Here is a 55,574-nt window from a genome sequence, read left to right as displayed (position 1 = left end):
CAGGCACGAACACCAGTACCGCTCTGACCATCCATAGCGTCATCATCAACTTGGCGTTGCGCGGCCGCATACAGGGCAAGGGCGGCAACGGCGGGCAGGGTGCCGACACGTTTGATGCCGGCGACGACGGCTTGCCTGGCGGCATGGGCGGGCCGGCGTTCCTGGCCACTTACAGCATCAACGTCGATCTCTCCACGGGCGATGCAGAGATCTGGGGCGGTGGTGGCGGCGGTGGCGGCGCCGCGGTTGGGTATTCGAACTTCGGCAATGGTGGTGGTGGCGGTGCCGGTAGCAATCCCGGCAGTGGCGGTCCAATCGGAAACACAGGCGGCGTTCCAGCCAGCCCAGGCAGCCCTGGCACCAGCGAGGCCGGGGGGCAAGGCGGCCATGCTGACTATGGTGGTATCGGCGAAGAAATCTGGGACGGCGGCGATGGTGGTGGGCCCGGATTGGTGGGCGCAACAGGTGGCGGCTATGGCGGCGGTCGTGATGGCGGCGCCGGTGGCGCGGCTGGCGGCGCAATCAGCGGCGTGAGCTTCGTCGACAAGACGGGCTCGGGAGATATCCGCGGAACGGAGACGGGATGATGCACCTCGTCATCTGGAGCTCGTTTCGCTCTGGCTCGCATATGCTCCGGTCGATGCTGGCCGGCGATCCGCGCTTGGTGGATAGCGGCGAGTACATGGAACAGCCGGGGCGGTTGCGCGCCTTTCTCGACCAGCAGGCCGTGGCGAACCCCGGCAAGGTGGTGCTGAGCAATCCCAAATGGGGGTTCGGTGCCCTGCCGGTCTCCCCGCGCACCCGGGTGCTGCAGGATGCCGGCGCCAGGGTATTGCTGCTGCATCGCCGCGACCTGCTGGCGCAACAGGCGTCGTGGGCGCTGGCGACCAAAACCGGCGCCTTCCGCGGTACGGTGGCGCCGGCTGGCACCCCTGTGACGCTCGACCCCGACCGCGCCGGCCGCGCGATGTTCAACCATGCGCTGCAGCTCGAGCAACTGCGCATCGCGCTCGCCGACTTGCCGCACGTCGAGCTCGCCTATGAGGATATCAGCCGCGCCAGCGTCTCGGCAGCGCTCTCGGCTCTCGGTCTCGACCTGATGGTCACCGAACCGACCACCCAGAAGAGCGCCCCGCGCCTTGCCGACTTTGTGACCAACCTCTCGGAGCTGATCTGATGGTGCTTGCACGCTTCGAACGCGACTTCACTGACGACGCCGGCAATCTGTTGACCGGGAACATCTCGGTCGAGGTGCGCCGGGAAACCGGTGGCCTGGTGCCCGTCTATTCGGATAGGGCCGGAGCCAGCGCGCTGGGCAACCCGTTCGTGAACTCGGGCGGGTCGGTCGCCTTCCACTGCGTCGGTGGGGCCTACAAGATCACGGTCACGCAGGGCGGCTTCGAGCGAATCCTCCGGTACGTGGGCATCGGCACGAAGCAGGAGCAGGACACAGGGCAGGACTTCGCGGGCTACGGCATGCAGTGGGAGAGCGGCACCACGGCGCCGCCCTCGGCCGGCTGCGTGCGGGCCAACAATGCCGATCTCTCACTGGCGACGAAACTCTATGTCTCCGAAGTGACCCTTGCCGGCTCTGACATCGCTGCTCGCCTGCAGGAGATGGATTCAACCGGCAAGAGCCAGCAGAACGGCATCATCCTGACGCAGCAGCCTGCTGGCGACACTGTGAGCTGGAAGGTCTCCACCGTCGTCGATCAGTCCGGTTACAAGGAAATCAACGTCAACACCCACGCCGGCGAGACGACGCTGAATGTCGCCTCGATCAGCCTGCTACGCAGCACCACCGGCGGCGATGGCGTCGACGGCGCCAGCATGCTGACCCGGGTTCGGGTGGTCGACACGACCGACAGTGATCCGGCCACCTCTGGATACAGCAATGGTTCGTCGGTGGACGCGGTCTCCCTGGTTACCGGCGATCTCGTATTGCGAGCGGCCGCGGGGCATCCGGAGCGGAATGGCGTATGGCTTGCTCCTGCAACGGGTGGGGCATCCCGCGACACTTCATTCGACACCTACAATGAGCACCCGGGCGCCTACTTCTCGGTGATGGAGGGGACGGCGAAGGCCGACACGCTCTGGCGCTGCACGTCCAACAAGGGCGGCACGCTGGGGGTGACGGCTATCACGTTGACTGAGTTCACGGGAGGACTGAGCGGCCTTGGCTCCGCTGATAACACCGTGCCCCGTACCGACGGAACCGGTGGCGCCGCCCTGCAGCCGTCTGCGCTGGTGGTCGATGACAACGCTGACGCTTCCGGCCTTCGGAACGTTGAGCAAATCAGCACCGACGCGGGCGCGACGGAGGGACCGACACTCAGTCTCTACCGAAACAGCGCCTCACCCGCCGCGGCGGACGGGATGGGCGAACTGCAGTTCAATGGCAAGGATTCAGGGGGCAACAAGACCCTGTATGCGCTGCTCCGCAGCATTCTCGATGATCCGGCCAACGGTAGCGAGGACGCATCGGTCAGTTTACGTGCCCTTGTCGCCGGCTCCATGGTTGAGCACCTCCTCATCGGTGGCGGTGTCGTTGGCGTTCCGAGGGGGCAACTGAAGTTCCCGTCGACGGCCGTTCCCTCGTCAGACGCAAACACGCTTGACGACTACGAAGAGGGCGCGTGGACACCCGGCCTTGCCTTTGGTGGGTCGGCCACAGGCGTGACGTTCGCATCTCGAGGCGGTACCTACATAAAGATCGGCCGCATCGTGATGGTGCAATTCAACTTCACGCTCAGCAACAATGGATCTGGAGCGGGGGGCGCGTCACTCACTGGGTTACCTTTTACCAGCGAGGGAGCCTCGTTTGGTCAGATGCAGGTATCGCAATGGAGTGCGCTATCAGGCGTCGTCGGCAACCCAACGCTGACCGTGTCCCCATCTACGACCGAAGCCGTCATCAATATGTCGGGCGCAACTGCATCGGTCCAGATGACCGATACGAACATTCCTAATACGGGCGTGATGATCGGCGGCGGAGCCTACTTCGCCGCCGCCTAGGAACGTTGCTCCCTCATTTCGCATCCCAACGTCGGAAGGGCCAACAGAGGTCCTCCGACTGTCATCCCCCCCCCCGTGCGCTCGCCTGAGACGCGCCATGCGACCAAGCAAAGGTGTAGCGAGAAATGACCATCCCCGACATCGGCGTCAGTCCGATCGATCACGGCGCCTGCGGCGATGGCATCGCAGATGACAAGGCGGCGCTCGATGCGGCCTTTTCAGCGGCCACGGCGTGCGGCGCGCCTCTGTTTCTGCCGGGCGGCAAGCGCTTCAAGGCCGTCTTATCGGAGCCATGGGTGTGGGACTTCGACCCGGTCAAGTATGACGGCCTCAAGATTACCGGGCAGGGCAAGCGGCAGAGCATCATCCAGCTCGCGCCCACCTTCTCGGGTGGCCCCGGCGTGAAGGCGTGGCAGTGGCGAGCGTCATCTGACTGGTACTATCTCGACGCGTCTGACTTCTGCGTCGAGACGACCTTCGACGGTGTCGCGCTCACTATCGGGCACGACGATTTCCGCGATCCCATGAACTTCTTCACGGCTCGCAATCTGATGGTTTTCAACCCCAAGGTGGGCTGGAACACTGAAGCGCTCCGACTGAACTATCTGGTCAACGGGCATCTGGATAACTGCCAGGCGAACTGTTTCGCAAACGGGCAGGGAGCAAACTACGGGACCGCGCTACACCACAGGCAGGCACGGTTCGTGCTCCACTCGAACCCGTCGTATGGCAACGCGTCGCATGCGGTGCTGTTCGACGGCGGATTCAACGTCGACATCGAGTTCGACGTGGGTGACTACGAAAACGCAAATTACCTCTGGTGCGTCAACAGTGCGACCAGCGGAAACATCCGGGTGCGGGGCGGCCAGCATTCTCTCTGGCAAATGCACGGCGTCTATGCGCCACAGAGCATGGCCAAAGCGATCGTGTTTGAAAGCCCCAACATCGCGAACGCCGCAGGGCTGCCGGCAGTATTCTCGCACCCCTCAAATGGGTCACGGGTCAGGATCAAGGATCTTTGGGCCTGACCATTGGCCATCGTCCTCGGAAAGCAAAACCCCGCCGCGGGTGTGACGCGACGGGGTTCTCTCTCTCTAGGTAGGCACTAGGAGCTTAGAAGTTCCAGTGCAGACCGGCCTGAATCGTGTGAGTCGTCAGGCTGACTTCCGGAACGGTCGCCGGCGAGGGGTTGTAGACCTCGCTGCCGTAGTCGCTATAGCGATAGAGCAGGTCGATCGACAGATCCTCGGACACGGCGAACTCGACGCCGGCGCCGACGGTCCAGCCGATATGGGTGTTGTCAAACTCGCTCGCGAAGCCAACGGTCTCGCGATTCGAGTGAGCAACGGCCAAACCAGCAGTAAGGTACGGCAGGAAGGCGCCACCGTCGAAGCCGACGCGGCCACGCAGAGAAGCCATCCAGTCGATATCCTGGGAAACTTCATCGAAGTTGATCGGCGGGTCCTCGTTGGTGCCGCTCAGATTCGACCAGGCGACGTCGCCAACGATACCGAGCACGATGCCGGAGCCAACGGTGGCATTGAAGCCCGCGTCGAGGCCCAGGATCCAGCCGCTAAGGTCGACGTCGTTACCAACGCCGCCGCCGGCCGGCTCGTGGTCCGCGAGACCCCAGCCTGCGCCGATGAAACCGCCGATGAACGCGCCGTCCCAGCTGCCGCCGACATCGACAACGCCAACTTCAGCCGGCTCTTCGATGATCAGGTCAGCCGCGAAGCCAGTGGAAGCGAAGCCGAGGACGGCGACGCCAGTGAGTAGTGAAAGGGTGAACTTCTTCATAAAGGTGCCTCCAGAGATACCTGCCGCTAAATAAGGCACACCGCTTCCCTCTAATCGACTCATTTTTGCCACGGAACAGCAGTGTTTCCACCGAGTGTTGCGGCGGGGTCACAGCATTTTCTAAGTAGTTCGACGTGTCCCTCGGCCCCAAACGCCTGCCTTGGCTGACATTTTGGCTAGGACCGGAGAAAGCCCCAGTTTCGCCCCTTTTGAACCGCGATGACGGCTTTCGGGGTGGTGTTGAACCGTTCCGCGAGCGCGTCGGGGGGCATGCGCTGCGGATTGATTCGGATGTGCTCGATGGCTGCAGCCGACAACATCGGCCGGCTCGCACGGGCTTTGCTGTGGCGCGAGCACCGCCCGGACCTCGTGGCGACCTTGCCGCAGCCCAACTCGGAGCAGGGGCCATGGAACGACCTCGGCCCTCGGGGCCGAGGGTACTTCGGTTGCTTTGGCTTCAAGGGCCTTGTGGCGGTTGGATCGCCATACTTGAGCCAGGCCCAGTAATGCGTCTGGCAGAGGCCTCGGGTCATCGCGGATATGGAACAGCCATCGACCGAGCAGTGGCCGTCGTTGACCTTAACCTTGACCGGGACGTGGTTCGGATCGCCGTAGCTGCGCAAGCGCTGGTAGTGTTTGTCGCAGAGGCCCTTCTGCCGCGCGAGCGCGGCGCAGCCATCTGCCTTGCACTTAGTGGTCTTCATCAGGACGGACTGGTAGTCGGTCCGGCCATGATCGCGCTGCATATCGTAGTGGGGCTTGCACAGCCCCTTCGCCACGGCTGAGCGGCCGCAGCCGTCGACTGAGCAGACCTTGCCCTTGTTTTGCTGTCGAGCGTCCATGCGACCTCGTCAATCCATGGCGCACTCGTAGCGCATCTGCCTTGACCTCGTGAAGAGCAGCGAGATCAGGTGATGATGTCGGTGATCCAGACCGCGGCCCAGACGCAGCCTACGAGCATCAGCGACAGCCCCAGCCAAGCGGCGAGCATCCACCAGACGCCGTGGCGTCCCCAGAGCATGTGAGCCCTTTTGCCGCCATCGGCCGGAATACCGGACGATCTCGGGGCGGCAAGTGACTAAGCGCCCAATCCCACGACAACACCAGAGGTATTTCGATGAACCCCAACGTCCCCCGCGGGGCGGCGATGCTGCTCGACTTCATTTATCGTACCGAAACCGGCAAGGGTCCCCCCGATTGCTACGGCGTGGTCTACGGCCACAACCAAGGCAAGCTGGCGAAGCCGCTCATCAGCATGACGCTGGATGAGGTAGAGGCCGACGGCCCACGTCGCACCAAGGCCTACGGCTCCTCGGCTGCTGGTGCTGCGCAGTTCATGCGCGACACCCTCGATAAGCCCGGCACTCTGCTCGACATCGAGGGTGAAATGGGGTTGAGCGGCAAAGAACTGTTCGCGCCCGACCTTCAGGACCGAATGGCCTATCACCTGCTCAAGCGGCGCGGGTACCTGCGGTTCATCGCTGGCGATCTGTCGCTGAAGGCCTTCGGCTTGGGTCTCGCCAAGGAGTGGGCGTCTCTGCCCGTGCTGTCGGACACCACGGGTCAGAAGCGCAAGGTCACCCGCGGGCAGTCCTACTATGCCGGCGACGGCCGAAACAAAGCACTGGTTGCACCCGTCGACGTGGAGGCGATCCTCGCCGAAGTGCTCAACGCCGTCGACCAGAAGCCTCAGCCGACCATCCCCTTCCCTGACGACGGACTTCCAGCCGACCCCACTGGACCGCTGCCGCCTACCTCCACCCCGCCACGCACCGGCAAGGGATGGGGTTGCCTCGGCTGGTCCATCTTCGGCCTGGTCGTCGTGGCCGGGCTCGCCATCGCTGCTTTCACCGTGAGGTTCTGACCATGACCGCGTTTCTCTCTTCTGTTGCTGTTCAGTGGTGGCTTCGTCGCATTTGGGATTGGGGCGGCATGCTCGCCGGCTGGATCGGCGGTCTCCTGACCCTCTATGGCCTCATGCCCCATGAGGTGCAGCAGACCGTGCTCGCCATTCTCGGCGGCCGCTGGGGTGATGTGAGCCTTGCAGCTGCCGGCGGCTTCATCGTTTGGGCCTTCACCCAGTGGCGCTCGTATCGGGCGACCGTAAAGCCCCAGATCGTCACTGAGGACGGCAAGCAGGCCGAGTTCCGCGAGTTGCCGGAGGGTACTGCGAATGCCGTCGAGCAGTTCGCTCAGACCGCAATCCTCAGACGAGGCGAGACGATCGTCGAGAAGCTGCTGAAGCTCAAGCTCGGCCGCTGAGGCTTACCAACTCCAACCTGGAGCGAGACGCATGGCCGTTGACGATGAGCACCCGGACGAGCTCGGGCGCGGGAAGATGAGCATGACGAAGCGCATCGAACTGCTCGAGCGCGATCGCGCTCAGCAATCCCGAGCGATAACCGAGCTCATTCAGAAGGTGCAGAAGGGCTTCACGCCCGAGCAGGTGAGCCAGATCCGGACTGCCTTCAGGGAAGAGTTGGCGGACGCCGGCCTGCGGCTCGACGACGCGAGCCACCAGGATGAGGCCCGGGAGGATTTCCGCTTCTTGCGCCGCTTCCGACTTCGCTGGGACGGGGCGGCCGCAAAGATCGGGAATGCAGTGCTGGCCGCTCTTTTGGTGGTCGCCGGCGGCATCATCGCCACTGGCTTCTGGACGTGGATCAACTCAGGTGGAAAGCCGCCGGGTTAGCAGCCTTAAGTTCGGAACCGGATACCGCGATGGAAGTTGTCTGCGCCGAGGGCAAAAGAGGAGAAGAACACGATGAAAGCCATTGCCACTCTCATGATCGCGGCAGCCTTGGTAAGCGCCCCGTTTGCCGCTGTCGCCCAGGATGCGAATGCGACGACCACGACGACCACGTCGACGGACGCCGCAACCGCCGGCGGGAATATGAACTACGGGTCGCTCATCTCGAGCCTTAATGCGGGGAAGATGGCTGATATCGGCACCTTCACCGCGACCTCGAAGGTGAACTGCGTGAAGGTGTCGACCCTGAAGGGTGACGCATCAGCCGACGCCACAGCGCTCGATAACGCCCTGACCAAGAACTCTGCTCAGGTCGCGGGCCTCAAGACCTCAATCGAAGGCAATGCGGATCTCAAGACCAAGCTCGAGACCAGTAGCTGTCCGATCGACAAGATTGTCGCCGTCACGACTGAGACGGATGGTTCGTTCACGGTCTACGTAGACGATCGCACGTAAGCGAACATTCCCTACGAGTGTGGCCCCGGCTCCCTTTTGGAGGCCGGGGCTTTTTGCATTTCGGGAATCTGTTAGGCGTGCGGCATGCAGGACTACGACCTTCCGCAGATCGCGATCGACGAACTCATCCGCCTGGCCAAAGAGGTCGGCACGCCGATCGAGGATCGGCCGGAGTTCCAGATCCTGTGGGACGAGCGTCTCATTATGGGCGGCGACAAGAAGCGCGTGCACATCACCCAGCGCGGCAAGAGCTGGCTGCAGCGGCGCGGATTCATTCCGAGCTAGACGGTCGGGCCCTTCACCAACCAGAACCGCTCGTTCTGCTCGAAGGGCGCAGCATCCTCCTCGAGACCAAACCAGCCAAGCCAGTAGCGGAACTCCCTCCGCTGCGCCTCGGGTTCGGCGCTGGCGAAGGTCCAGCGCTGCACGCCAGGCTCTGGCGATACGACCGCCGGCATGCCCGGCTTGGGCAGATCGTCAGCCGGCATGGCGCAGCCCCCTGAGGGTGGCGTGCCGCAGCATGCCCTCGCCGCGTAGGTGCCTGACCGTTGCCGCCAGCCCCGGCCGCAACCACGTCCCGCGCCGCTTCAGCGCCAGAGGAGGGACCTCGACCGTGTTCGCCTCGACGTAGGCCCAGAAATCCTCACGGTCCGCCGCCTTCAGCGTGATGAAGGCATCCCCCACATAGTGCAGCCCACGCTCGTCGCGTCGCGCGAGGATCGCTACCGGCGCGCCGGTTGGCGACAGGTCGGCGCCGATCACATCGAACTCGCCGATGGTGAAGGTCTTCGTCTTCAGCCAGGTGTCGGCGTCGCCGCTCTTGTAGCGGCTGCCGCGCTTCTTGCTGACGATGCCCTCGAGGCCCATGGCGTCGATGGCGGCAAACGCCTCCGGGCCGTCGGCGCCAAGCTCTTGGCTGAACGCGAGACATGGGGCCGGCGCGCTCTGCAAGAGGCCACTCAGCATAGCGCGCCGGCTCTCCACCGGCCTGCTGCGGACGTCGCCCCCGTCCAGATGCAGCAGGTCGAATGCGACGAAGATCAGATCCTGCGGCCGCCAGCGGATGGCCGCTGGTAAGCCTGAGAAGTCGGCCGCGCCGCGGGTGTCCGGTAGATAGACCTCGCCGTCAAGGATCGCGGATGTGCACCGCAGCTGAGCAGCGGCCGCGACGATCTGCGGGTATTTGCTTGTCCAGTTCGCCCCGCTGCTGCTGAAGGCCCGGGCGGTCCCGGCTTCCACGTGCAGCTGGGTGCGATAGCCGTCGAACTTCACCTCGTGCAGCCAGCCGTCACCGCTGGGCGCGGTCTCAACGAGGCGCGGTTTCATGGGTTGGATGTAGCGGAGGGCAGGGCGTTCAAGCAGCATGCCGGCAATTTAGTGCGGGAGCGGAAGGAATCCGAGTCGACTCGCGATCACTGATTCGTTTTGCCGGAACCGGGCGCTATCCAGCGGATTGAATCCCCCGCCGCGTAGGAGTGCCCCATGGCCGAGTTGTTCCAGTTCCCAGTCCGCAATCCCCGCCCAATCGCAACTGCCGAGGGTGTTCTCGTCAAAGCCGTTTCGGTGGTGCAGCACGCGATGCTGCCGGACAGCGGCGTATCAAGGGACACACTGCTCGACGAACTGCTCGAATTGCTGGACGGGCCTGAGGCGCTCGAGGTCTACAACCGCTCGAAGCAGACCTGGTGATGGGCCGGCCGAAGGTCCCCCACAAGCCGCCGGCGCCCAGCGTCCGGGAAATCGTAGGCGCTGCGATCGAGCGGAGCCGGGCGGTGTCGGGGGAACTACCGATGACGCAGCAGGAGATCGTCAAAGACATGATCGCCAAGCTCGACCTGCCGCCGTCGCTCAAGGCTCGACTGAAGGAGCGCCACAAGCTCGACTAGGAGCCAAGATATTCCCGTAGGCCGGCCGCCAAGGCGCGGTAGCCCGGCCAGTCGTTCTTCCCGGCCTGACCGACCCTCCATTGAAGGCTGCGCAGGAACCGCTCGTCGCGGCCCTCGATCGGAAGTAAGGGAACGACCCATTCCCCCTCGGGCTGACGAGCCGCATGGAGGATGGCATCGAGCGCCGCCTCCCGCTCATCATGCGCCGCCGCCTCGCCGATCACTTCCGGTAGCGCGGAATTTGCCAAGTCCGCGGCTTCTTGGGAGGTATCGGCATAGCCGCTCCGGATGAAGTGCACGCCCCAATGGCGGTAGATCCCGACCGACCAGTTCCATGAGCCCTGGTTGTCGCGCCTTTGGTGCGCCAACGCCTCGGCCATATGCCCTCTTACGACGTCACCGGTGGGTGACGGCAGTTGAGCGCCTAGGCGCCGCATCGCAGGATCCTGGCCCGGGCTAGCGGCAACCGGAGCCCAGGTGAAGCGATTGTGGGATTCGCTGTTCACAGCCCACCATCCCTCGTGGCTTGTTCTCATTTCGTTCACGGGTATATGACTCGTGGCTCCCGACGTAAAGGAGCTCAAAATGTCCACCTCAATCAGTCCGTCCGATCAGATCAAGTCGCTTAAACGGACCTGCCCATTCTTCACCGCCCACGACATCTCGCAAGTCACCGGCTTTCGCCTCGGGACCGTGGAGCGCGCGCTCCGCGAGTTGCCTCAGGAAAACTCAGACCGGATGCCCGTTTACGCGATGCGAGAAATCGCCGACTGAAAGCCGTGGACGACCTCGCCAATCTACGGCTCTCGGCCTATACGCCGAGGCAACTCGATATCGTCTGCCGGCGATGCCAGCGCATTGCCTCCGCCGGCACCGGCAAGCTGCAGCGCAGGTACGGAGACCGTCCTCTCGGCGAACTGGCGCGCCTGGTGGCGGCGGACGGAAATCCCCCGTGCGAACTCGCGAAGCTGGGGGAGGGCTGCTCTGTCCAGCCAATGGAGCCGCCCTTCGAACAGTGGGCGACCCTGTCGGATGCTCGGCTGGGCAACTGGGTGGGCTGGCTGTCCTGTGACAGACGGCGCGCATCACTGAAGCCGGCGAAGGCGTGCCCGGGCGAGTTCATGGCCGACGTGCACTCGCTTCTGATGGCGCTACCCTACGATTTCCCGCTTTCAAAGTTGCCGAGACATCTGAAATGTCCGGAATGCCAGTCCGACCACGTGCTGATCAGGTGGGAGAAGCTGCAGGCGCCGGCGCCGACGGCACCAGCGGTGCATAGGTCTGCCGGGATGGGGAAGGGCGGATTGAGGGTTGTGCGTTGAATCGCGCGCCATCCCTTCTGCGCAGCAGGCCGAACATCACGATATGGCGACTCAGCACCACCACTCTTCGCCGTCCGGCCATCGCCTCGCCAGACGCTCCTCAATCAGAATGTCCCCTACATCACGACCAGCGATCTTGATCGTCGCGAGAGTGCGCTTTCCTGTTCCGTCGATTCCGAAGGTTTCAACCGTGAAAGAATTGTCGTTGAGCAAATCCAGCAGGCGCGCGCTTGCTCGCTTGGCGAGAGCCACCTCCTGCTTTCCACCACAGATATCGTTGAAGGGCTCTGGGGTGTCGAACGACTGAAGTCGCAGGTTCATACCCTGCAGCCAAATGGTGTCACCGTCGACAACGCACGTGTAGCGCTTGCCGCCGCCACACATCGCGAACTGCATCCGGAACTCGCCAGCCGAAGCCTGCTGAAAACTCGATGTCGCAGGACTGCGCTGGTCGTTGCTGGATCCCGCAACGAAGCCGAGTGCCCCAACGCCGCACAACGCCAGGATCGCGTAGGCGCCCATCGAGCCACGTCCCCGGGAAACTAGCCGGGGAGATCGAGGAATCAGTCTGGGCTGCTGCGGAGCGATCCTTGGGCGACGACCAAACGGGGTAGGTGATCGGGGTTTCAAGGCAAGGCCTCACAAGCATCGCATACTGGGCGAGAGCATTCTTCTTTCGTGGTGATGCTGTAGAGGTTGCACATGTGAGCAGCCTAGCTTCGATCCCCGCAGGGAAGCAAACACGGCGTTCCCACTATCGGCCGCCGTCTGGCCGTTTCCGGCCGATCCGGAGTAGGAACACCTCCTGACCACTCTCTATATATAGAGGGCCTGTCACGCCGGAGGTCGCGGGTTCGAGCCCCGTCTCTCGCGCCACCCTTTTTCTTCACATCAGTGGTGAACTTTGGGTGGCGCTGATCGCCTTCGAGCGATGTTCTCATTTCCCCCGCCGACATGTTCCCACTTTCTATGCCGTTTTGTTCTGACTGAACGCTGGCCGGGGCGTCGACGGCGATCGCTTCAGTGCCGCATCCAACTCAGAGGGTGATGTTCAGGCTGACGCATGCTATTAGCGCGGCGAACGCATTGGCGTTCGAAGTGGCTTCAATCATGAAGCCGCCACCCCACGTTAGGACAATGTTTGCAGGTTCTCGTTCGCGACAATAACGTCGATCAGGCTCTCAAGGTACTCAAGAAGCGCTTGCAGCGTGAGGGTGTCTTCCGGGAGATGAAACTCCGCAGCTATTACGAGAAGCCGTCGGAAAAGCGGGTTCGTGAAGCCGCCGAGGCAGTACGTCGGGGCCGCAAGGCCGCTCGCAAGACTGCCATTCGTGAAGGCCTGATCGCTGCCCCGGTGAAGAAACCGGCGTTCCAGCGAGCCCAGGCGCCTTCGGCGCTTCGAGGCGGCTAGCCGCTGCGCATCGACGAGTAGAGCGAACCCGCCACATCGGCGGGTTTTTTCATGCCCGCTGTTAGGCAAGGTTGCGGGTGAAAGCCCCACCGTGAAGCTCAATGCCGGTCATTGTTGGCGATGCTCGAAGAGGGCGCGTCTGATGCCCCTGCCAACCAGAAAACCAGCCAGGTGCACCGAACGATCTCGTGTAGCCGGCTCGTTACGGTTTGGGGGCGGCTGTCCTTGCAATGGCCGCCGCCACACCACATTTCAGATGTAGGTGTCCGCGAATCCTGACGGAACCGCGGATGTGTGTCGTGCATTTAGAACTGTTGGAGGCGATCCAGGAGAAACCGGCCATGCTGGTGCCATTGCGACTGGTGTTTGCAGGAACGTTGCTGGCCGCCATGGCAGGCGCTGCGACGGCTTCTGATCTGATCACCGTGCCGGTGGGCTCGAGCGATGTCGCGGTACCGGTCGCCACGGGATTCAACTGGAGCGGCTTTTACGCCGGGGTCTACGGCGTGGTGCAGTCCAGCCCGGCTCGCGGGACTGAGGTCGGCGCGGGAATCGCTGCCGGCGTAAACGCGCAACTCGACTTCTTCCTCATTGGCGGCGAGGTGGCCCTGCACGGGCTGACCGGCGACACAATCGATACGGCCTATGGCCAGGTGACCGGTCGCGGCGGGGTGCTGGTGACCGATGACCTGTTGGCCTATGCCTCGGCCGGCTATGGCATGGAACTCGGCGGGACCGGCGAGCGCGACTTCCTTGCCGGCGGCGGCCTCGAGTATGCCGTCACCGACGACATCTCGTTGAATGCCGAATACCTGCGTGGCTTCGACCTCGAGGGCGGCAACCCCAAGGACCAGTTCAGCCTCGGCGCGCGGTTCCACTTCTAGGCGAATCCGAGGGTCACATAGCCGGGCGCAGCATTGCGTTTGCGGGGCCTCAACCATGAGTGGAACACTCACGCGGCACCAATAGCCGGAAGACCGTTGCGGGCAGGGCGTCTCAGCCAGTTTTCCGTACTAAGTTGAGCGTAATGATCAACATTAGTTTTTCTTGAATCGCTGCAAGGCGTGGGCTAAGCCCGTGCCACACGAAGTCGCGTCGTCTGAGGGGCCCAAAATTGCCCGTCTGGCCGCGCGAGCCGGCCACTCCAGCCGGCCCGACCATTAGGCTGCACAATGAACGAGTTGCTCAGCAACTACCTGCCGATCATCATATTCGTCGGTCTGGCTGCCGTTATCGGCCTGGCCCTCATGGTTGCCCCCTTCATCGTTGCCTACAAGCGACCCGACCCGGAGAAGGTGTCGGCGTTTGAAGCGGGTTTTGAAGCATTCGACGATGCGCGCATGAAGTTCGATGTGCGCTTCTACCTGGTGTCGATCCTGTTCATCGTCTTCGATCTCGAAGTGGCGCTGCTGTTCCCCTGGGCCGTGGCGTTCCGTGATGTCGGCTGGTTCGGCTTCTGGTCAGTCATGATCTTCCTTGGCGTGCTGACTATCGGCTTCATCTACGAATGGAAGAAGGGCGCGCTGGAATGGGATTGAGTGAACAGACGCTGGTCGCGCCGCAGCCCAAGGGCCTGATCGACCCACGCACCAACAAGCCGATCGGCGCCGACGATCCGTTCATGGCGGATGTGAATGCCGAGCTCGCCGACAAGGGCTTCCTGGTTTCGACAGCGTCGCAGCTGATCACCTGGGCACGCACCGGCTCGCTGATGTGGATGCAGACCGGCCTCGCCTGCTGCGCCGTGGAAATGATCCAGATGTCGATGCCGCGCTACGACATCGAGCGATTCGGCACTGCGCCGCGCGCCTCGCCGCGCCAGGCGGACGTGCTAATCGTCGCCGGTACGCTGACCAACAAGATGGCCCCGGCGCTGCGCAAGGTCTACGACCAGATGCCGGAGCCGCGCTACGTCATCTCGATGGGCAGCTGCGCCAATGGCGGCGGCTACTATCACTATTCGTACTCTGTGGTGCGCGGCTGCGATCGCGTCATGCCCGTCGACATCTATGTTCCGGGCTGCCCGCCGACCGCTGAGGCACTGCTCTACGGCATCCTGTTGCTGCAGAAGAAAATCCGCCGCACCGGCACGATCGAACGTTAGGACCGGCCATGACTGACGGCCCCATTCCTTCACCGCTCGCGGCGCTCGCTGAACGCGCCCGCAACGCGCTCGGCGAAAAAATCATCGACCACAAGCTGGCTTACGGCGAACTGACGCTCTCGGTGCAGCGCGACGCGATCATCGATGTCGCGACGTTCCTGCACGATCACGAGGCGTTTGCGGGTATCACCGACGTGTGCGGGGTGGACTATCCGGAGCGCGCAGAGCGCTTCGACGTGGTCTACCACCTCTTAAGCCCCAAGCAGAACCTGCGCGTGCGGCTGAAGCTCTCCACCGACGACACCCAGCCGGTGCAGTCGATCACCGGCCTGTTCCCGGGTGCCGACTGGTTCGAGCGCGAGACCTACGATCTGTTCGGCATCCTGTTCACCGGCCACCCGGACCTGCGCCGGCTGCTGACCGACTATGGCTTTGACGGCTATCCGCTGCGCAAGGATTTCCCGACCACCGGTTACGTCGAAGTCCGCTACGACGAAGAGCGCAAGCGCGTCGTCTATGAGCCGGTGAAGCTGCCGCAGGAATTCCGGCAGTTCGATTATCTGTCACCGTGGGAGGGTACGGATTACGTGCTGCCCGGCGACGAGAAGGCGAAGAACTGATGTCCGAAGTCGATGTAAGAAACTTCACCATCAACTTTGGGCCGATCCATCCCTCCGCCCACGGTGTGCTCCGCCTCATCCTCGAGCTCGACGGCGAAGTGGTCGAGCGCGTCGATCCGCATATCGGGCTGCTGCATCGCGGTACCGAGAAGCTGATCGAGACCAAGACGTACCTGCAGGCCGTGCCGTATTTCGACCGGCTCGACTATGTCGCGCCGATGAACCAGGAGCATGCCTTCTGCCTCGCAGTCGAAAAGCTGCTGGGCATCGAAGTGCCGCTGCGTGGCCAGCTGATCCGCGTGCTCTATGCCGAGATCGGCCGGCTCTTGTCGCACATGCTCAACTGCACGACGCAGGCGATGGACGTCGGCGCGCTGACCCCGCCGCTATGGGGGTTCGACGAGCGCGAGAAGCTGATGATCTTCTACGAGCGCGCCTCGGGCAGCCGCATGCATGCGGCCTATTTCCGTCCGGGTGGCGTGCACCAGGATCTGCCGCAGGCGCTGATCGACGATATCGGCGCGTTCTGCGACCCGTTCCTGCTGGTGCTCGACAACCTCGAGAAACTGCTTACCGGCAACCGCATCTATATGCAGCGCAACGCCGATATCGGCGTGGTGTCGGCGGAAGATGCATGGAAGTGGGGCTTTTCGGGCGTGATGGTGCGCGGCTCGGGCGATGCCTGGGACCTGCGCAAGTCGCAGCCCTATGAGTGCTACGACCGGCTCGAGTTCGACGTGCCGATCGGCAAGAACGGTGATTGCTACGACCGTTACCTCGTCCGCATGGACGAGATGCGCCAGTCGATCCGGATCATGAAGCAGGTGCTCGACCTGTTGAATTCGCCCGAAGGGCAGGGGCCCGTCGCCTCGACCGACGGCAAGGTGGTGCCGCCCAAGCGCGGCGAGATGAAGCAGTCGATGGAAGCGCTGATCCATCACTTCAAGCTTTACACCGAAGGCTACAAGGTGCCGGCCGGTGAGGTGTATGCCGCAGTCGAAGCGCCCAAGGGCGAGTTCGGCGTCTACCTGGTCAGCGACGGCACCAACAAGCCATACCGCTGCAAGATCCGCGCGCCGGGCTTTGCGCACCTGCAGGCGATGGATTTCCTCTGCCGGGGACACATGCTGGCCGACGTCGCCGCTATCCTCGGTTCGCTCGATATCGTGTTTGGTGAGGTCGATCGGTAATGTCCGTCCGCCGTTTAGCAGATGAGGCCGTCCAGCCGACTACCTTCGCCTTCACGAAGGAAAACCAGGCCTGGGCCGAAAAGAAGATGGCGGAGTATCCGCCGGGCCGTCAGCAGTCGGCCGTGATTCCGGTGCTGTTCCGCGCCCAGGAGCAGCAGGGTTGGGTCAGCCGCGCCGCGATCGAAGCGGTCGGCAAGCTGCTCGAGATGCCCTATATTCGCGTGCTTGAAGTCGCGACCTTCTACACGCAGTTCCTGCTGCAGCCGGTCGGCACCCGCGCCCACATCCAGGTGTGCGGCACGACGCCCTGCATGCTGCGTGGCGCCGAGGACATCCGCCACATCTGCGAGCGCCGCATCAACCACAACCCGTTCGAGACCAATGCCGAGGGCACCCTCAGCTGGGAAGAGGTCGAGTGCCTCGGCGCCTGCGTGAATGCGCCGCTGGTGATGGTGGGCAGCGACACCTACGAAGACCTGACGGTCGAGAGCTTTGAGGCGATCCTCGACAAGTTCGCCGCCGGCAAAGGCAGCGACGTAAAGCCTGGCCCGCAGGTCGTGCGCCAGTTCGCTGCGGCGGAAGGCGGCCAGACGACGCTGCTCGAAAAGCCGACCGCCAAGCGCACCTACAAGCCGTTCCCGCCGCCACCGGCAGCACCCGCGGCTGCTCCTGGTGCGGCAGCTCCTGCGGCTCCCGCCGCCGCCGCTGCCCCGGCTGCCAAGGCTCCCGAGCCGACAGCTGCGGGCCGCAAGAATACCACGACGGAAGAGACGGCGCCGGCCCTGAAGTCGCCGTCGCCCGAGAAGGTCTCGACGGCGACCGCCGAAGCCGAGCGCAAGGCCGCCAACAAGGCGGCCAAGGCCGACGGCACGCCCAACCGGGCGATGCGCGAGACGGCCACCGGCGCGGAATCGCCGGCCGGCAAGATCGACGCCGGCAAGACCGACACCAAGGCCAAGCGCGCACCCGCCCCGGCGACCGCCGTGTCGCCAAGCGAGGACGGCGGCGCCAGGCTGTTCCAGGCCCCCGCCGGCACGCCGGATGACCTCAAGCTGATCTCGGGCGTCGGCCCGGTGCTCGAGGGCAAGCTCAACGCCATCGGCATCACCACCTGGGCCCAGGTGGCGGCGCTGAAGAAGGCTGATATCGCAAAGCTCGAAGATCACCTCGCATTCCCGGGCCGGGTGGCCCGCGATGAGTGGATCAAGCAGGCCAAGGCGCTCGCCAAGGGCGGCGTCGAGGAATATCGCAAGGTGTTCGGGAAGGACCCGCGCTGATGCTCGCTGACCAGGATCGCATCTTCACCAATCTCTACGGCACTGGCGACTGGGGCCTCGAAGGCGCCCGGGCGCGTGGCGGCTGGGTCGATACCAAGAAGTTCATCGACAACGGTCGTGACTGGATCGTCAACGAGGTCAAGGGTTCGGGCCTGCGTGGCCGTGGCGGCGCCGGTTTCCCGACTGCGCTCAAATGGACCTTCATGCCCAAGGAAGGCGTCAATGACGGCCGTCCGAGCCAGCTCCTCGTCAATGCCGACGAGTCCGAGCCTGGCACCTGCAAGGATCGCGAGATCCTGCGCCACGACCCGCATCACCTGATCGAAGGGTGCCTGCTCGCCGGCCGCGCCATGGGCGCACACATCGCCTATGTCTACATCCGCGGCGAGTTCATCCGCGAGCGGCAGAATTTCGAAGCCGCCGTGCAGCAGGCCTATGACGCCAAGCTGATCGGCAAGAACAACGTGCATGGCTGGGACTTCGAGATCGTCGTCCATCACGGCGCCGGCGCCTACATCTGCGGCGAAGAAACCGCGCTGATGGAGTCGCTCGAGGGCAAGAAGGGCCAGCCGCGCCTGAAGCCGCCGTTCCCGGCGGCGATGGGCGTCTACGGCAACCCGACCACGGTCAACAACGTCGAATCCATTGCCGTGGTGCCCGAGATCCTGCGCCGCGGCGGCGCCTGGTTCGGCGGCATCGGCCGGCCCAACAATACCGGTACCAAGCTGTTCATGGCCTCGGGCCACGTCAACAAGCCGGCGGTGTTCGAGGATGCGATGGGCTGCACCTTCGAAGAGCTGATCGAAAAGCACTGCGGCGGCATCCGCGGCGGCTGGGATAACCTGCTCGCGGTGATCCCCGGCGGCGCGTCCTGCCCGGTGGTGCGCGGCGAAGACATGCGCACCGCGATCATGGATTTCGATGGGCTGCGCGAGAAGAAATCCTCGTTCGGCACCGGCGGCATGATCGTCCTCGACAAGTCGGCCGACATCATCAAGGCGATCTGGCGCATCCAGGCGTTCTTCAAGCACGAGAGCTGCGGCCAGTGCACGCCGTGCCGTGAAGGCACCGGCTGGATGATGCGTGTCATGGAACGCATGGTCGAAGGCCGCGCCCAGAAGCGCGAAATCGACATGCTGTTCGATGTGACCAAGCAGATCGAAGGGCACACCATCTGTGCCCTCGGCGATGCGGCGGCCTGGCCGGTGCAGGGCCTGATCCGCAACTTCCGCGACGTCATCGAGGCGCGGATCGACCAATACACCTGGTCCTCGACCAGCGAGGGCGCCGTGCCCTCGATCGCGGCGGAGTAAGGCCAATGGCCAGCATCAAAGTCGACGGTACGCTCGTCGAGGTCCCCGATTACTACACCCTGATGCAGGCCGCGGAAGCAGCCGGCGCGGAAATCCCGCGCTTCTGCTACCACGAGCGCCTGTCGGTGGCGGGCAACTGCCGCATGTGCCTCGTCGAGGTGAAGGGTGGGCCGCCCAAGCCGCAGGCCAGCTGCGCCATGTCGGTCAAGGACCTGCGTCCCGGCCCGAACGGCGAGCCGCCGGAGATGTTCACCAACACCCCGATGGTCAAGAAGGCCCGCGAAGGGGTGATGGAGTTCCTGCTCATCAACCACCCGCTGGATTGCCCGATCTGCGACCAGGGCGGCGAGTGCGACCTGCAGGACCAGGCCATGGCCTATGGGGTGGACAAGAACCGCTTCGCCGAGAACAAGCGCGCCGTCGAGGACAAGTATCTCGGGCCGCTGGTGAAGACCGAGATGAATCGCTGCATTCACTGCACGCGCTGCGTCCGTTTCACCACCGAGGTTGCCGGCATCACCGAGATGGGCCTGCTCGGCCGCGGTGAAGACGCCGAGATCACCTCGTATCTCGAGCAGGCGCTGACCAGCGAGCTGCAGGGCAACGTCATCGACCTCTGCCCGGTCGGCGCGCTCACTTCCAAGCCCTACGCGTTCCATGCGCGTCCGTGGGAACTGGTGAAGACCGAGACCATCGACGTGATGGACGCGGTCGGCTCCAACATCCGCGTCGACAGCCGTGGCCGCGAAGTGATGCGCATCCTGCCGCGCGTCAACGAGGCGATCAACGAAGAGTGGATTTCAGACAAGACCCGCTTCATCTGGGATGGCCTCAAGAGCCAGCGCCTCGATCGCCCCTATGTCCGCTCCGGCGGCAAGCTGAAGCCGGCGTCGTGGGATGAGGCGTTTGCCGCCATCGCCAAGGCGATCAAGGCTTCGGGCGGCGGCAACAAGGTCGGCGCCATTGCCGGCGACCTGGCAGCCGTTGAGGATATGTATGCGCTCAAGGCGCTGATGACCTCGCTCGGCTCGGGCATGACCGATTGCCGCCCGGCAATGTCGGGGATCGATCCGTCGATGCCGCGCTCGGCCTACATCTTCAACCCGACTATTGCGGGTATCGAAGAAGCCGACGCGATCCTGATCATCGGCTCGAACCCGCGCAAGGAAGCCGCGCTGGTCAACGCGCGTATCCGCAAGGCCTGGCGCGCCAAGAACACCCCGATCGCGGTGATCGGCGACAATGCCGACCTCACCTACAAGTACGAGTACCTGGGCAACGGGCTGTCGGCGCTGGCCGACCTCGTGGCGCGCAAGGGCAGCTTCGGCGAGATCCTGTCGAAGGCCGTGCGTCCGCTGATCATCGTGGGCGAGGGCGCTGTGTCGCATGGCGCTGCGCATTCCAAGCAGATCGGCCGTGACGTCCTCGCCATGGCGGCCAAGCTCGCCACCGGCTCGGGCGCCGCGGAAGACTGGAATGGCCTCGCGCTGCTGCACAATGCCGCCGGCCGCGTCGGCGGCCTCGATATCGGTTTCGTGCCGCATGACGGCGGCGTCTGTTCGGCCGACCAGATCGGCCTTGCCGGCAAGGGCGAGCTCGACGTGCTGTTCCTGCTCGGTGCCGATGAGTACGACACCTCGGCGATGGGCAAGGCGTTCGTGATCTACGTGGGCACGCATGGCGATGCTGGTGCGCACCGCGCCGACGTGATCCTGCCGTCTGCCGCTTACACCGAGAAGTCGGGCACCTATGTCAACACCGAGGGTCGCGTGCAGCTCGCCGAGCGCGCCGTGTTCCCGCCGGGCGAGGCGAAGGAAGACTGGGCGATTTTCCGGGCGCTCAGCGCCGTGCTCGGCCAGCCGCTGCCGTTCAACTCGCTCAGCCAGTTGCGCGCCGCGATCTATGCCGAGTTCCCGCACCTGGCGCGGCTCGACCAGATCGCCCAGGGTTCGCTGGCCGATGTGAAGAAGCTCGCCGGCGCCGCGATCAAGACCAAGTCCGCGACCTTCACCTCGCCGGTTGCCGACTTCTACCTCACCAACCCGATCGCGCGGTCGTCCGCGACGATGGGCGAATGCGCCGCGCTGCAGGCCGGTCTCCGGCAGGCAGCAGAGTAAGGGGCCCAGATGGATTTCGTTGTTTCAGCGCTGGACTACCTGCTCGGTATCCCGATCTTCGGGTGGGGTGAACAGGTCGGCTTCATCTACAAGGGGCTGCTGCTGCTCATCGCGCTGCTGTTGTTCACCGCGTATATCCTGCTCGCCGACCGCAAGATCTGGGCGGCGGTGCAACAGCGTCGCGGCCCCAACGTCGTCGGCCCGTTCGGGCTGTTGCAGAGCTTCGCGGACTTGTTGAAGTTCGTCCTCAAAGAGCCTGTAATTCCGGCAAGTTCGGACAAGGTGCTGTTCATCCTGGCGCCGCTGGTGACCTCCATCCTGGCGCTCTCGGCCTATGCCGTGATCCCCTTCGACAAGGGGTGGGCACTGGCCAACATCAATGTCGGCATCCTCTACATCTTCGCCATCTCGTCGCTGGGCGTATACGGCATCATCATGGGCGGCTGGGCTTCGAACTCGAAGTACGCCTTCCTCGGTGCGCTCCGTTCGGCAGCGCAGATGGTGTCGTACGAAGTCTCGATCGGCCTCGTGATCATCACGGTGCTGCTGGTGGTCGGCTCCTTGAACCTCACCGATATCGTGGTGGCGCAGCAGTCGGGCGGCATCGCGCATATGCTCGGCGTGCCGTGGCTCAGTGTCCTGAACTGGTACTGGCTGCCGCTGTTCCCGATGTTCGTGATCTTCTACGTCTCGGCCCTGGCGGAAACCAACCGCCCGCCGTTCGACCTGCCGGAAGGTGAATCCGAGCTGGTGGCCGGCTACATGGTTGAGTACTCCTCGACCCCGTACCTGCTGTTCATGCTCGGCGAGTACATCGCCATCATCCTGATGTGCTGCATGACGACGATCCTGTTCCTCGGGGGCTGGGCGGCGCCGATCGACCTGCCGCCGTTCACCTGGATCCCGGGCGTCGTCTGGTTCGTCCTCAAGCTCTGCCTGGTGTTTTTCATGTTCGCGATGGCCAAGGCGATCGTGCCGCGCTACCGCTATGACCAGCTGATGCGTATCGGCTGGAAGGTTTTCCTGCCGATCTCGCTGCTCATGGTGGTCGTCGTCGCCGCGGTTCTCCAGCTCACCGGCTGGGGCTGGCACGGAGGGTCTGTCTGATGCGTTTCGCCCAGTTCCTCAACGGCCTGCTGCTGCGTGAGTTCGTCGGCGCCTTCTTCCTGGCGATGAAGTACTTCTTCGCACCCAAGAAGACGGTGAACTACCCGTTCGAGAAGATCCCATATTCGCCACGCTTCCGCGGCGAGCACGCGCTGCGCCGCTATCCCAATGGCGAAGAGCGCTGCATCGCCTGCAAGCTCTGCGAAGCGATCTGCCCGGCGCAGGCCATCACTATCGAAGCCGGCCCGCGCCAGAACGACGGTACCCGCCGGACGGTGCGCTACGACATCGACATGGTGAAGTGCATCTATTGCGGCTTCTGCCAGGAGGCTTGCCCGGTCGACGCGATCGTCGAAGGGCCGAACTTCGAGTTCGCGACCGAAACGCGCGAGGAGCTGTATTTCTCGAAAGAGAAGCTGCTCGCCAATGGCGATCGTTGGGAGCGCGAGATCGCGGCCAACCTCGCCGCCGACGCGCCGTACCGGTAAGGGATCGAGATGACGCTGCCGCTGTTCTTCTTTTATGTGTTCTCGGTCATCACCGTCGCTTCGGCGCTGATGGTGATCGCGGCGCGCAATCCCGTGCACTCGGTGCTGTTCCTGATCCTGGCGTTCGTCAATTCGGCCGGCCTGTTCATGCTGGCCGGCGCCGAGTTCCTGGCGCTGATCCTGATCGTCGTCTATGTCGGCGCCGTCGCGGTGCTGTTCCTGTTCGTCACCATGATGCTCGATGTCGATTTCGCCTCGCTGCGCCAGGGCATGCTGCAATACGCGCCGGTGGGCGTGGTGGTCGGCGTGATCCTCCTGCTCGAGCTGCTGCTGGTGGCGGGGAGTTTTGTGCTGCCGGTCGATGGCGGGGCCGTGGCCGCGGTGCCGATGGATGCGGCGATCGACAATACCCGCGCCATCGGGCAATTGCTCTACACGCGCTACGTCTTCCTGTTCCAGGGCGCTGCCGGCGTGCTGCTGGTCGCCATGATCGGCGCGATCGTCCTGACCCTCAGGCACAAGTCGAACGTCAAGCGGCAGGATGTGTTCCGCCAGACCGGGCGCAAGCGCTCGGAAGGCACGGAACTGGTCAAGGTCAAATCGGGGCAGGGGCTCTAAATGCTGGCAGCAACAGGCATCGGGCTCGGGCACTACCTGACCGTCGGGGCGATCCTTTTCACGCTGGGCGTGTTCGGGATCTTCCTCAACCGCAAGAACATCATCGTCATCCTGATGTCGGTGGAACTGATCCTCCTGGCAGTGAACATCAACTTCGTGGCGTTCTCGTCGCAGCTGGGCGACCTCGCCGGGCAGGTGTTTGCGCTGTTGATCCTCACCGTGGCCGCCGCTGAAGCGGCGATCGGTCTCGCCATCCTCGTCATCTTCTATCGCAACCGCGGCTCCATCGCCGTGGAAGACGTCAACTCGCTGAAGGGCTGACCGCAAAGTGATCCAGGCCATCGTATTCTTCCCGCTCGTCGGGGCCCTGATCGCGGGTCTGCTGGGCCGCATCATCGGTCACCGCACCAGCGAGTACATCACCACCGGGCTGCTGATCGCCGCCGCCGTGTTGAGCTGGATCGTCTTCGCCCAGTACTGGTTCGCGCCGGCAGCGGTCGAAGGCGCACACGGCGCCGAGCATGCCGCGACCAAGGTCGAAGTGATGCGCTGGATCGTCTCCGGTGCGCTCGACCTGCGCTGGGTGCTGCGTGTCGATACGCTGACCGCGGTGATGCTCGTGGTGGTGACCACCGTTTCGAGCCTCGTTCACCTCTACTCGATCGGCTACATGGCCGATGATCCGCACCGCTCGCGGTTCTTCGCCTACCTGTCGCTGTTCACCTTCGCCATGCTGATGCTGGTGACCGCCGACAACTTCCTGCAGATGTTCTTCGGCTGGGAAGGCGTGGGTCTCGCGTCCTATCTGCTGATCGGCTTCTGGTACACGCGGCCGTCGGCCAATGCGGCGGCGATGAAGGCGTTCGTCGTCAACCGCGTCGGCGACTTCGGCTTTGCGCTCGGCATCTTTGCGGCCTTCGTGGTGCTCGGTCACCTCGATTTCGATGGCGCTTTCCATGCGGTCGAAGCGAACAAGGACCTGACCTTCCGCTTCCTCAGCTGGGATCTGCACGCCATGACCGTGGTGTGCCTGCTGCTGTTCATGGGCGCCATGGGCAAGTCGGCGCAGTTCCTGCTTCACACCTGGCTGCCGGACGCCATGGAAGGCCCGACCCCGGTGTCGGCGCTGATCCATGCCGCGACCATGGTGACGGCCGGCGTGTTCATGGTGGCCCGTTTCTCGCCGCTGTTCGAAGCCTCCGAGCTCGCCATGACCGTGGTGATGCTGGTCGGCGCGCTGACCGCATTCTTCGCGGCGACGGTTGGCCTCGTTCAGAACGACATCAAGCGTGTCATCGCCTATTCGACCTGTTCGCAGCTCGGCTACATGTTCGTGGCGCTGGGGGCAGGGGTCTATTCGGTGGGTATCTTCCACCTCTTCACCCACGCCTTCTTCAAGGCGCTGCTGTTCCTGGGCGCCGGCTCGGTCATCCATGCGATGCACCATGAGCAGGACATGCGGAACATGGGTGGGCTCAGGAAGAAGATCCCGATCACCTACTGGATGATGATCATCGGCACGCTGGCGCTCACTGGCGTCGGCATCCCGGGCACGCCGCTCGGTTTCGCCGGGTTCTTCTCGAAAGACGGCATCATCGAAGTCGCTTACGCGGCGGGTGGTTCGACCGGTTACATCGGCTTCTGGGCCCTGGTGATCGCGGCCATGTTCACCAGCTTCTACTCGTGGCGCCTGATCCACCTGACCTTCCATGGCGAGACGCGTGGCCAGCATCACGGGCACGGTGCGCACGCGACGCATGATGACCATGCCCATGCCGACCACGCGCACGACGATCACGGGCATCACGGCAGCGCCTATGACAACGCGCATGAGAGCCCCAATGTCATGCTGGTGCCGCTCTACGTGCTGGCCGCCGGTGCGGTGCTGGCGGGCGTGGTGTTCAACGATCTGTTCTTCGGCCATGCCGAGCATATCGAGCATTTCTTCCAGGGCTCGCTGGTCGTCTCCGAAGAGCTGCTCGAGGCCGCTCACGGCGTGCCGATCTGGGTGAAGTGGTCGGCGACCATCGCCATGGTGCTCGGCTTTGCCGCGGCCTACCAGATGTACATCCGCGATCCGGCAGCGCCGAAGCGGTTGGCGCACGCCAACCCGGGGCTCTACCTGTTCCTCTTGAACAAGTGGTACTTCGACGAGCTCTACGACCGCATCTTCGTCAAGCCGGCGCTCTGGCTGGGCAATGCCCTGTGGAAGGGCTTTGACGACATGCTGATCGACAAGACCATCACCGAGGGCCTTGGCAATCGCGTCAAGGACATCACCGGCAAGGTGGTGAAGCTGCAGTCCGGCTACCTCTATCACTACGCTTTCGCCATGCTTATCGGTATCGCGGCGCTGCTCACCTGGGCCATCGCCGCCGGGGGACTTCTTGGATGATCTTCAGTGACCACCTTCTGACGTTCATCACTTTCCTGCCGACGGCGGGCGCGCTGCTGCTGCTGTTCGTCAGCGGTCGCGACGAGGCTGCGAACAACCTGGCGCGCTATATCGCGCTCGGCGTGACGCTGGTGACGGCTGCCCTCAGCCTCTGGCTCTGGTACCTGTTCGACCCATCGAACACCGGCTTCCAGTTCGTTGAAGTGTGGGCGTTCAGCGACTCGATCGGCTACCGCATGGGCGTCGACGGCATCTCGGTGCTGTTCATCCCGCTGACCGCGGTACTGATGCCTGCCGTGATCCTCTCGAGCTTTGGCTCCATCACCAAGCGGGTGAAGGAGTACCTGATCGTCTTCCTGATCCTCGAGACGTTCATGATCGGCGCCTTCGCGACGCTCGATTTGGCGATGTTCTATGTGTTCTTCGAGGGCACGCTGATCCCGATGTTCCTGATCATCGGTATCTGGGGCGGGGCGCGGCGCATCCAGGCGACCTACAAGTTCTTCTTTTACAGCTTCACCGGCACGGTGCTGATGCTGATCGCCATCATGGCGATGTACTGGCAGGCCGGCACACTCGATATCGCCAGGCTCCTGACCTTCAAGTTCCCGCCCGAGGTGCAGACCTGGCTGTGGATCGGGTTCTTCGCCTCGTTCGCGGTGAAGATGCCGATGTGGCCGTTCCACCGCTGGCTGCCGGAAGCGCACGTCGAAGCGCCGACGGGAGGCTCGGTGATCCTGGCCGCGATCCTCCTGAAGCTTGGCGGCTACGGCTTCATCCGCTTCTCGATCTCGATGTTCCCCGATGCCTCGCACCAGTTCGCGAACTTCGTGTTCGTCCTGTCGATCGCGGCGATCATCATCACCTCGCTCGTCGCGCTGGTGCAGACCGATATCAAGAAGCTGATCGCCTATTCGTCGGTCGCCCATATGGGCTTCGTGACGATGGGTATCTTCACCGGCAACATCTACGGCATCCACGGCGCGATCTTCCAGATGATCTCGCACGGTATCGTCTCGGCCGCGCTCTTCTTCTGCGTCGGCGTGGTTTACGACCGGATGCACACGCGTGAGATCGATGCCTATGGCGGGTTGGTGTCGCCGATGCCGCGCTACGCCGTGGTGTTCATGGTGTTCACCATGGCCAATGTCGGCCTGCCGGGGACTTCGGGCTTCGTCGGTGAATTCCTCACCATGCTGGCGGCCTTCCAGGCCAACACCTGGGTGGCGTTCTTCGCGGCGTTCGGCGTGATCCTGTCGGCGGCCTATGCGCTCTGGCTCTATCGCCGGGTGATCTTCGGCGCCTTCACCAAGGAATCGCTGAAGGGCATTCTCGATCTCGACCGGCGCGAAGCCATCGTGCTGGTGCCGCTGGTGCTCCTCACCATTCTCTTCGGCTTCTATCCCGCCCCGATCCTCGATGCGACTGCCGCATCGGTGAACCTCGTCGCGGAAAACTTCGCCAACGCCATTGGTGCCGCACCGCAAGCGGTTGCCGCGGCGACCGGCCATTAGGAGACGGGCATGCTGTCCGACGTCACGAGCTTCGCTTCGCTCGCCCCCGCCTATCCGGAACTGCTGCTGGCCGTAGGCGCCATCGTGGTGCTGCTGGTCTCGCTGTTCTGGAAGGGCATCAGCTCGACGGCGGTGTCGATCGTCGCCATCGTGCTGCTCCTTGTGGTACTGGCGGTGCTGCTGCTGCAGCCGGCGACCGGTGTGCTGTTCAACGGCGTGTTCATCGTCGACGGCTTTGCCCGCTACATGAAGGCGCTGGTGCTGGGCGGTGCGGCGGCGACGCTGCTGATCTCGCTGTCGAACAGCAAGGAGCACGGCATCGACAAGTTCGAGTACGCCGTGCTGGTGCTGCTGGCGACGCTGGGCATGATGATCATGGTTTCGGCCAATGATCTGATGAGCCTCTATATCGGCCTCGAGCTGCAGAGCCTGGCGCTCTATGTCGTCGCGGCGATGAAGCGCGAAGACAAGAAGGCCACCGAGGCCGGCATCAAGTATTTCGTGCTCGGTGCGCTGTCGTCCGGCATGCTGCTCTATGGCGCCTCGCTGGTCTATGGCTTCACCGGCACGACGCAGATCGACCAGATCGTCGCCGCCATCACGCTCGACAGCCGCTCGATCGGCCTGATCTTCGGCATGGTGTTCCTGCTCGCCGGTATCGCCTTCAAGATCTCGGCCGTGCCGTTCCATATGTGGACGCCGGACGTCTACGAAGGCGCGCCTACGCCGGTCACCGCGTTCTTTGCGGCTGCGCCGAAGGTTGCGGCGATGGCGCTGTTCATCCGCGTCACCACGGTCAGTTTCGCGCCGATCACCCATGACTGGCAGCAGATCGTCATCTTCCTCTCCATCGCCTCGATGGTGCTCGCCGCCTTCGCCGCGATCGGGCAGAACAACCTCAAGCGCCTCCTGGCCTATTCATCGATCGGCCATGTCGGCTTCGCGCTGGTTGGCCTTTCTTCCGGCACTGAGGCCGGCGTCGAGGGCGTTGCCGTCTATATGGCGATCTACATCGCCATGACGGTGGGCATTTTTGCCTGCGTGCTGGCGCTCAGGACCGAGAACGGCCCGGTCGAGACGATTTCCGAGCTTGCCGGGCTGGCGCAGAAGCGGCCGTTCGTCGCCGCCATCATCGCCATCCTGATGTTCTCGCTGATCGGGCTGCCGCCGCTGGCCGGGTTCTTCGCCAAGTGGCAGGTGTTCCTCGCCGCGGTCGAACAGAACCTGTTCATCCTCGCGGTGATCGGCGTCCTCGCTTCGGCGGTGAGCGCGTTCTATTACCTGCGGATCGTCAAGGTGATGTATTTCGACGAGCCGGTGGCGCAATTTGCCGCCGTGCCGGGCGAATTGAACGTGGTCATGGCCGGCATCGGCTTCCTGATCGTCACCTATTTCGTCACGGTGGGTTCGCCGCTGACCGCGGCTGCCAGTATTGCGGCCGGAAGCCTGTTCTAGTGGCAGGATTCTGGCTTGGGTCCAGGGCGGTCTCGCGCGGCTACAGGCTGAACGGCTTCGACAGCGTCGGTTCGACCTCGACCGAGGCGGCGAGGGCTGCCCAGGCCGGTGATATCGGCGATGTCTGGTTCTGCGCATTGCAGCAGAGCGCCGGTCGCGGCCGGCGCGGCCGACCGTGGCAATCGCCACACGGCAACCTTGCCGCCAGCCTGCTGGTGGTTCCCGATGTCGATCCGGCGATTGCCGCGACGCTCGGCTTCGTTGCCGGCGTGTCGCTGAACCAGGCTCTTGCTGGTATCGTGCCAGCTGGCCTGCTGAGAACCGGCATTGACGGCGCCGACATGGCCAACGGACGCATCGCGCTCAAGTGGCCCAATGACGTACTGGCCGACGGCGCCAAGCTCGCCGGCATTCTGCTCGAAGCGCACAAGCGCCCCGATGGCAGCATGGCCATCGTGGTCGGCATCGGCGTCAATGTGGTCGAGGCCCCCGAGGGCCTGCCATACCCGGCAACGTCGCTGCGCGCCCTCGGGCTCGATACTTCGGCAGAGACCGTGTTCGGCGCGCTGTCGGATGCCTGGGTCGATGCCGTGGAACTCTGGGACCGGGGTAGGGGCGTGACCCAGGTGCTTGAGCTGTGGCGCCGTTCGGCCGCCGGGATCGGCGCCGAAGTCGCGGTGAACCGCGATGGCGACATCGTGCGCGGCATTTTTGAAACAATCGACGAGGGCGGACGACTGATCGTTCGCGCCAATGACAACAGCCGAATTGCCATCACCGCCGGTGATGTGCATTTCGGCACGACCGCAAGCGTTAGGAACTGATCATGGCAAAGCCGAGACCCGATGAGCTCGTGTTCGTGCCGCTAGGCGGCGTGGGCGAGATCGGCATGAACATGGGCGCTTACGGCTTCGGGCCGGAGCGCGGCCGCAAGTGGATCGTGGTCGATTGCGGCGTCACCTTCGCCGGACCGCAGGAGCCGGGGGTCGAGCTGATCCTGCCCGATCCGGCCTTCCTCGAGGAGAATGCCGACGACATCCTGGCGCTGATCCTCACCCATAGCCACGAAGACCACTACGGCGCCGTGCTCGACCTGTGGCCGGCGTTCGATCGGCCGGTCTATGCCACCGCCTTCACTGAGGCGATGCTGAGCGCCAAGCGAGAGTCCGAGGGCATCGTCGAGGATATCGAAGTGAAGCCGATGCGGGTGGGCAAGCCCTTCACCGTCGGCCCCTTCACCATCGAGGCGATCAACGTCGCCCACTCGATCCCCGAGAGCTGTGCGCTCCTGATCACCACGCCGGTCGGTCGGGTCATCCATACCGGCGACTGGAAGCTCGACCCGCACCCGGTGGGCGGCCCGCCGACCGATGTCGGCCGCTTCGCCCGGATCGGTGAGGACCGTTCGACCCCGATTGCGCTGATCTGCGATTCCACCAACGCGATGAAGGACGGCACCAGCCCGTCCGAGGACGAGGTCGCGTCGACGCTCGAGGCGCTGATTGCTTCGTCGACGCACCGCGTCGCCGTCACCACCTTCGCCTCCAATGTCGGCCGGGTGATTTCGGTGGCCCGCGCCGCGCAGAAGGCCGGCCGCAAGGTGGTGATGTCGGGCAGGGCGCTGCACCGGATCAGCGGCATCGCGCGCGAACTCGGTATGCTGGAGGGGATCGATCCGTTCCTCGACCAGAACGAGTACAAGTCGCTGCCGCGCTCCAAGGTGGTGCTGCTGTGCACCGGCAGCCAGGGCGAGGCGCGCGCCGCCATCGCTCGCATTGCCCGCGAGGAGCACCCTGAGATTTCGCTCAATGCCGGCGACCGGGTAATCTTCTCGTCCTGGGCGATCCCGGGCAACGAGCGCGAAGTCATCGACATCCAGAACATGCTGATCGACCGCGGCGTCGACGTCATCACCCAGACGCACGGGCTGGTGCACACCACCGGCCACCCGCGCCGCGAGGAGCTGAAGCGGCTCTACGACCTGATCAAGCCCGAAGTGCTGGTGCCGGTACATGGCGAGGCTGCGCATCTCGAGGCGCATGCGCTGCTCGGCCGGCAGCATGGCATCGAGACGGTCGTTCACGCTCGCAACGGCGACATGGTGCGGCTGTTCCCGAACACCACGCAATTCCCCGGCGAGATTCGCGTCGGTCAGCTCTATCTCGACGGCAACGTGCTCTGCACGCCCGAGGAGAGCGGCGTGAAGGGGCGCCGCCGGCTCAGCTTCGGCGGCCATATCGTGGTCAGCCTCTGCGTCAATGCTTCGGGCCAGGTGCTGGCCGGACCGGAAACGGTGATCGAAGGTCTGCCGGATGTTGAGGATGACGATGAGTCGCTGCCCGATCTCGTCCGTCGTGCGGTAACAGGTACGCTCAAGTCGATTCCGCCCAAGCGCCGCAATGACCCTGAGCTGGTCAACACGGCGCTGCAGCGGGCGGTCCGCAGCGAGGTTTCGTCCTACTGGGGCCGCAAACCCAATGTAACGGTGTTCGTACACCGAGTCTGAGGCTCGCCATGCAAGTCGGAACGTTCCTCGCGATCTTCTTCGTCACCTGGTGGATCTGCCTGTTCCTGGTGCTGCCGTTCAAGGTGCGCAACCAGGTCGACGCGGGCGAGTGGATCGAGGGGACGGAGCGCGGGGCGCCGGCGGGAATTCTCCGGTTGTGGCCAAAGCTGCTGATCACCACCGTGCTCGCGGCTGTTGTCACCGGGTTGCTGCTGTGGGGGCTGACCGCCCCGTGGCTGCAGGAATACTGGCGGTAGGCTGGGGCGGGCACACGGTTTCCACGCACTCAGTGTCATCCCAGCGAAAGCTGGGACCCAACTCGCAGCCCGCGCAGGTGGATAGATGGGTCCCAGCTTTCGTTGGGATGACAGCCGGTGGGTGAGGAGGGGGCTAGCTTCCCTTTGTCTTCGTTCTCTTCCTCGTCTTCACCTTCGGCAGCGCATGCGCATAGGCCATCTCCAGCGCGGCCTTCAGCTCCTCGGCTGACAGCCTTGCCAGTATCGCCGTGGTCCAGCCCTGGCGACCCCAGCCATTGTCGATCGGTACGAACGCCTCGGGCGCCAGCATCGCCTTGAACTCCTGCTCGTCGGGCGTGAGTTTCAGGTTGGCGGTGAGCCCGTCGGCCGCGAGGGTGGCGTAGGTGCGGGCGACCTTGAAAGCCTGCCGATCGAAGTGCGGCGCCTCGGTCGTGCCGTCGAGCGCCAATGCAATTGCCCTGAAGTCAGAAGAAGTTGTCATCGATTCTTCATCCGCAAATGAAAAAAGCAGGGCCGGAGCCCTGCTTTGTAAAGTTTCTCGACAATACGCTGGTCTTAGGCACACGGTTAGGTGGCTGCCAACGCTCCTCCCTTGACGTTGTCGACGTCCGGCAACTTGCGGTTGCCTGTGTTCTTATGGCGACGGACCCTAACAACTGAATCTGGGGCTGCCAAGCGGATTCTGCATGGCAGCCATCGCATTTTTACATAGTATTCAAGTCATCATTTGGTAGGCCGCTCAGACTGCGCAAAAGTGCCGCAGAGCCAAGCGTTTGCCTAAGTTTCGCGCGCTTTTGCGGGCTCCACTTTGCCCCGCTTTGCGCTATAGGGATCGCAATTCCGAATCCGGCGCCATCGAGGACCGTACATGCGTTTGAGCCGTTACTTCCTGCCCCTCCTGAAGGAGACGCCGAAAGAGGCCGAGATCGTCTCGCACCAGCTGATGCTGCGCGCCGGCATGATCAAGCAGCAGGCCGCCGGGAGCTACTCCTGGCTGCCGCTCGGCTTCAAGGTGCTGAACAAGATCATCCGCATCATCGAAGAGGAGCAGAACCGCTCGGGCGCCGTGCAGCTGTTGATGCCGACCATCCAGTCGGCGGACCTGTGGAAGGAATCCGGCCGCTACGACGCGTATGGCAAGGAGATGCTGCGCCTCGAGGACCGGCACGAGCGCGACATGCTGTTCGGGCCGACCAATGAGGAGGTGATCACCGACATCTTCCGCACCTACGTGAAGTCCTACAAGGACCTGCCGCTGAACCTCTACCACATCCAGTGGAAGTTCCGCGACGAGGTGCGCCCGCGTTTCGGCACCATGCGCTCGCGCGAATTCCTGATGAAGGACGCCTACTCGTTCGATCTCGACGAGGCCGGCGCGACGCAGGCCTTCTACCGGATGTTCGTGGCCTACCTCAGGACCTTCCACCGCATGGGCCTCGTCGGGGTGCCGATGCGCGCCGATGCCGGGCCGATCGGCGGCGACTTGAGCTACGAGTTCCACGTGCTGGCCGAGACCGGCGAGAGCGCGGTGTTCCTCGACAAGCGCCTGGTGGACAAGCCGATCCCTGACATCGACATCGATTTCCGCAGCGACCTGACGCCGATCTTCAAGGATTGGACGTCGCTGTTCGCCGCCACCGATGAAATGACCGACGAAGCCGGCTTCAAGGCCGCGGTCGAGCCCGAGCATCAGCTCGCGGCCCGTGGCATCGAGGTTGGCCACATCTTCTTTTTCGGCACCAAGTATTCCAAGCCGATGAAGGCGACCGTGACCAACCAGGAAGGGCAGGCGGTTGAGGTGCAGATGGGCAGCTATGGCATCGGCCCGACCCGGCTGGTGCCTGCCATTATCGAAGCCTCGCATGATGATGCCGGCATCATCTGGCCGGTCAGCGTCGCGCCGTTCGAGGCCGTGGTGATCAACCTCAAGGTCGGCGACGCGGAGAGCGACCGGGCGTCCGAACGGCTCTACGACGATCTGACGCGCGAGGGCATCGATGTGCTGCTCGACGATCGCGACCAGGGCGCCGGCGGCAAGTTCGCCGCGGCCGACCTGATCGGCATCCCGTACCAGCTGATCGTCGGGCCGCGCGGCCTCAAGGATGGCGTGGTCGAAATCAAGCACCGCAAGTCGGGCGAGCGCGAAACGCTGTCGATCGAAGAAGCCGTCGGCCGGCTCAAGTCGCTGATCGTGCCGCAGCGGCGGGATAGCGTTTGAGCGTTTCCCCGCCTATCGCGGCGAAGCGGACAGGGCCGTTCTCGCGCTTCGAGTTCCTGGTGGCGGGCCGCTATCTGCGCGCCCGCCGCAAGGAGAAGTTCGCCTCGGTCATCGCGGTCCTGACGCTGTTGGGCGTGGTGCTGGGCGTTGCGACGCTGATCGTCGTGATGTCGGTGATGAACGGGTTTCGCACCGAGCTCCTGGGCAAGATCCTTGGCCTCAACGGCCATTTCGTGGTGCAGACCGCGGGTACGGGCTTCGACGGCTACGACGATGTGGTGACGCGCCTCGAAGGCGTCGAAGGCGTGCGCTACGCCATCCCCTATGTCGAGGGACAGGCGCTTGCCTCGGGCAATGCCAGCGCCACCGGCGTGGTGGTCCGCGGCATCAGCGAGGCCTCGCTGGCCAAGCTCGACCTGCTGCGCGAGGGCGCGGTGCTGGGCGGCTGGGACCAGTGGGATGGCAGCCAGGGCGTCGCCATCGGTCAGCGGCTGTCGGAGCGGCTGGGCGTGTCGCTGGGCGACCAGATCACCATCATCAACCCCAATGGCACGCCGACGCCGTTCGGCATGACACCAGCGGAACTGTCGCTGCCGGTGAACGTCATCTTCAATATCGGCATGCCCGAATATGACAGCTTCTATGTCTACCTGCCGATGCAGGAGGCGCAGGTCTATTTCCGGCTGTTCGAGGACAAGCTGAAGCCCGGGGTGCAGATGCCCGGGGTGATGGCGACCGACGAAGAGATCGATGCTGCCTATGAGCGTGCCTACAAGGTGAGCGGCGTCGAGGTTTTCGTCGCCGATCCCGACAACATTGCCGGGATGCGCGGCAAGCTGCAGGCGGCGCTGGACGGCGACTTCACCATCACCGACTGGCAGCAGCGCAACGCCACGTTCTTTTCCGCCCTGCAGGTGGAGCGGGTGGTGATGTTCGTCATCCTGTCGTTGATTATTCTCGTCGCCGCCTTCAACATCATCGCCAGCCTCGTGATGCTGGTGAAGGACAAGGGGCCTGACATCGCGGTGCTCAGAACCATGGGCGCGACGCGCGGCTCGATCCTCCGCATCTTTTCGATGACCGGTTTCGCCATCGGGCTGTCGGGAACCTTGCTTGGCCTGATCCTGGGGTTGGTGTTCGCGATCAACGTCGAAGCGATCCGCTCCACTGTCTCCAACCTCCTCAACATCTCGATCTTTCCGCCCGAGCTGTTCCTGATGTCGGCCCTGCCGTCGCGGGTCGATCCGGGTGAGGTGACGGTGGTGGTGCTGTTGTCGCTGGGCTTAACTTTCCTCGCAACCCTCTATCCGGCCTGGCGGGCGGCACGGCTCGATCCGATCGAGGGGTTGAACCAATGACCGATCGCGCCCCGGCTTCCGATCCCGGCCCGTTCTCGCGCTTCGAGTTCCTGGTGGCCGGCCGTTACCTGCGGGCCCGGCGGCGCGACCGCTTCGTCTCGGTGATCGCCGCGCTGACACTGACCGGTATTGCACTTGGGGTGGCGGCCTTGATCGTCGTGACCTCGGTGATGAACGGTTTTAATGCCGAGATCGTCAGCAAGCTGCTCGGCCTCAACGGCCACTTCTCGGCCTATCCGATCGAGGCGCGCTTCACCGACTACGAGAAGTCGGCGTTCCAGATTCAGAGCGTCGACGGGGTGGTCGCCGCGATCCCGTTTGTCGAGGGGCAGGCGCTGGCCTCCGGCGCCAAGGCCGATGCCACCGGGGCGATCGTCCGCGGTATCTCGCTGGACTCGGTCGAGAAGCTGAAGCTGCTGCATGACGGGGCGATCCTCGGGCACTGGGATGGCTGGGACGACGGCAACGGTGTCGCCATCGGGCGGCGCCTGGCCGAAAAGCTCAAGGTCAATATCGGCGACACCGTAACCCTGTTGAGCCCGGACGCATCGGGGTTGCAGAGCGGCGCCCGGCCGCGCACCCGGTCGTTCCCGGTGCAGGTGATCTTCGATCTCGGGATGACCGAGTTCGACAGTTTCTACCTCTACATGCCGCTCAGGCCGGCGCAGGACTATCTCGAGATGTTCGACCGGGTGCTGAAGCCCAATGCGAGCGTGCCACCGGTCGACGCGGACGAGGCTGACCGCGAGGCGGCGTATGACCGGATCTATCGCGCCACGGCGATCGAGGTGTTCATCGCCGATCCGAACGCGCTCGATGCGATGCGGCTGAAGATCGGCCAAGAGATCGAACGGCCGTTGATCCTCTCGGACTGGCGCCAGCAGCACCAGAACTTCTTCGATGCGCTGCAGACCCAGGGCAGCGTGATGTTCGTCATCCTGTCGATGATCGTTGTCGTCGCGGCGTTCAACATCATCTCCAGCCTGATCATGCTGGTGAAGGACAAGGGCACCGATATCGCGGTGCTGCGCACCATGGGCGCGACGCGCGGCTCGATCATGCGAATCTTCGGCATTGCGGGCGTGGCGATCGGCGTCGGCGGCACGCTGCTCGGCCTGGCCCTGGGGTTGGTGATTGCCGCCAATGCCGAGGCGATCCGGGCGTTCCTTTCGAGCGTGCTCGGCTTCACTATCTTTCCGCCCGAGGTGTTCTTCCTGTCCTCGCTGCCGAGCCGCACCAACCCATCCGAAGTGATCGCCATCGTTGCCGTCGCCATGGGCTTGTCCTTCCTTGCGACGCTCTATCCCGCCTGGCGCGCCGCCCAATACGATCCTGTCGAGGCCCTTCGCTATGAGTGATGTCCACCTGAAGCTCGCCAAGGTGCATCGCCATTACGGCGAGGGCGCCACGCTGGTGCGGGTGCTCGAGGCAGCTGACCTCGAGGTCAAGGGCGGCGAGCTCGTCGCGATCGTCGCGCCGTCGGGCGCCGGCAAGTCGACGCTGCTGCATATTTCGGGGCTGCTGGAGCGGCCGCAGGGCGGCGAGGTCGAGATCACCGGCGTGCCGACCAGCAAGCTCAACGAACGCGGCCGCACCGTGCTGCGCCGCGATACCATCGGCTACGTCTACCAGTTCCATCACCTCTTGCCGGAATTCTCGGCGCTCGAAAACGTCACCATGCCGCAGCTGATCGCCGGGCGGGACCGCGCGGCGGCCGAGAAGCGGGCCATGCAGCTGCTCGATATCCTCGGCATCGCGCCGCGGGCCCAGCATCGACCGGCCGAACTGTCGGGCGGCGAGCAGCAGCGCGTCGCCATCGCCCGCGCTGCGGCCAACCATCCGCGGATCATCCTCGCGGACGAACCCACCGGCAACCTCGACCCGGCGACCAGCGACGTGGTGTTCGAAGCGCTTGCCGCGCTGATCCGGGAAGAAGGCGCCGCAGCGCTGATCGCCACGCACAACCATGAGCTGGCGCGCCGGGCCAACCGGATCGTGACGCTGCGCGGCGGGCTGATCGAGCCGATCACGCTGTAGGCCGCTTGCGATCCAAACGGGAGGGAGGGTCGGCCACCAACTCGCCTCCCCACCGGCTGTCATCCCAGCTTTCGCTGGGATGACACCGAGTGGGTGGAACGAACGGTGTGGTCCTCCCCCCTCTAGCCGTCCGTCCGGACCTCGTCCTCATCGCCCTCGCTGGCGCGCCGCAAGCGCTCACGGTCGAGCAGGCTGTTTACCCGGGTCCTGAGGCCGCGGATCTGTCGGGCCTGGCGCTCATTGGTGTCCCGGAGCTGGCGGATGCGGGTCTCGGCTGCTTCCTGGTGGTTGATGTCCCACTCCCGCACCCGACGGACCACTACCTTGGTTTCAGGTGGCGGTTCGAGCAGCGTGTCCCAATCGGTCCCCAGCGACGCGACCAGCTTGTGTGCGGCGAGCGCGGCGGAGTCGCGTTCGCCTGGTTGGTCCGACCCGAGCAGCTTCAGGATGCGGACGAGTTTCTTGCGGGTGCGGGCATCTATCGCCATGGCCGAAGGGGTAACCGCATCGCTACGCGAAATCCAGCCGCCTCACTTCTCCCATCATGGGAGAAGTGCAAAACAGCAGGCTCCGCAGACTTTCACAGCTTAGCGCTTCGATGCCATCAGCGCCGTCACCTCGGCAAAGGTGATGGCGTCGTCCAGATAGGTGGCAGTGCCCGGGCCCAAGAGCTCCAGCGACGCATCCCTGAGGCCGGTGAGCGCGGCGCGGGCGAACGAGCTGCCGGTGCTCACCCGGCGCACGCCGGCCGCCGCCAGGTCGGCGAGAGAGTAGGGGGTGTTCTTCGCCCCCAGCACGACATTTACCGGCTTTGTCACCGATGCGCAGACTGTGCGGATGGCATCGAGGTTGGGCAAGCCCGGCGCGAACAGCACATCGGCGCCGGCTTTCTCATAGGCCTGCAGGCGGCGGATGGTGTCGTCGAGGTCGTTGCGGCCGTGGAGGAAATTCTCGGCGCGGGCGACGAAGGTGAATGGGAACGAGCGGGCATGCGCCGCCTCGGCCGCGGCGGCGACGCGCTCAACCGAGAGGTTGAAGTCGTAGATCGGATCGGCCGCGTTGCCCGTCGCGTCCTCGATCGAGCTGCCCACCAGGCCCACCTCGGCAGCGAGGCGCGTGGTTTCGGCGGCGTCCTCGGGCGTGTCGCCATAGCCGTTCTCAAGGTCGGCGCTGACCGGCAGGTCGGTCGCGGCGACGATCTCGGCAGCGTTGCGCAGGGCCTCATCGCGGCTGACGCTGCCTTCGCCGTCGCGGCGGCCGAGTGCGAAAGCCAGGCCGGCGCTGGTGGTGGCAAGCGCCGAGAAGCCGAAACCAGCGAGCAGGCGGGCGCTACCGGCGTCCCACGGGTTGGGGATGACGAACAGCGCGCCCTGGTGAAGCGCCTGGAAACGCTCGGCTTTCTGCTCTTGGTTCAACTCTCGTTCTCCTTGCGGCTTGGTGGATCGGCGACTCGCGCGTTAACCACGTATTCATGGCTAGGCCGATGGTGCTAGACAAGAACAAATTGAGAACATACAAGAACGGAACAGAAACTTTGGAGGTTCCGATGCTCTCTTTCGTCAAGGATCTGCTGGCTTTCGTCACTATCTGCGGCTTTTCGGTCGCCTCGCTGACCTGGATGGATATCGCTGCCCGACTCGTGTGACGAGCTGTGGATTGACGTCCTCGTGTGTGGCCGTGGTGCCGCCACGGGGTTAGGAACGACGAATGGCTGGCCCCGGCTTCATTCACCTGCATGTACACTCGGCTTACTCGCTCCTCGAGGGAGCGCTGCCGCTCAGCAAGTTGCTCGATCTCGCCAAGGCGGACAAGCAGCCGGCGCTCGGTATTGCCGACACCAATAACCTGTTCGGCGCGCTCGAGTTCTCCGAGAAGGCGGCGGGGAAGGGGATCCAGCCGCTGATCGGCGTCGAACTGGCGGTGGATTTCTCCGCCATGGAGGACAGCCAGGATCGCATGCAGGAGCGCGGCCATGATCGTGGCCGTTATGGCAAGGGCGGGCTGGTGCTGCTGGCGGCGTCAGAGACCGGCTTCGCCAATCTGTCCGGTCTCGTCAGCCGTGCTCACCTCGAGGGCGAGAATGGGCGCGCCGCCGCCAAGCTCGGCTGGCTGCAGCGCGAGGCGCTCGAGGGCATCATCTGTCTCAGCGGTGGCCCGGAAGGCGCGATCGACCCGTGGTTCGCCAATAATGTGGATACGATTGCGCTGGGTCGGCTCGACCGGCTGCGTGAGCTGTTCGGCGACCGGTTCTATATCGAGCTGCAGCGGCATGGCCGCCCGCAGGAAACGCTGAACGAAGCCAAGCTCCTCGATTACGCCTACGCCCGCGGCGTGCCGCTGGTCGCCACCAACGAGCCGTTCTATCCTGGCCCCTCCGACCATGAGGCGCATGACGCGCTGCTGGCGATCGCCGGCGGTACGGTGGTGGCGCAGACCGAACGCCGCAAGCTCACCGACCAGCACTATTTCAAGACCCGCGAGGAGATGCAAAAGCTCTTCGCCGACCTGCCCGAAGCGCTCGACAACACCATCGAGATCGCGCAACGCATCGGTTACCGGCCCAAGAAGCGCAATCCGGTGTTGCCGACCTTTGCCGCATCCCCCGGCCAATCGGCCGAGGAGGCGGTGGCGGCCGAGGCGCAGGCGCTCGCCCATATGGCGCGCACCGGCCTCGAGGAGCGGTTCCGCGTGGTCGGCGTCGCCCCCGGCAAGACCGAGGAAATCTATCGCGAGCGGCTGGAATACGAGCTCGGCATCATCGAGCGGATGAAGTATCCCGGCTACTTCCTGATCGTTGCCGACTTCATCCAGTGGGCCAAGGCGCAGGACATCCCGGTCGGCCCCGGCCGCGGTTCCGGCGCCGGCTCGCTGGTGGCCTATGCGACCACCATCACCGACCTCGATCCGCTCCGCTACAACCTGCTGTTCGAGCGCTTCCTCAACCCCGAACGCGTGTCGATGCCGGACTTCGACATCGACTTCTGCCAGGACCGCCGCGAAGAGGTGATCCGCTACGTCCAGCAGAAATACGGCGAGGCGCAGGTTGCGCAGATCATCACTTTCGGAACGCTGCAGGCACGCGCCGTGCTGCGTGACGTCGGCCGCGTGCTGCAGATGCCATATGGGCAGGTAGACCGCATTGCGAAGCTCGTGCCGGCCAACCCGGCCGACCCCTGGACGCTCGAGCGCTCGCTGAAGGAAGTGCCGCAGCTGAGGCAACTGGCCGACGAAGACGAGCAGGTCGGCGAGCTGCTGGCCATCGGGCAGAAGCTCGAGGGGCTCTACCGGCACGCTTCGACCCACGCTGCCGGCATCGTCATCGGCGACCGGCCGCTGCAGGAACTGGCGCCGCTCTACCGCGATCCGCGCTCGGATATGCCGGTCAGCCAGTACAACATGAAGTGGTCGGAGACGGCCGGGCTGGTGAAGTTCGACTTCCTCGGCCTCAAGACGCTGACCACCATCAAGCGCGCCGTCGACATGATCAATCGCAGCGGCGACGGCAAGTTCCGCATCGAAGACATCCCGATCGACGACGAGAAGACCTACAAGCTCTACGCCATCGGCGACACGGCGGGTGTGTTCCAGGTGGAAGGCGCCGGCATGCGCCGGGCGCTGGTCGACATGAAGCCCGACCATTTCGAGGACATCATCGCGCTGGTGGCGCTCTACCGCCCGGGCCCGATGGAGAACATCCCGCTCTTCAACGACCGCAAACACGGCCGCGAGGACGTGGAGTATCCGCACGAGGCGCTGAGCGAAGTCCTCGACGAGACCTACGGCATCATCGTTTACCAGGAACAGGTGATGCAGATCGCGCAGATCCTTTCCGGCTATTCGCTCGGCGAAGCCGATATGCTGCGCCGCGCCATGGGCAAGAAGATCAAGGCCGAAATGGATGCGCAGCGGGCGCGCTTCCAGGAGGGCGCGATCAGGTACGGCCTGAAAAAGGGCCTCGCCGACACCATTTTCGACCTGCTCGCCAAGTTCGCCAACTACGGCTTCAACAAGTCGCACGCCGCGACCTATGCGCTGGTCAGCTACCAGACCGCCTATCTCAAGGCGCATTATCCGCACGAGTTCTTCGCGGCGACCATGACGCTCGACATGGGCAACACGGATAAGCTCAATGAATTCCGCCAGGACGCCAAGAAGCACGGCATCGAGATCGTGCCGCCCTGCGTCAACCGCTCCGATGCGGTGTTCAACACCCACGACGGCAAGGTGTTTTACGCCATCGGCGCAGTGAAGGGCGTGGGCCAGGCGGTGGCCGAGCACATCATGGAAGCGCGCGGCGACAAGCCGTTCAAGGATCTGAGTGATTTCGCGTCGCGCGTCGACGCCAGGATCATCAATCGGCGGACGCTTGAGGCTCTCGTCAACGCCGGCGCGTTCGACCAACTGGTGCCACGTCGGGAGCAGGCTTTCACTGCCATCGACGCTATCGTCGCGACGGCATCCTCGATCAACAGCGATCGTGACACCGGTCAGCTCGGCCTGCTGGATTTCGATGGTCCTCCGCCGATCCTGCTCAATCAAGCCGTAACCAATTGGCTACCGGCCGAACGGCTGGCGCGCGAGCACGGCGCCATCGGCTTCCACCTTTCGGGTCATCCGCTCGATCAGTACGCCGAGCTGTTCGACCGGCTGCGGGTGACGCCCTACAGTGATTTCGAGCGGGCGGTAAAGGAAGCCGATGCACGGGCAGGGCGCATTGCCGGCACGATTGCGTCCCGTAACGATCGCCGTACCAAAAAGGGCACGCCGATGGCGATCCTCAGCCTGTCGGACGCGAGCGGCGGCTACGAGGTGATCGCCTTTTCCGAGCAGATCAGCCAGTTCTCCAATGTCCTGCAGCCAGGCAAGTCGGTGATCCTGACGGTTGAAGCCGATGAACGCCCCGACGGCATAAGCATTCGCCTGAACAAGGCCGAGCCGATCGAGGGCGCGGCTGAAAAGGTCGGTCGCCGCCTCACGGTGTTCGCAGGCTCCGAAAAGTGCCTCGCCCCGATCGCGTCGCAGCTCAAGCCCGGTGGCGAGGGGCAGGTCAGCTTCATCGTCATCCGCGATGCTGGGGCGAAGGAGTACGAGATCGAGCTCAGGGGCGGCTACCGCCTCAGCGCAGAGATCGCCGGCAGCATCAAGGCGATGGAAGGCGTGGTGGACGTCCGGCTGAACTAGGTCGGGGTCGCGGCCGCCAGACCGATAGGCCTGGTCGATCAGCCCGGCGCGATATTGTGGTTGAGGTGGAAGACGTTGCGCGGGTCGTACTCGCGTTTGACCTGTACCAGCCTCCTGTAGTGATCCGCACCAAACCCGGCGACCACGCGGTCGGCCCCCTCGTCGCCGATGAAGTTCAGGTAGACATGCTCCGTCGACCATGGCTTGAGGTCAGCAACGATGTTTCGGGCCCAGCTTCGGCCTCTGGCATCATCGGCTGGGTCAGTCCACAGGCCGAACGGGTGGGCGCACCAAGGTGCGCTTCGCCACGGCACCGGCCAATCCGCCGTTTCGCGCGCGACCTTGCCGCCACCCGGGAACAGCACGTGCTGTGAAGCGGACGGCACGATCATATCGGCCGCCCGGGAACAGAACCGGTCGACCGCGGCGTCTGGGAGCGAGGTGAGGTACTGCGCCGACCAGTAATTGCGGTAGCCCGGCGGATCATCGATCATGCACTGGAAATCGGCATACGGCATCTCGGCGATCATGCCGCCGGCGTGCCCGAGCGACAGCATCGGCGCCAGCGCCTTGCGCGCATCGGCCTCGCCGCCGGCGTACACCAGCAGCAGGATGAAGGAGAGCTGTCCGACCAGAGCCGCGGGAACGAACTCGGCCTCGGGGCCGGTCAGGTAGACCGCACCGCCCCCCACTTCGTCGGGCGCCGCTTCGATGAAGTCACGGAACTGCCTGAGAATCTCCGGGCCTTGTTCGGGCGTCCAGAACAGCAGCGCGGCGGTGACCGACGAGAGCGGGTAGAGCTTGAAGGTCAGCGATGTCACGACGCCGAAATTGCCGCCGCCGCCATGCAGCGCCCAGAACAGCTCCGCGTTCTCTGTCTCGGAGGCGGTGAGCAATTTCCCGTCGGCGGTGACGAGGTCGGCCGACAGCAGGTTGTCGCAGGCGAGGCCGAACTTGCGGTCGAGCCAGCCGGTACCGCCGCCGAGGGTGAAGCCGCCGACGCCCGTCGTCGAGACCCGGCCACCGGTGGTCGCCATCCCATGGGGCTGGGTGGCGCGATCGAGGTGGCTCATGGTAGCGCCGCCGCCGACCCTGGCCGTCATGCGATCGGGGTCGACGGAAACGGCATTCATGCGCCTGAGGTCGACCACCAGGCCGCCATCGACGCTGCCCTTGCCGGCCACGCTATGCCCGCCGCCCCGGACCGCGACTTCGAGGCCGTGCTGGTCGGCGAAGGCCAGCGCCGCGACGACATCGGCCGATGTGGCGCATTGCGCCAGAGCGGCGGGACGGTGGTCGATCATGGCGTTGAAAACGGTTCGGGCCTCGCCGAAGGACGGGCTTTGGGGTGTCACGACCTCGCCCGCGAAGCCGGCCCGCAAAGATTCGAACGCCTGTTCAGAAAGCAAGGCCATGCCACACCTCTCCATCGAGCAGTGACGCCGGGCCCCGAGGCCGCGCGGCCATCGAAGCGATCGGCACGGACAGCGACAATCTAGCTTCGAAGGGCAGGGGCGTCGAGAGTGCCCACCGCGAGGGCTAAGCAGTCCCGGCCAGGACCGCTTCGACCTGTTCTTCCAATCCCAGCCGGCTGAGTTTCCTCTGGAACGTTTCGAGGGCGGCATAGTCGGTAGCCATCTGGAGCGTAGCTACCTGCGGTAGTTGCCGATCTTCCCACCAGCGGCGGTGCCGCAGCTCGACCGTAACCTTCAAGTGCCCGCGCGAAGTCAGCGGAGTGACAGAAATGCGCACCTCGTCCTCGATCACGCCAGTGTAGTAGGTGATGCCGGTCTCGGCGTTGACAGGGTAGGTGCCAAGGTCGTCGACGAACTGCAGGAGCGGATCGAGGGCCACGTAGCTCTCCGCGCGTCCTGCGAAGCCGCCTCACTGTGCCTGTACGACGAGGGTGCCAAGCCGGTTCTCGTCGTCGTCTGCAATGTAGGTTAGTCGAAGCTCGCTCATGCCGGGTTTGATAGCTGACGGCGCGACCCTTGCCTATGACAGCAAAACCCCCTATATGCGCGGCGCGTCCTGAGACCCAGGCGTAATTCACACGCGAAGCGCGGCGCCACGGCACTTAGGCCGATGGTTCCAACCGGTGGCGGGACATCCCGCCGCAAACGCTCGCGGAGGCAATAACCGGTAAAGGAAGCCTTCCATGGCATTGCCCGATTTTTCTATGCGTCAGTTGCTCGAAGCAGGTGTTCACTTCGGCCACCAGAAGCACCGCTGGAACCCGAAGATGGAACGCCACATTTTCGGCGTCCGCAACGACATCCACATTCTCGACCTGTCGCAGACCGTTCCGGCTCTGCAGCGCGCGCTGCAGCTGATCTCGGACACCGTCGCTGACGGCGGCCGCGTGCTGTTCGTCGGCACCAAGCGCCAGGCCGCTCCGGTCGTGGCCGAGGCTGCCCGCCAGTCCGCCCAGTACTACGTCAACTCGCGTTGGCTCGGCGGCACGCTGACCAACTGGCAGACCATTTCGAACTCGATCGCCCGTCTGCGCGAGCTCGAAGCACAGCAGGCCGACGGCGGCCATGGCCTGACCAAGAAGGAGCTGCTGCTCCTCAGCCGTGAGCAGGAGCGCCTCGAGCGTGACCTGGGCGGCATCAAGGACATGGGTAACCTGCCGAACCTGCTGTTCGTGATCGACACCAACAAGGAAGCGAACGCCATCAAGGAAGCCAAGCGCCTTGGCATCCCGGTGATCGCGATCGTCGACTCGAACTCGGATCCCGACACCGTCGATTTCGCCATTCCGGGCAATGACGACGCGGCTCGCGCCCTCGAGCTCTACTGCTCGCTGGTATCGCGCGCCGCCATCGACGGCATCGGCCGTTCGGCCGCCGGCCGTGGCGCCGATCTCGGTGCTGCCGCCGAGGCTCCGGAAGAGCCGGCGCTCAGCGCCGAAGACGCCGATACGTCGTCTGCCGCCAACTAATCCGGTTCGCTCCGGGTTACGCATTCGAACAATGGCGCGGCTCCGGAACGGGGCCGCGGAAAGGTGATATCAAATGGCTGTTTCCGCTCAGCAGGTTAAAGAGCTCCGCGAACTGACCGGCGTGGGGATGATGGACTGCAAGAAGGCCCTCGAGGAGACCGGTGGCGACATGGAAGCGGCAGTCGATTGGCTGCGCACCCGTGGTCTGGCCAAGGCCGCCAAGAAGGCCGGCCGTGTCGCGGCTGAAGGTCTGGTCGGCGTGTCGCTCAACGGCACCCGCGGCGCGATCGTCGAAGTGAACTCCGAGACCGACTTCGTTGCCCGCAACGACCAGTTCCAGTCGATCGTCGCCAACATTGCCAAGCTCGCCCTCGACGCCGATGGCGACGTGAGCAAGCTCAGCGAGATGCCGTACCCGGGCTCGGGTCGCTCCGCTTCGGCCGAACTCACCGACGCCATCGCCAAGATCGGCGAGAACATGAACCTGCGTCGCACCGGCACGCTCACCGTCAAGGACGGCGTGATCGGCTCGTACGTGCACAACTCCGTGGCGCCCGGCCTCGGCAAGCTCGGCGTGATCGTCGGGCTCGAGTCGACCGGTGACAAGGCAGCGCTGAATGCCCTGGGCAAGCAGCTCGCCATGCACATCGCCAACACCAAGCCGCTGAGCGTGTCGCCCGACGACATCGACCAGGACGTGCTGGCCCGCGAGCGCGCCATCTTCACCGAGCAGGCGCGGGAATCCGGTAAGCCGGAGGCCGTGATCGAGAAGATGATCGAAGGCCGCGTGCGCAAGTTCTACGAGGAAGTGACGCTGCTCTCGCAGGTGTTCGTGATCGACGGCGAGACCAAGATCGCCGACGTGGTCAAGAACGCCGAGAAGGATGCCGGCGCTCCGATCAAGGTGACGGGCTTCGTCGCCTACGCGCTGGGCGAAGGCATCGCCAAGGAAGAAACCGACTTCGCTGCCGAAGTTGCTGCCACTGCCGGCGTGAAGTAAGACGCGGGATAAGTTTCGGACGGGCTGGTCAACAGCCCGTCCGAATATGCCATAACCGCCTGCGACGCCCCTAGATTCGGGCATTGTTGTGCACCTCGGGAGACTGACGAATGGCCAAATCCGCCTACAAACGGATTCTGCTGAAAGTCTCCGGCGAAGTGCTTGCCGGCGACCAGTCCTTCGGCATCGAGCCGAAATTCCTCCACGCCATGGCCGACCAGATCGCGGAAGTCGCCAAGAGCGGCGTCCAGGTGGCGATCGTCATCGGTGCGGGCAATATCTTCCGCGGCATGGCCGTGGCAGCCAAGGGCGGCGACCGGGTCACCAGCGACCTGATGGGCATGCTGGGCACAGTGATCAACTCGCTGGCGCTGGGCGACGCCATCGAGCAGAAGGGCTTGAAGGTCAAAGTTTATTCCAACGTGCCGATGGAGACGGTGGCCGATACGTTCACGGCCCGCGACGCCAACCTGGCGCTGGCCGATGGCTACGTGGTGGTGTGCGCCGGCGGCACCGGCAGCCCGTTCTTCACCACTGATACGGCGGCGGCGCTGAAGGCGATCGAGCTCAGGTGCGATGTGCTGCTCAAGGGCACCAAGGTGGATGGAGTCTATTCCGAGGATCCCAAGAAGAACCCCAAGGCGCTGCGCTTCGAGACGATCAGCCATGAAGAAGTGATCGCCAAGGACCTGCGGGTTATGGATACGGCGGCCTTCGCGCTTGCCCGCGACAACGGCTTGCCGATAATTGTTTACGCGCTCGACGACAAGGAAGGCCTCAAAGGCGTCCTGGCCGGCCGGGCAAGGAGTACACGCGTCGGCTAAGACGCGGGATATCAAGGAGTTTTACGATGGCCGAGGCATTCTCGCTGCCCGCACTCAAGGACCGGATGCAGAAGTCGATCGTCTCGCTCAGGGACGAACTGGCTGGCCTCAGGACCGGACGCGCAAGCGCCAGCCTGCTGGAGCCCGTAACGGTCGAGGCCTATGGCGGTCGCATGCCGCTCAACCAGGTGGCGACGGTCACCGTGCCGGAAGCCCGCATGCTCAGCGTGCAGGTGTGGGACCGCACCCTCGCCGGCGCCGTGGAGAAGGCCATCCGCAATTCCGGCCTTGGACTCAACCCGGCGGCCGAGGGCGTGGTGATCCGCGTGCCGCTGCCGGAGCTCAACGAAGAGCGCCGCCGCGACTTGACCAAGGTTGCGCATAATTATGCCGAGCAGGCGCGCGTCGCCGTTCGCCACATCCGTCGTGACGGCATGGACCTGCTCAAGAAGCTGGAGAAGGACGGCGACCTCAGCCAGGACGACAGCCGTAAGTTGGGCGATCAGGTGCAGCAGGCGACCGACGCCGCCGTGGCCGATATCGACAACGTGCTGGCCGTCAAGGAACAGGAAATCATGCAGGTCTAGTATAGGCCTGTAACGCGCTGCCCCTGGAGGGCGTCAATGTCCGCCGATACTGCCGTCGCCACGACGCTCAACGAGAAGCCTGGGCTCAAGATTCCCGCCCACCTGGCGGTCATCATGGATGGCAATGGGCGCTGGGCCAAGGCGCGCGGCAAGGTGCGTACCGAGGGGCATGTCGAGGGCGTCAAGGCGCTCCGCCGGCTGGTCGACCTGTCGATCCGCTACGGCGTCAAGCACCTGACCGTGTTCAGCTTCTCATCGGAGAACTGGAGCCGGCCGCGCGATGAGGTCAACTTCATCTTCGGGCTGCTGCACCGGTTCGTCGCCTCCGACCTGGCGACGCTGATCCAGAACAATGTCCGGGTGCGGATCATCGGGACCCGTACCGGCCTCGACGAAGCGCTGAAGCGGCTGATCGACGAAGTGCAGGTCAAGACCGCCCGCAATACCGGGCTCGAGCTGATCGTCGCCTTCAACTATGGCGGCAAATCCGAACTCACCGAGGCGACGAAAGCGATCGCCCAGGCGGTGGCGTCCGGCAAGCTGCGCGTCGAGGACATCACTGAAGAGACCATCGCGAGGGCGCTTTACACCTCCGGCACGCCGGATCCCGACCTGATCATCCGCACCAGCGGCGAGCAGCGGGTTTCGAATTTCCTGCTCTGGCAGGGCGCGTACTCCGAGCTGGTGTTCGTCGAGGAGAACTGGCCAGATTTCGGCGAGCAGGTTTTCCTCAAGGCGCTCGATGAATATTCCGCGCGCAGCAGACGCTTTGGCGGGATCGAGTCGAGGAGCCAGTGAGCGCACCGGAGGACCAGCGTCCCCAGTTCAACCCGCTTGCCCGTCGGTCCTGGACCGACCTCGGTCCTCGTTTCGCTTCGGCAATTGTCCTGCTCATCATGGCCGGCGTGGGGCTCTATTTCGGTTCCTACGTCTTCGCCGCGCTGGTCGCCGTGGTGTTTGCCGGCTGCTATCGCGAGTGGGAACGGATGGTGACGCTGAAGCCACTGACCACCGTTGGCGGCGCGCTGATCGGCCTGTTGGTCATTGCCGCACTGATCTATCCCGCGCTCGGGCCGCTGGCATCGCTCGCCGCTGTGGCAGCGGCTGCCGTGGTTGCAGCATTCGGCAGCCCCGGCAGCCGCCTTTGGCGCATCGGCGGCGTGGTTTTCTACGGCATTGTCATCATCGCGCTGCTGCTCATCCGCGGCGACGCAACCTGGAACCAGCCGGGGGTGTTCGACAGTGGCCTCTGGGCCGGCCTGCTGCTCGGCTGCGTGATCTGGGCGACCGATACAGGAGCCTATTTCACCGGCCGTCAGGTTGGTGGCGAGAAGCTGGCGCCCGATATTTCGCCGTCCAAGACCTGGTCGGGCGCCATTGGCGGCTTTGCGCTGGGCACCCTGGTCGGGCTGGTGGTCTGGCTGCTGGTGGTGCCGCAATCCCCATGGTGGGTTGGCCTCGCGCTGTGCGCCACCCTCAGCATCCTGGGGCAGGTCGGCGATCTGGCGGAGAGCGCCATCAAGCGGCGTTTCCGGATCAAGGATTCCGGTGACATCATCCCCGGGCATGGTGGCCTGATGGACCGGCTCGACAGCCTGACGCTCAGCTCGATCTTCCTTTGCGTCGTGGGAGCCCTACATGGCGGCCTGGGCGCAGTGGCGTCGGGCTTCCTCAACTGGTGACGCTGCGACACCCGGTCCTATCGCAATCTTAACGCATTCGACCCCTAGGTTCTCGGCAACTGCGGGGCGTTCGGAACCGACGACATGGACTTTGTTTTCTGGCTGCTTTCCTTCGTGGTGCCGTTCCTGGTGGTGCTCACCATCATCGTGTTCGTGCACGAGATGGGACACTATCTGGTGGCGCGCTGGAACGGCATTGCCATCCAGACCTTCTCGATCGGTTTTGGACGAGAGCTCATCGGTTTCGACGACAAGCGCGGCACGCGCTGGAAGATTTCGGCTATCCCGCTAGGCGGCTATGTCCGCTTCGTCGGGGACATGAACGCAGCCAGCATGCCGGACGAGGCGTTCATTGAGCGCGCCGGTCCCGAGTTGAGCCGGCAACTATTCGTCAACAAGAACGTGTGGCAACGCATCGCGGTGGTGATCGCCGGGCCTGTCGCCAACATCATCTTCACGTTGCTCGTGCTCTATGCCCTGCTGTTGAGCAATGGCCGTACGACCATTCCAGCGGTGCTCGATACGGTGCCGGTGGAATCGATCGCCGGGCAGGCAGGCCTCGCGGGAGGGGACCGCATCCTTTCGGTCGATGGGTACGAGGTGCGCGGCTTTGAGGACTTCCAACGGCTGATCGCGACGGCTCCGGAGCGTCGAGTGTCAATTACATTCGAGCGCGCCGGGCACACGAAGACCGTCACCGCTGTGCCACTGGCCGTGTCGGTCAAGGATCGGTTTGGCAACAACCACCGGATCGGTCGCCTTGGCGTCACCAAGGATGTCGATCAGGCCGAAGTCGTGCAGTACCGACCCAACCCGGTCGAGGCGATCGGGATGACGTTCGAAGAGGTCCGTTTCACCATCGATCGCACGGTGGCTTTCCTGGGCGATTTCTTTGTCGGCCGAGGCGATCTCGAACAGCTGGGCGGCCCGGTGAAAGTCGCCAAGGTGTCCGGCGAAATGGCCAGTCTGGGGCCCATAGCGCTCATTTATCTTGCTGCGGCGCTGTCGCTTAATATCGGCATTTTCAACTTGTTACCGATTCCGGTGCTCGATGGCGGCCATCTGCTCTACTACGTTGCAGAGGCGATCCGGGGGCGGCCGCTGCCGCAGCGGGTGCAGGACATTGGAAATCGGTTCGGGATGGCACTGGTGTTCACCCTCATGGTGTTCGCCACGTTCAACGACACCATTCTCAGCTACATTCGCAGCCTCGGGTGAGGGCACGCCGCAACGCGGCGTGCAGCCACATTGTCGCCGCGCCTCCGACGCATTTGCTCGAATGCCCCTACATTCCTGTTAACCCTTGGATAAGCTTAGTTTTCTAGGTGTTGCAGGAATGCACGAGGGCCAATCTTTCGCTAACCTCGAAGCCGGTCGCGGCTTGTCCGTGGTTAAAAATCCAGTAAAAGCTTTTGATGGAGTTAGCTGGGGACGCTGTGCATGGCGATTCCCAGCGTAGGTCGCACGAGGCAACAAGAATCATGACGAACCCGAAAAAGCTGATGCGCGGTGTTTTTGTAGCGCTCGCCCTCGTGGCAGCGCCGCTCGCAGGCGTCAGCGGTACATTCATCGGGGTCGATGCGGCCCAGGCTCAGCAGCAACGCCTCATCTCGGCGGTGCTGTTCGAAGGCAACAGCGGCTTCTCCGACGCCCAACTGCTCGCGATGGTCAACGTGGCGGAGCAGGGGAGCTTCACCGAGGGCGGCCTCGCAGCCGACGCAGAGTCGATCCGCCTTGCCTATGTCGGCAAGGGCTACATGGGCGTGACGGTTACGCCGCGGGTAGAACAATCCGAGAGCGGTCGCGCCCGCATCACCTTCGTGGTCAATGAAGGGCAGCGCACCGGCATCGCGGCGATCAACTTCACCGGTAACAACTCGATCAGCTCGGGCACCCTCAAGTCCATCATCCGGACCCATGAGACGAGCCTGTTGAGCTGGCTGTTCCGTGACGACACCTACAGCGAAGATCTGCTGACGATCGACCGTGGGCTGATCGAACTCTACTACATGAACCACGGTTACCCGGATGCGCAGGTGACGTCGGCCGTCGGCGAGTACGACACGTCGCGCAATGCGTATTTCGTGAACTTCACCATCTCCGAGGGCGAGCGCTATCGCTTCGGCTCGATCGGTGTGGAGACCTCGATCCCGGGTCTCAACCCCGACGCCATGACCGGTGCCATCCGCACCGGCAAGGGCGGCACCTATTCGCTGGCCGATCTGCAGAAGTCGCAGGAAGACCTGGCCTTCGAGGCGACCGCGCAGGGCTATGCCTTTGCCGACGTTCGTCCGCGTGTCGACCGTGACGTGACCAACAGCACCTTCAACGTCACCTACCTGGTGGACGAGGGCGCCCGCATCTATGTCGAGCGCATCAACATCAGCGGCAACACCAAGACCCGCGACGCGGTTATCCGTCGCGAGCTGGATTTCGGTGAAGGCGACCCCTTCAACCGTTCGATGGTGCAGCGCGGCAAGACCCGCATCGAGGGGCTCGGCTTCTTCAAGACGGTCGCCTTCGACATGCAGGCCGGCAGTGCGCCCGATAAGGTGGTCATCAACATCACCGTTGAAGAGCAGTCGACCGGCGATTACGGCCTGACCGCGGGCTTCGACTCGAGCGCTGGTCTCCTGGGCGAGGTGTCGGTCACCGAGCGTAACTTCCTCGGTCGTGGGCAGTATGTTCGCGCCGCAGTGAGTGCGTCGGAGTCGGGACAGAGCTACGACTTCTCGTTCACCGAGCCCCGTTTCATGGGACTGCGTGTGTCGTCCGGCGTCGATGTTTATCACCGCATCACCGAAGAGACGGAAAAGAACACCTACGGCACGACCGCGACCGGTGGGCAGATCCGCTTCGGTGCGCCGATCACTACGGACCTGAGCGCGTCGATCTTCACCGGTCTCGAGCAGAAGGTGCTGAAGGATCACGAGGCGACGTTCTCGGATATCTTTAATCCCCTCCCGCACAACACCCCGGAGTCCACGTTTAATAAGGCGTGGGTTGGCTATTCCTTGGCCTACAACACGCTGGACGATACCAAACGTCCGACCGAGGGCATCTATGCGACCTTCTCGCAGCAGTATATCGGCTGGGACTACAACCTGCTGAAGACCGAAGCCAAGGCCCGCTACTTCATGCCGCTGCTGTCGGACTGGAACGTCATCGGTAGCGTCAAGGCGCAGGCTGGCTACATCACTGCCCTGGATGGCGGTACGGTCAGCCCGCTCGAAGCCTTCCGCAGCGCCGGCTCCATCGTTCGCGGCTTCCAGAGCGGCGGCATGGGTCCGCGTCTCAACAGCTCGCAGGAACTGCTCGGCTATACCGGCTATGTGGCTGCCTCGGCCGAGATCGAGTTCCCGATCCCGATCCTGCCCGAGACCTATGGTGTCCGCGGCGCGGTGTGGGCTGATGCGGCCCTGATCGACGGCAATGGCGGTGTTGGCGTCATGGGCCCCCTCGATCCGGGCAGTATCGACCAGAACTTCAAGTCGTCGGTCGGCGCCTCGATCATCTGGGACAGCCCGTTCGGTCCGCTGCGTGGCGATTTCGCCCACGTGCTGAACAAGGCGACGGACGACAAGACCCAGGTCTTCTCGCTCACGCTGCAGCAGCTGCTGTAATCGGTCGGCCGGCGCAATCGCCGGCCTCCCTCCTGGTTATCGAGGCCGCGGCGCGGTTGCCCCGCGGCCTCTTTGTTGTGTAATGACAGCCATGGTCGATACGCGCTTCCATTCCTCGTCGGGACCGATTTCGCTTGGTGTCGTGCTGTCGACGCTGGGCCGGAAGGTCGATGTCGACGAGCGGCGAGCAGCCGAACTGGTGATCAGCGGCGCCGAGGAGCTCTCCCTGGCGGAGCCCGACCACCTTGCGCTTGCGGCGCAGGCCGAGTACCGCACGGCGCTCGCCGAGACCGGTGCCGGCGCAGTGATCGTCCACCCGAAATTCCTCGCCGATGTGCCGGCTGGAACCGTGCCCATCGTCGACGAGCGACCGCATGAGCTGTTCGTCGATTTGCTGGAACGGCTCTACCCGCTGGGCACTCGCGGTATCGCGTCAGGACTGTTCGAGCCTGGCGGTCCGGCCCCCTTCATCGAGGAGGGTGTGCGGATCGGCGCCAATGTGGTGATCGGCCCCGGCGTCGAGATCGGCCGCAATACCATCATCGGGCCCAACACGGTGATCGGTCGCGGCGTGACGATCGGCCGGAATGCGGTGATCGCCTCCAATGTCTCGATCGAGTGTGCGTATCTGGGCAACAACGTCGTGCTGCATGCTGGCGCGCGGATCGGCAGCGAGGGATTCGGCTGGCTGGGGCAGGGCCGCTCCAACCGCAAGATCCCGCAGCTCGGCCGGGTCATCGTGCAGGACGGCGTCGAGATCGGCGCCAATTCGACAGTCGATCGTGGCGCCCTGGGCGACACGGTGATCGGCGAAGGTACCAAGATCGACAATCTCGTGCAGATTGGCCACAACTCGCGCATCGGTCGGTATTGCCTCATCGCTGGTACCTGCGGTATCGGCGGCGGCACGATCATCGGCGATAACGTGCTGGTGGGCGGCGGCGCGGGTACGGCGGGACACTTGCGGATCGGTAATGGCAGCATATTGTCGGCCCGATGCCTGGTGACGAAGGACGTGCCGGCGGGCGCGAGAGTCGGAGGCTATCCGGCGCAGGACCTCAAGGCCTGGCAGCGCGAGATAGCGATGTTGCGGCGACTGAACAAAAGGGGACGAGAGTGACGGTTACCAACGAGGCGCCAGCGAGTGAGACGAGAGAACTCTCCTCGATGGACATCGGTCGGATCCTTCAGGTTCTGCCCCATCGCTACCCGTTCCTGCTGATCGACCGAATCATCGAGGTCGACGGCGACAACTCGGGTATCGGCATCAAGAACGTCACGTTCAACGAGCCGATCTTCCAGGGCCACTTCCCCGGCGAGCCGGTGTTCCCCGGCGTGCTGATCATCGAGGGCATGGCGCAGACGGCGGGCGCCATGGCAATCGCGGCGGGCGCGGCCGGCGGGATGAAGCACATCGTCTACCTGCTGACGATCGACAAGTGCAAGTTCCGCAAGCCCGCGAGGCCGGGCGATCAGATCGAGTATCATATCAGGAAGCTGCGCCGGCGGATGACCATGGGCTGGTTCGAGGCCAAGGCGATCGTCGACGGTGTCGTCATTGCCGAGGCCGAGGTCGGCGCCATGGTGAGCCCCAGCGAGCAATGACCATCCACCCTTCTGCGATCGTTGAGCCAGGTGCCAGGATCGGCGCCGGCGTCAAGGTGGGGCCGTTCTGTGTGGTCGGTAGCGACGTGACGCTGGAGGACGGCGTCGAGCTGATCTCGCATGCCGTGGTCACCGGCCGCACCAGTGTGGGCGCCCGCACGGTGGTGTTTCCGTTCGCGTCGGTCGGACACCGCCCCCAGGATCTCAAGTATGCGGGCGAACCATCGACGCTGTCGATCGGCACCGACTGCGTCATCCGCGAGCACGTCACCATCAACCCGGGTACGGCCGGCGGCGGGATGAAGACGGTTATCGGCAACCACTGCCTGCTGATGATCGGGGTGCATATCGGGCACGACTGCATCCTCGGTGATCACATCGTGCTGTCCAACAACACCGGCATCGCCGGTCATTGCGTGATCGACGATTACGTCATCATGAGCGGTCACTCGGGCTCGGCACAGTTCGTCCATATCGGCGCGCATGCCTTCATCGGCGGCATGACCAAGGTCGAAAAGGACGTGATCCCCTACGGCACCGTGCTGGGCAATCCGGCGGCACTGTCCGGCGTCAATATCGTCGGCCTGAAACGTCGTGGTTTCGACCGCGAGGCGATCCATCGGCTGCGCACGGCCTATCGGATGATCTTTTCCAGCGAAGGTACGCTGCGCGAGCGGGTCGACGATGCGTCCGCCATGTTCCCCGACGAAGAGCTGGTGCAGGACGTGGTGAAGTTCGTCGCCGCGGCCGAGCGCCCGCTGACGCTGCCGGGAAACCTGCCGATCAACGTGCCGGGCGAGGAATGATGCCTCGCCGGCTCTCCGTCCTTGCCGGATCGGGAGCCCTTGTCTCCCACGTCGTCGAGGCTGCGCTGGCGGCTGGCGATGTCGTGCAGGTGGTCGGCTTTGCGCCGCAGCC

At 64.1% G+C, this 55,574-nt stretch carries 59 protein-coding genes (2 of these 59 only partly in view); 48 read left to right on the top strand and 11 right to left on the bottom strand.

Annotated elements, in window-relative coordinates:
• From ASC68_RS16825 to ASC68_RS16810, 4 genes are all read left to right on the top strand, one after another.
• On the top strand, positions 1 to 587 hold the 3' end of the coding sequence (locus ASC68_RS16825; RefSeq protein WP_055881713.1) for a hypothetical protein. Its footprint begins 1,960 nt before the window's first position; only the last 587 of its 2,547 coding nucleotides appear in the window; the start codon falls outside the window, past its left edge; it ends in the stop codon at positions 585 to 587.
• Positions 584 to 1,177, top strand: coding sequence for a hypothetical protein (locus tag ASC68_RS16820; protein WP_055881709.1), 594 nt, complete (start codon positions 584 to 586; stop codon positions 1,175 to 1,177). Before ASC68_RS16825 ends, ASC68_RS16820 begins: the two co-directional genes overlap by 4 nt.
• A complete protein-coding gene (locus ASC68_RS16815; protein ID WP_055881706.1) occupies positions 1,177 to 3,015 on the top strand; it encodes a hypothetical protein in 1,839 nt (612 codons plus the stop codon). The genes ASC68_RS16820 and ASC68_RS16815 overlap by 1 nt, the downstream gene beginning before the upstream one ends.
• 125 nt (positions 3,016 to 3,140) lie before the next feature.
• On the top strand, positions 3,141 to 4,043 hold the full coding sequence (locus ASC68_RS16810; RefSeq protein WP_055881704.1) for a glycosyl hydrolase family 28-related protein: 903 nt from the start codon (positions 3,141 to 3,143) through the stop codon (positions 4,041 to 4,043).
• An 85-nt stretch (positions 4,044 to 4,128) separates the two neighbouring features.
• Here the strand turns inward: ASC68_RS16810 and ASC68_RS16805 are convergent, their stop codons facing one another.
• Both ASC68_RS16805 and ASC68_RS16800 read right to left on the bottom strand, forming a co-directional pair.
• Entirely contained in the window at positions 4,129 to 4,812 is a 684-nt protein-coding gene (locus ASC68_RS16805) for an outer membrane protein (RefSeq protein WP_055881701.1), read from the bottom strand.
• Between the two features lie 176 nt (positions 4,813 to 4,988).
• The gene (locus ASC68_RS16800) at positions 4,989 to 5,654 is read right to left on the bottom strand and encodes a hypothetical protein (RefSeq protein ID WP_055881698.1); all 666 of its coding nucleotides are present in this window, start codon (positions 5,652 to 5,654) and stop codon (positions 4,989 to 4,991) included.
• Positions 5,655 to 5,929: 275 nt separating this feature from the next.
• On the opposite strand from ASC68_RS16800, the gene ASC68_RS16795 reads away from it, so the two are divergent.
• The 5 genes from ASC68_RS16795 to ASC68_RS16775 all read left to right on the top strand — a co-directional run bounded on the left by ASC68_RS16795 (position 5,930) and on the right by ASC68_RS16775 (position 8,302).
• Entirely contained in the window at positions 5,930 to 6,676 is a 747-nt protein-coding gene (locus ASC68_RS16795) for a hypothetical protein (protein WP_156387358.1), read from the top strand.
• Between the two features lie 68 nt (positions 6,677 to 6,744).
• The gene (locus ASC68_RS16790; RefSeq protein ID WP_055881694.1) at positions 6,745 to 7,074 is read left to right on the top strand and encodes a hypothetical protein; all 330 of its coding nucleotides are present in this window, start codon (positions 6,745 to 6,747) and stop codon (positions 7,072 to 7,074) included.
• A gap of 31 nt (positions 7,075 to 7,105) precedes the next feature.
• On the top strand, positions 7,106 to 7,504 hold the full coding sequence (locus tag ASC68_RS16785; RefSeq protein ID WP_055881691.1) for a hypothetical protein: 399 nt from the start codon (positions 7,106 to 7,108) through the stop codon (positions 7,502 to 7,504).
• Between the two features lie 72 nt (positions 7,505 to 7,576).
• Entirely contained in the window at positions 7,577 to 8,017 is a 441-nt protein-coding gene (locus tag ASC68_RS16780) for a hypothetical protein (protein ID WP_055881689.1), read from the top strand.
• A gap of 84 nt (positions 8,018 to 8,101) precedes the next feature.
• A complete protein-coding gene (locus ASC68_RS16775) occupies positions 8,102 to 8,302 on the top strand; it encodes a hypothetical protein (protein ID WP_055881685.1) in 201 nt (66 codons plus the stop codon).
• Here ASC68_RS16775 and ASC68_RS16770 read toward each other — a convergent pair.
• Together ASC68_RS16770 and ASC68_RS16765 are read right to left on the bottom strand one after the other, a co-directional pair.
• A complete protein-coding gene (locus ASC68_RS16770; protein WP_055881683.1) occupies positions 8,299 to 8,505 on the bottom strand; it encodes a hypothetical protein in 207 nt (68 codons plus the stop codon). The genes ASC68_RS16775 and ASC68_RS16770 overlap by 4 nt on opposite strands.
• A complete protein-coding gene (locus ASC68_RS16765) occupies positions 8,495 to 9,382 on the bottom strand; it encodes an RNA ligase family protein (protein ID WP_082528231.1) in 888 nt (295 codons plus the stop codon). The genes ASC68_RS16770 and ASC68_RS16765 overlap by 11 nt, the downstream gene beginning before the upstream one ends.
• Positions 9,383 to 9,499: 117 nt before the next feature.
• Between ASC68_RS16765 and ASC68_RS16760 the strand changes: the two genes are divergently transcribed.
• Positions 9,500 to 9,706, top strand: coding sequence for a hypothetical protein (locus ASC68_RS16760; RefSeq protein WP_055881678.1), 207 nt, complete (start codon positions 9,500 to 9,502; stop codon positions 9,704 to 9,706).
• Positions 9,707 to 9,899: 193 nt separating this feature from the next.
• Here the strand turns inward: ASC68_RS16760 and ASC68_RS16750 are convergent, their stop codons facing one another.
• A complete protein-coding gene (locus ASC68_RS16750) occupies positions 9,900 to 10,283 on the bottom strand; it encodes a hypothetical protein (protein WP_055881673.1) in 384 nt (127 codons plus the stop codon).
• Positions 10,284 to 10,488: 205 nt separating this feature from the next.
• On the opposite strand from ASC68_RS16750, the gene ASC68_RS16745 reads away from it, so the two are divergent.
• Together ASC68_RS16745 and ASC68_RS16740 are read left to right on the top strand one after the other, a co-directional pair.
• A complete protein-coding gene (locus ASC68_RS16745) occupies positions 10,489 to 10,677 on the top strand; it encodes a hypothetical protein (protein ID WP_055881671.1) in 189 nt (62 codons plus the stop codon).
• 5 nt (positions 10,678 to 10,682) lie between these two features.
• On the top strand, positions 10,683 to 11,225 hold the full coding sequence (locus tag ASC68_RS16740; protein WP_055881668.1) for a hypothetical protein: 543 nt from the start codon (positions 10,683 to 10,685) through the stop codon (positions 11,223 to 11,225).
• 51 nt (positions 11,226 to 11,276) lie between these two features.
• On the opposite strand, the gene ASC68_RS16735 is transcribed toward ASC68_RS16740, so the two are convergent.
• Complete coding sequence (locus tag ASC68_RS16735; protein ID WP_055881664.1) at positions 11,277 to 11,747, bottom strand: thermonuclease family protein; 471 nt, start codon at positions 11,745 to 11,747, stop codon at positions 11,277 to 11,279.
• Between the two features lie 619 nt (positions 11,748 to 12,366).
• On the opposite strand from ASC68_RS16735, the gene rpsU reads away from it, so the two are divergent.
• The 19 genes from rpsU to ASC68_RS16640 all read left to right on the top strand — a co-directional run bounded on the left by rpsU (position 12,367) and on the right by ASC68_RS16640 (position 31,597).
• Positions 12,367 to 12,636: a 30S ribosomal protein S21 gene (gene rpsU, locus ASC68_RS28380; protein ID WP_069911195.1), complete on the top strand. Its 270-nt coding sequence runs from the start codon at positions 12,367 to 12,369 to the stop codon at positions 12,634 to 12,636.
• Between the two features lie 299 nt (positions 12,637 to 12,935).
• A complete protein-coding gene (locus ASC68_RS16725; RefSeq protein ID WP_197421264.1) occupies positions 12,936 to 13,520 on the top strand; it encodes an outer membrane beta-barrel protein in 585 nt (194 codons plus the stop codon).
• A 288-nt stretch (positions 13,521 to 13,808) separates the two neighbouring features.
• The gene (locus ASC68_RS16720) at positions 13,809 to 14,174 is read left to right on the top strand and encodes an NADH-quinone oxidoreductase subunit A (RefSeq protein ID WP_055881655.1); all 366 of its coding nucleotides are present in this window, start codon (positions 13,809 to 13,811) and stop codon (positions 14,172 to 14,174) included.
• Positions 14,165 to 14,740, top strand: coding sequence for an NADH-quinone oxidoreductase subunit B (locus ASC68_RS16715; protein WP_055881654.1), 576 nt, complete (start codon positions 14,165 to 14,167; stop codon positions 14,738 to 14,740). Before ASC68_RS16720 ends, ASC68_RS16715 begins: the two co-directional genes overlap by 10 nt.
• A gap of 8 nt (positions 14,741 to 14,748) precedes the next feature.
• Positions 14,749 to 15,360, top strand: a complete 612-nt coding sequence (locus ASC68_RS16710) for an NADH-quinone oxidoreductase subunit C (protein WP_055881651.1) — start codon at positions 14,749 to 14,751, stop codon at positions 15,358 to 15,360.
• On the top strand, positions 15,360 to 16,550 hold the full coding sequence (locus tag ASC68_RS16705; RefSeq protein ID WP_055881649.1) for an NADH-quinone oxidoreductase subunit D: 1,191 nt from the start codon (positions 15,360 to 15,362) through the stop codon (positions 16,548 to 16,550). The genes ASC68_RS16710 and ASC68_RS16705 overlap by 1 nt, the downstream gene beginning before the upstream one ends.
• The gene (gene nuoE / locus ASC68_RS16700; RefSeq protein ID WP_055881647.1) at positions 16,550 to 17,827 is read left to right on the top strand and encodes an NADH-quinone oxidoreductase subunit NuoE; all 1,278 of its coding nucleotides are present in this window, start codon (positions 16,550 to 16,552) and stop codon (positions 17,825 to 17,827) included. The genes ASC68_RS16705 and nuoE overlap by 1 nt, the downstream gene beginning before the upstream one ends.
• Positions 17,827 to 19,140: an NADH-quinone oxidoreductase subunit NuoF gene (gene nuoF / locus ASC68_RS16695; protein WP_055881645.1), complete on the top strand. Its 1,314-nt coding sequence runs from the start codon at positions 17,827 to 17,829 to the stop codon at positions 19,138 to 19,140. Before nuoE ends, nuoF begins: the two co-directional genes overlap by 1 nt.
• A 5-nt stretch (positions 19,141 to 19,145) precedes the next feature.
• The gene (gene nuoG / locus ASC68_RS16690) at positions 19,146 to 21,257 is read left to right on the top strand and encodes an NADH-quinone oxidoreductase subunit NuoG (protein ID WP_055881643.1); all 2,112 of its coding nucleotides are present in this window, start codon (positions 19,146 to 19,148) and stop codon (positions 21,255 to 21,257) included.
• A 9-nt stretch (positions 21,258 to 21,266) separates the two neighbouring features.
• Entirely contained in the window at positions 21,267 to 22,364 is a 1,098-nt protein-coding gene (gene nuoH, locus ASC68_RS16685) for an NADH-quinone oxidoreductase subunit NuoH (protein WP_082528229.1), read from the top strand.
• Complete coding sequence (nuoI, locus tag ASC68_RS16680) at positions 22,364 to 22,852, top strand: NADH-quinone oxidoreductase subunit NuoI (RefSeq protein ID WP_055881640.1); 489 nt, start codon at positions 22,364 to 22,366, stop codon at positions 22,850 to 22,852. The genes nuoH and nuoI overlap by 1 nt, the downstream gene beginning before the upstream one ends.
• Before the next feature lie 9 nt (positions 22,853 to 22,861).
• Positions 22,862 to 23,470, top strand: a complete 609-nt coding sequence (locus ASC68_RS16675) for an NADH-quinone oxidoreductase subunit J (protein ID WP_055881639.1) — start codon at positions 22,862 to 22,864, stop codon at positions 23,468 to 23,470.
• Positions 23,471 to 23,791, top strand: coding sequence for an NADH-quinone oxidoreductase subunit NuoK (nuoK, locus tag ASC68_RS16670; protein ID WP_055881636.1), 321 nt, complete (start codon positions 23,471 to 23,473; stop codon positions 23,789 to 23,791). It begins immediately after the preceding gene.
• Between the two features lie 7 nt (positions 23,792 to 23,798).
• Positions 23,799 to 25,865 (top strand): NADH-quinone oxidoreductase subunit L, encoded by a 2,067-nt coding sequence (gene nuoL, locus ASC68_RS16665; RefSeq protein WP_055881634.1) that lies wholly within the window; start codon positions 23,799 to 23,801, stop codon positions 25,863 to 25,865.
• Entirely contained in the window at positions 25,862 to 27,379 is a 1,518-nt protein-coding gene (locus ASC68_RS16660) for an NADH-quinone oxidoreductase subunit M (protein WP_156387357.1), read from the top strand. The genes nuoL and ASC68_RS16660 overlap by 4 nt, the downstream gene beginning before the upstream one ends.
• Positions 27,380 to 27,388: 9 nt before the next feature.
• Positions 27,389 to 28,834, top strand: a complete 1,446-nt coding sequence (gene nuoN, locus ASC68_RS16655; protein ID WP_055881631.1) for an NADH-quinone oxidoreductase subunit NuoN — start codon at positions 27,389 to 27,391, stop codon at positions 28,832 to 28,834.
• Positions 28,834 to 29,658 (top strand): biotin--[acetyl-CoA-carboxylase] ligase, encoded by an 825-nt coding sequence (locus tag ASC68_RS16650; RefSeq protein WP_055881628.1) that lies wholly within the window; start codon positions 28,834 to 28,836, stop codon positions 29,656 to 29,658. Before nuoN ends, ASC68_RS16650 begins: the two co-directional genes overlap by 1 nt.
• 2 nt (positions 29,659 to 29,660) lie before the next feature.
• Positions 29,661 to 31,340, top strand: a complete 1,680-nt coding sequence (locus ASC68_RS16645) for a ribonuclease J (RefSeq protein ID WP_055881625.1) — start codon at positions 29,661 to 29,663, stop codon at positions 31,338 to 31,340.
• Positions 31,341 to 31,348: 8 nt separating this feature from the next.
• Positions 31,349 to 31,597, top strand: a complete 249-nt coding sequence (locus ASC68_RS16640) for a DUF1467 family protein (protein ID WP_055881622.1) — start codon at positions 31,349 to 31,351, stop codon at positions 31,595 to 31,597.
• A gap of 133 nt (positions 31,598 to 31,730) precedes the next feature.
• Here ASC68_RS16640 and ASC68_RS16635 read toward each other — a convergent pair whose 3' ends face one another.
• Positions 31,731 to 32,078, bottom strand: a complete 348-nt coding sequence (locus tag ASC68_RS16635; RefSeq protein WP_055881619.1) for an MmcQ/YjbR family DNA-binding protein — start codon at positions 32,076 to 32,078, stop codon at positions 31,731 to 31,733.
• Positions 32,079 to 32,465: 387 nt separating this feature from the next.
• On the opposite strand from ASC68_RS16635, the gene proS reads away from it, so the two are divergent.
• From proS to ASC68_RS16615, 4 genes are read left to right on the top strand one after another with little or no spacing between them, the layout of a single operon-like run.
• Positions 32,466 to 33,815, top strand: coding sequence for a proline--tRNA ligase (gene proS / locus ASC68_RS16630; protein ID WP_055881614.1), 1,350 nt, complete (start codon positions 32,466 to 32,468; stop codon positions 33,813 to 33,815).
• On the top strand, positions 33,812 to 35,173 hold the full coding sequence (locus tag ASC68_RS16625) for an FtsX-like permease family protein (protein ID WP_055881611.1): 1,362 nt from the start codon (positions 33,812 to 33,814) through the stop codon (positions 35,171 to 35,173). Before proS ends, ASC68_RS16625 begins: the two co-directional genes overlap by 4 nt.
• Positions 35,170 to 36,531, top strand: coding sequence for an ABC transporter permease (locus ASC68_RS16620; protein ID WP_055881609.1), 1,362 nt, complete (start codon positions 35,170 to 35,172; stop codon positions 36,529 to 36,531). Before ASC68_RS16625 ends, ASC68_RS16620 begins: the two co-directional genes overlap by 4 nt.
• Positions 36,524 to 37,210, top strand: a complete 687-nt coding sequence (locus ASC68_RS16615; protein WP_055881605.1) for an ABC transporter ATP-binding protein — start codon at positions 36,524 to 36,526, stop codon at positions 37,208 to 37,210. Before ASC68_RS16620 ends, ASC68_RS16615 begins: the two co-directional genes overlap by 8 nt.
• A 122-nt stretch (positions 37,211 to 37,332) precedes the next feature.
• Here ASC68_RS16615 and ASC68_RS16610 read toward each other — a convergent pair whose 3' ends face one another.
• Both ASC68_RS16610 and ASC68_RS16605 read right to left on the bottom strand, forming a co-directional pair.
• Positions 37,333 to 37,698 (bottom strand): hypothetical protein, encoded by a 366-nt coding sequence (locus ASC68_RS16610; RefSeq protein WP_055881601.1) that lies wholly within the window; start codon positions 37,696 to 37,698, stop codon positions 37,333 to 37,335.
• Positions 37,699 to 37,797: 99 nt separating this feature from the next.
• Positions 37,798 to 38,625, bottom strand: a complete 828-nt coding sequence (locus tag ASC68_RS16605; protein ID WP_055881599.1) for an isocitrate lyase/phosphoenolpyruvate mutase family protein — start codon at positions 38,623 to 38,625, stop codon at positions 37,798 to 37,800.
• A gap of 292 nt (positions 38,626 to 38,917) precedes the next feature.
• Between ASC68_RS16605 and dnaE the strand changes: the two genes are divergently transcribed.
• A complete protein-coding gene (gene dnaE / locus ASC68_RS16600) occupies positions 38,918 to 42,391 on the top strand; it encodes a DNA polymerase III subunit alpha (protein WP_055881596.1) in 3,474 nt (1,157 codons plus the stop codon).
• A gap of 38 nt (positions 42,392 to 42,429) precedes the next feature.
• On the opposite strand, the gene ASC68_RS16595 is transcribed toward dnaE, so the two are convergent.
• Positions 42,430 to 43,806 carry an FAD-binding oxidoreductase gene (locus ASC68_RS16595; protein WP_055881593.1) on the bottom strand — a complete coding sequence of 459 codons (1,377 nt, stop codon included), beginning with the start codon at positions 43,804 to 43,806 and terminating at the stop codon, positions 42,430 to 42,432.
• Between the two features lie 124 nt (positions 43,807 to 43,930).
• The gene (locus ASC68_RS16590; RefSeq protein ID WP_055881590.1) at positions 43,931 to 44,245 is read right to left on the bottom strand and encodes a hypothetical protein; all 315 of its coding nucleotides are present in this window, start codon (positions 44,243 to 44,245) and stop codon (positions 43,931 to 43,933) included.
• Positions 44,246 to 44,549: 304 nt separating this feature from the next.
• On the opposite strand from ASC68_RS16590, the gene rpsB reads away from it, so the two are divergent.
• From rpsB to lpxI, 12 genes are all read left to right on the top strand, one after another.
• Positions 44,550 to 45,335: a 30S ribosomal protein S2 gene (rpsB, locus tag ASC68_RS16585; protein WP_055881587.1), complete on the top strand. Its 786-nt coding sequence runs from the start codon at positions 44,550 to 44,552 to the stop codon at positions 45,333 to 45,335.
• Positions 45,336 to 45,408: 73 nt separating this feature from the next.
• Complete coding sequence (gene tsf, locus ASC68_RS16580) at positions 45,409 to 46,335, top strand: translation elongation factor Ts (protein WP_055881584.1); 927 nt, start codon at positions 45,409 to 45,411, stop codon at positions 46,333 to 46,335.
• Positions 46,336 to 46,445: 110 nt separating this feature from the next.
• Complete coding sequence (pyrH, locus tag ASC68_RS16575) at positions 46,446 to 47,159, top strand: UMP kinase (protein ID WP_055881581.1); 714 nt, start codon at positions 46,446 to 46,448, stop codon at positions 47,157 to 47,159.
• A gap of 26 nt (positions 47,160 to 47,185) precedes the next feature.
• Complete coding sequence (frr, locus tag ASC68_RS16570) at positions 47,186 to 47,746, top strand: ribosome recycling factor (RefSeq protein WP_055881578.1); 561 nt, start codon at positions 47,186 to 47,188, stop codon at positions 47,744 to 47,746.
• Between the two features lie 36 nt (positions 47,747 to 47,782).
• Positions 47,783 to 48,544 carry an isoprenyl transferase gene (locus ASC68_RS16565; RefSeq protein ID WP_055881576.1) on the top strand — a complete coding sequence of 254 codons (762 nt, stop codon included), beginning with the start codon at positions 47,783 to 47,785 and terminating at the stop codon, positions 48,542 to 48,544.
• A complete protein-coding gene (locus tag ASC68_RS16560; protein ID WP_055881573.1) occupies positions 48,541 to 49,428 on the top strand; it encodes a phosphatidate cytidylyltransferase in 888 nt (295 codons plus the stop codon). The genes ASC68_RS16565 and ASC68_RS16560 overlap by 4 nt, the downstream gene beginning before the upstream one ends.
• A 129-nt stretch (positions 49,429 to 49,557) precedes the next feature.
• A complete protein-coding gene (rseP, locus tag ASC68_RS16555; protein ID WP_248310555.1) occupies positions 49,558 to 50,646 on the top strand; it encodes an RIP metalloprotease RseP in 1,089 nt (362 codons plus the stop codon).
• Positions 50,647 to 50,909: 263 nt separating this feature from the next.
• Entirely contained in the window at positions 50,910 to 53,051 is a 2,142-nt protein-coding gene (gene bamA, locus ASC68_RS16550) for an outer membrane protein assembly factor BamA (RefSeq protein WP_055881567.1), read from the top strand.
• A 91-nt stretch (positions 53,052 to 53,142) separates the two neighbouring features.
• Positions 53,143 to 54,171 carry a UDP-3-O-(3-hydroxymyristoyl)glucosamine N-acyltransferase gene (gene lpxD, locus ASC68_RS16545; protein ID WP_197421262.1) on the top strand — a complete coding sequence of 343 codons (1,029 nt, stop codon included), beginning with the start codon at positions 53,143 to 53,145 and terminating at the stop codon, positions 54,169 to 54,171.
• 47 nt (positions 54,172 to 54,218) lie between these two features.
• Positions 54,219 to 54,656 carry a 3-hydroxyacyl-ACP dehydratase FabZ gene (gene fabZ, locus ASC68_RS16540; RefSeq protein ID WP_055881562.1) on the top strand — a complete coding sequence of 146 codons (438 nt, stop codon included), beginning with the start codon at positions 54,219 to 54,221 and terminating at the stop codon, positions 54,654 to 54,656.
• Entirely contained in the window at positions 54,653 to 55,462 is an 810-nt protein-coding gene (gene lpxA, locus ASC68_RS16535; protein ID WP_055881559.1) for an acyl-ACP--UDP-N-acetylglucosamine O-acyltransferase, read from the top strand. The genes fabZ and lpxA overlap by 4 nt, the downstream gene beginning before the upstream one ends.
• Positions 55,459 to 55,574 carry the start of a UDP-2,3-diacylglucosamine diphosphatase LpxI gene (lpxI, locus tag ASC68_RS16530; protein WP_082528227.1) on the top strand. Its footprint extends 706 nt past the window's final position, so only the first 116 of its 822 coding nucleotides appear in the window; it begins with the start codon at positions 55,459 to 55,461; the stop codon falls past the right edge of the window. Before lpxA ends, lpxI begins: the two co-directional genes overlap by 4 nt.

This window comes from Devosia sp. Root105 (genome assembly GCF_001424865.1).
Taxonomy (GTDB): domain Bacteria; phylum Pseudomonadota; class Alphaproteobacteria; order Rhizobiales; family Devosiaceae; genus Devosia_A.
This window is presented reverse-complemented; position numbering and strand designations above follow the sequence as displayed.

Excerpts from the sequence above, each read along its gene's own strand:
- ASC68_RS16820 (WP_055881709.1), top strand. The coding sequence starts at position 584 with ATGATGCACCTCGTCATCTGGAGCTCGTTTCGCTCTGGCTCGCATATG.
- ASC68_RS16815 (WP_055881706.1), top strand. The coding sequence starts at position 1,177 with ATGGTGCTTGCACGCTTCGAACGCGACTTCACTGACGACGCCGGCAAT.
- ASC68_RS16810 (WP_055881704.1), top strand. The coding sequence starts at position 3,141 with ATGACCATCCCCGACATCGGCGTCAGTCCGATCGATCACGGCGCCTGC.
- ASC68_RS16805 (WP_055881701.1), bottom strand. The coding sequence starts at position 4,812 with ATGAAGAAGTTCACCCTTTCACTACTCACTGGCGTCGCCGTCCTCGGC.
- ASC68_RS16800 (WP_055881698.1), bottom strand. The coding sequence starts at position 5,654 with ATGGACGCTCGACAGCAAAACAAGGGCAAGGTCTGCTCAGTCGACGGC.
- ASC68_RS16795 (WP_156387358.1), top strand. The coding sequence starts at position 5,930 with ATGAACCCCAACGTCCCCCGCGGGGCGGCGATGCTGCTCGACTTCATT.
- ASC68_RS16790 (WP_055881694.1), top strand. The coding sequence starts at position 6,745 with ATGCTCGCCGGCTGGATCGGCGGTCTCCTGACCCTCTATGGCCTCATG.
- ASC68_RS16785 (WP_055881691.1), top strand. The coding sequence starts at position 7,106 with ATGGCCGTTGACGATGAGCACCCGGACGAGCTCGGGCGCGGGAAGATG.
- ASC68_RS16780 (WP_055881689.1), top strand. The coding sequence starts at position 7,577 with ATGAAAGCCATTGCCACTCTCATGATCGCGGCAGCCTTGGTAAGCGCC.
- ASC68_RS16775 (WP_055881685.1), top strand. The coding sequence starts at position 8,102 with ATGCAGGACTACGACCTTCCGCAGATCGCGATCGACGAACTCATCCGC.
- ASC68_RS16770 (WP_055881683.1), bottom strand. The coding sequence starts at position 8,505 with ATGCCGGCTGACGATCTGCCCAAGCCGGGCATGCCGGCGGTCGTATCG.
- ASC68_RS16765 (WP_082528231.1), bottom strand. The coding sequence starts at position 9,382 with ATGCTGCTTGAACGCCCTGCCCTCCGCTACATCCAACCCATGAAACCG.
- ASC68_RS16760 (WP_055881678.1), top strand. The coding sequence starts at position 9,500 with ATGGCCGAGTTGTTCCAGTTCCCAGTCCGCAATCCCCGCCCAATCGCA.
- ASC68_RS16750 (WP_055881673.1), bottom strand. The coding sequence starts at position 10,283 with ATGGCCGAGGCGTTGGCGCACCAAAGGCGCGACAACCAGGGCTCATGG.
- ASC68_RS16745 (WP_055881671.1), top strand. The coding sequence starts at position 10,489 with ATGTCCACCTCAATCAGTCCGTCCGATCAGATCAAGTCGCTTAAACGG.
- ASC68_RS16735 (WP_055881664.1), bottom strand. The coding sequence starts at position 11,747 with ATGGGCGCCTACGCGATCCTGGCGTTGTGCGGCGTTGGGGCACTCGGC.
- ASC68_RS16720 (WP_055881655.1), top strand. The coding sequence starts at position 13,809 with ATGAACGAGTTGCTCAGCAACTACCTGCCGATCATCATATTCGTCGGT.
- ASC68_RS16715 (WP_055881654.1), top strand. The coding sequence starts at position 14,165 with ATGGGATTGAGTGAACAGACGCTGGTCGCGCCGCAGCCCAAGGGCCTG.
- ASC68_RS16710 (WP_055881651.1), top strand. The coding sequence starts at position 14,749 with ATGACTGACGGCCCCATTCCTTCACCGCTCGCGGCGCTCGCTGAACGC.
- ASC68_RS16705 (WP_055881649.1), top strand. The coding sequence starts at position 15,360 with ATGTCCGAAGTCGATGTAAGAAACTTCACCATCAACTTTGGGCCGATC.
- nuoE (WP_055881647.1), top strand. The coding sequence starts at position 16,550 with ATGTCCGTCCGCCGTTTAGCAGATGAGGCCGTCCAGCCGACTACCTTC.
- nuoF (WP_055881645.1), top strand. The coding sequence starts at position 17,827 with ATGCTCGCTGACCAGGATCGCATCTTCACCAATCTCTACGGCACTGGC.
- nuoG (WP_055881643.1), top strand. The coding sequence starts at position 19,146 with ATGGCCAGCATCAAAGTCGACGGTACGCTCGTCGAGGTCCCCGATTAC.
- nuoH (WP_082528229.1), top strand. The coding sequence starts at position 21,267 with ATGGATTTCGTTGTTTCAGCGCTGGACTACCTGCTCGGTATCCCGATC.
- nuoI (WP_055881640.1), top strand. The coding sequence starts at position 22,364 with ATGCGTTTCGCCCAGTTCCTCAACGGCCTGCTGCTGCGTGAGTTCGTC.
- ASC68_RS16675 (WP_055881639.1), top strand. The coding sequence starts at position 22,862 with ATGACGCTGCCGCTGTTCTTCTTTTATGTGTTCTCGGTCATCACCGTC.
- nuoK (WP_055881636.1), top strand. The coding sequence starts at position 23,471 with ATGCTGGCAGCAACAGGCATCGGGCTCGGGCACTACCTGACCGTCGGG.
- ASC68_RS16660 (WP_156387357.1), top strand. The coding sequence starts at position 25,862 with ATGATCTTCAGTGACCACCTTCTGACGTTCATCACTTTCCTGCCGACG.
- nuoN (WP_055881631.1), top strand. The coding sequence starts at position 27,389 with ATGCTGTCCGACGTCACGAGCTTCGCTTCGCTCGCCCCCGCCTATCCG.
- ASC68_RS16645 (WP_055881625.1), top strand. The coding sequence starts at position 29,661 with ATGGCAAAGCCGAGACCCGATGAGCTCGTGTTCGTGCCGCTAGGCGGC.
- ASC68_RS16640 (WP_055881622.1), top strand. The coding sequence starts at position 31,349 with ATGCAAGTCGGAACGTTCCTCGCGATCTTCTTCGTCACCTGGTGGATC.
- ASC68_RS16635 (WP_055881619.1), bottom strand. The coding sequence starts at position 32,078 with ATGACAACTTCTTCTGACTTCAGGGCAATTGCATTGGCGCTCGACGGC.
- proS (WP_055881614.1), top strand. The coding sequence starts at position 32,466 with ATGCGTTTGAGCCGTTACTTCCTGCCCCTCCTGAAGGAGACGCCGAAA.
- ASC68_RS16620 (WP_055881609.1), top strand. The coding sequence starts at position 35,170 with ATGACCGATCGCGCCCCGGCTTCCGATCCCGGCCCGTTCTCGCGCTTC.
- ASC68_RS16615 (WP_055881605.1), top strand. The coding sequence starts at position 36,524 with ATGAGTGATGTCCACCTGAAGCTCGCCAAGGTGCATCGCCATTACGGC.
- ASC68_RS16610 (WP_055881601.1), bottom strand. The coding sequence starts at position 37,698 with ATGGCGATAGATGCCCGCACCCGCAAGAAACTCGTCCGCATCCTGAAG.
- dnaE (WP_055881596.1), top strand. The coding sequence starts at position 38,918 with ATGGCTGGCCCCGGCTTCATTCACCTGCATGTACACTCGGCTTACTCG.
- ASC68_RS16595 (WP_055881593.1), bottom strand. The coding sequence starts at position 43,806 with ATGGCCTTGCTTTCTGAACAGGCGTTCGAATCTTTGCGGGCCGGCTTC.
- rpsB (WP_055881587.1), top strand. The coding sequence starts at position 44,550 with ATGGCATTGCCCGATTTTTCTATGCGTCAGTTGCTCGAAGCAGGTGTT.
- tsf (WP_055881584.1), top strand. The coding sequence starts at position 45,409 with ATGGCTGTTTCCGCTCAGCAGGTTAAAGAGCTCCGCGAACTGACCGGC.
- pyrH (WP_055881581.1), top strand. The coding sequence starts at position 46,446 with ATGGCCAAATCCGCCTACAAACGGATTCTGCTGAAAGTCTCCGGCGAA.
- frr (WP_055881578.1), top strand. The coding sequence starts at position 47,186 with ATGGCCGAGGCATTCTCGCTGCCCGCACTCAAGGACCGGATGCAGAAG.
- ASC68_RS16565 (WP_055881576.1), top strand. The coding sequence starts at position 47,783 with ATGTCCGCCGATACTGCCGTCGCCACGACGCTCAACGAGAAGCCTGGG.
- bamA (WP_055881567.1), top strand. The coding sequence starts at position 50,910 with ATGACGAACCCGAAAAAGCTGATGCGCGGTGTTTTTGTAGCGCTCGCC.
- lpxD (WP_197421262.1), top strand. The coding sequence starts at position 53,143 with ATGGTCGATACGCGCTTCCATTCCTCGTCGGGACCGATTTCGCTTGGT.
- fabZ (WP_055881562.1), top strand. The coding sequence starts at position 54,219 with ATGGACATCGGTCGGATCCTTCAGGTTCTGCCCCATCGCTACCCGTTC.
- lpxA (WP_055881559.1), top strand. The coding sequence starts at position 54,653 with ATGACCATCCACCCTTCTGCGATCGTTGAGCCAGGTGCCAGGATCGGC.